Here is a 57,671-nt window from a genome sequence, read left to right on the forward strand (position 1 = left end):
ATTTGTCCCTAGTACGAGAGGACCGGGATGAACGAACCTCTTGTGCACCGGTTGTTTCGCCAGAAGCACCGCCGGGTAGCTATGTTCGGAATGGATAACCGCTGAAAGCATCTAAGCGGGAAGCCAGCCTCAAGATAAGATATCCCCATGAGAGTCCAGGAAGACGACCTGGTTGATAGGCTGGGTGTGTAATCACCGTAAGGTGTTCAGCAGACCAGTACTAATTCTCCATTGTTCTTTTTCTGGCTTGATGCGCACCGTGCATTTTTTGATCTTGACGCTTCAGATCAAAAGAGATACAACCCTGAGTGTTTGGAAGAAACGCATATTCAACTCGACTGCCAGTCAGTCACGCAAAACCGTTTTTAACCGTTTTGCCTGGTACCTATAGGGCAGAGGCCACACCCGTTCCCATTCCGAACACGGAAGTTAAGCTCTGTTCCGCCTACGATACTTGGGCTTAAGCCCTGGGAAAATCGGACGGTGCCTGGCAAATTACCTTATAGATCAGCCCCGCAGGAGTCTTCCTGCGGGGCTGATTGCGTTGGAAAAGACAGGCAAAAGGTAACAGCAGACACAACAGCCGGAGAAGCTCTCCGGCTGTTTGTGCAGGGAAATCAAAAACGGTAGCGGAAGCTCAGGCGAATGTCTGACGCGCTGTCAACGGGGTCCATTCCCATGGCTGCACCAGCAGCGGCGGCATCGGCAATGGTCTGCGGTGCGCCATCATCGCCAAAGAAGGCATTGCTGCCAGTGTAATCATAGTCAATATAGGTGTAGCGCAGCTGCATGCTGAGGGTGTTGCCCACCAGGGGCTGGGTATAGTACGCCTCGTACGCTTTGCCACGAGCCGCGAGCTTGGAGCCGATCATGGTATCTTCACCGTAGGTGAAACTTCTCCAGTACTTGCTTCCCTCGTTGTACTCAAATCCCAGGCGGCCGTTTCTGGTGATCATGCCGGGAATTTCCGCTCCCATCCAGATGGAGTAGCCGGTCTTGTTATCAGTGCTGCCCAGCATGCTCATGCTGTCGTTGGGCAGGGTCTGGCTGACGGCATAACTGACGAAGAGTTTGGTGTTATCCAGGAAACTGTTGAAGTCGCCAACCCCATTGGCCAGCACACTCACCGTCGCGCCGTACATGTCGCCCACATCGGAGAAGGAGGGCTGGGCCATCATCATGTTGACGTAGTTGTTGGCAAGGTTGTTGGGGTCAGGATCCATCATGAAGGTGCCCACCGCGTTCTGGTACGCCATCATATCCGCGCCGGTAAACCCGATGAGATTCCACGCCTTGAACGCCTGGGTCTGCACGGTGTACTGACCATCGCTGTACGGCTGGAAGATAAAGCCCAGCATGTCGATGTTGCTGTGCAGGCTCTCGTCTTTGGCGTAGTCGTAGCCCATCATGTCAAAGCGGGGGTTGGCATTGGTGAGACCGCGTCCTGTGCAGATTTTAAAGCTGCTGCCGGGAAGGCCAATCAAGCCTTCGAGCTGCCAGGTGAAGCTGGCTCCATCAAACTCCACATTGATGGAGTGGGCCAGGGGCGACTGATAGTGGGAGTCGCCCTCGCGCAGGTGGGCCAGGAAACCGTCAGTGGAAGGGCGTCGCCCCAGACTGGCGGCAAAAGGAACGCTGCCCATGGAGGTGGCGTAGTGGAAATAGGCTTCCTTGACCTTGAGGGTGTTGTCCAGGGGGTTTTCGTTGACGACCCAGTCGAAGTTGGCGTAACCGGGGTCTGTATTGGACTGGCTGTGGTTGGCGGTGTCGCCGAATGCTTTGTTGTAAGCGAGCTTACCGGCAAAGCGCACACTGTCGTTGGGGCGGAAATTCATGCCCAGAATCATGCGATTGGCAAGCAAAGAGCTGTTTTCCTGGGTGGCGCCACTGTGCAGCTTGTATTTCAGGCTGTCCATGGTAACCCGGTAGTCCACATCAAATTTGAGGTTGTCCCCCATGGCCTGGGCTTCCACCCGTGAGAGGCGCTGGTCGAAGCGCTGTTTCTCGAGCTCCTGCTGTCGCTGCTCCAACTGCTGGATTTGTTGCCGAAGTTCCTGAAGTTCCGTGTTGGCCTGGGCGTAGCTCATTGATGCCGTTGCCGCAATGGCCAGTGAAATGCTGATGATTTTGCGCATAACCTCTCCTTGTGAATAATTAGGCAAGTAGCTAAATAACTAATTAACAAAACTGTAAAATAATTGCAAGAAAATCCGTGAAATGCTTCACAAGGAATGCTTCCTGACTGAAGTTTCGCACCCCCCGAAGCGGCAGGTTGTCGGCGTCGACACTGATGCCATATTGGAATGGCAGAAATGGTTCTGCACAGACTGCGTCGCTTGACATTATCCTCACCATATATACGAGTTTCTTTTGCCACTTTTTCCCCGCAAAAAGTGGCTGGGAAGCGGCCCCCAGTGCTGTCCTTTTCAGCCGTCCGCTTGCCTGGAACTGGGGACCGCAAACAACCGCCTTCCCTGGCTTTTGGTTTGCGGTTGCCGCCCTCGTGGCGGCAACCCTGCGGGTCCATCGCGTTATACAGGCAATTGAAAAGTTTTCAGGTGCAAGGCGCGAGCTAGGTGAGGAGTGAGGCGTACTTCCTGTACGTCGCAGCGACGAGCACTGGTGAGCAACGCCGCAGATGAGGGTTTTTCAGCAGCCTGACAGTCGGCGCGTCCTGGCTGGGAAAGAACACAGGGGGAGAGGCAGAAGCAGGCCGTTCCCCCCTGAGCCCGTCCGGTGAGTGCGACGCCTGGCTGGCAAGACCCGAACGGGACACTCACAGGAAGTGAGTGGTCCGGCAGCACTGCAGGGATGCAGTGTCTGCGGGATCTCCAGAGCAGGCGAGTAACGAACCGGAAGAACGGGCGTTCGGGGGGCGCGTTTTTGTTCCCTTTTTGCGCGGTCAAAAAGGGTAATATCTGGAAACAGAAAGAGGAATACCAGATGATTCAAGTAATTAAAATCAATACGGTTTCCGCGAGATAAGCGCCAGTATAATAACAGCTTAACTCAAGGCAACAAGGTGCGAAAGTTGAGTTCCTGATTTTCGAATGCGGGCTCATGGATATGAAAAGCGATTTTGGCTCAAGGGAAGCTTTGGTCAGAAGTGTTGCGGGCCTTGTGGACAAAAAAAATCAGCCACCTTGGAAAAGGTGGCTGAAGGGAAAGTCAGAGATTTTTGTGGAAAATATGTGAGTGGAATGCGTTGGTGCGCTATTGCGGCTCCTGTGTGTCCGGGCACTCCTCCGTGGGGTTCAATAGCGAACATCCGGCGCTGAAGCCAAAACCACCTCCCCCCGAGGAGGCGGGGCGGTTCAGCAGATCCTGAAGTGTGCCGATTCCAGTGCTGGCGGGAATGCTTTCCCCTGGTGCAGCTTCCTGAACAACCGGTATTTCCATAATCCCGGGTGCAATGACCAGTGGTATGCTGGCTGCTCCCATGCGGGCCATGGCCATGGTATTGGCCTGCAGTCGCAGTTTCTCCTGCCAGCTCATGGGAGCAGCGTCGGCAGGTGGTTCCTGGGTAAAGAGATTCTGCAGGGCCTGGAAGTCATTGGCTCCTTCGCGGAGTTGGTGCAGGTAGTGGGCAATGGAGCGTTCCTCGGCAGCATCCTTGGCGATAAGGTAGATGGCGCTTTGGCGCATCAGCTCAGGATGGGAAGTGAGCTTGGACATCAACTCCCGGCAGGCGGGGCATGAGGGTGAAACATAGACGCTGACGATGGCGTTTTCGGGGCCATAGGCTGCCCAGGGGGGCAGATAGATTTCCTGGGCAATTTCCATGGCGATGATAATAAAGAAGAAAAGCCACAGACCAATTATCCCATAGTAGGCTTTGTGCCGCAGCCAGGGCAGCAGCACAAGAGCGACAATGGCAATGAGTCCCAGCAAAAGTGCTACGACCATGCAGCTGGCGCAGGGCCAGAAGAGAAACTGGTAGAAGAGAAAGGCGGTATCGGCCAGGAGTGCTGCAATGACAAGCATGGCAAAGGCGGCTGCGGCAAGGCGGCTGCGGGTGGAGAAAAAAGTCAGCACGCCCAGCAGGCCAAAAGCAATGGCTCCATATACATAGAAGGAGATGCCCAGAAATTCGTAACTGGAGTAGATCTGGCAACCCTGGGTGAAACAGGCCAGATCGGCACCAAAGGCGTTCAGGAGGCAGAAGGCAAATCCGGCAGTGCTGAGTGCGACAAGAGTCCAGCGGGCAATGGTGGTCATGGTGTGCGCTCCGGGTTCATGCTGAAGGTTGCGGGTTCAGGGGGAGTGATTTCCAGACCTGCCTGGGTCCAGGCGACAATGCCACCGGCCATGTTGAGAACATTGTCAAAGCCCTGTTGCTGCAGATAGCGGGTAAGCTGCCCCGTGCGATTGCCGGTGCGGCAGGTGAGGATGATAGTGCGATCACGGGGCAGCTGCTTCAGGTGGTGGGGGATAAGTCCCATGGGCAGGTGCATGGTGCCGGGAATATGGCCCTGGCGGCGCTCCCAGTCTTCGCGGATGTCGAGAACCAGTACATCATGCTGACTTTCGATCAGTGTGGCAGCCTCCATGACGCTGATGTCAGAAGCGCTGGCAGCTGTGGTTGCTGAGCAAAGCAGCACCCATCCGAAGAGAATACGCCTGAATCTGGAGATGGTCTGCATGTGCCTGATAACTCCGTGCCTGGTTCGCGTTGGGGGGTGGTGGGGAAAAGGCGCCCGCAGTCTGTACTGCGGGCGCTCTGTAATGGTGTTGCTGGGAAAAAACTCAGCGCAATGGCATATCCTTCAGGTAAGCGTTGTTCAGGTAGTGTTCCTGGAGAGGTTTGACATGCAGCTGGTCGTTTTTCTCCGCCTCAATGGCTGTTACGGCGGCTTTTGCGCCTTCCACGGTGGTGAAGTAGGGGACCTTGTAGGTCAGAACACTGCGACGGATGGACAGGGCATCGGCCTTGGTCTTTTCGCCGCCGGGGGTATTGAATACCAGGGCAATGCTGCCGTTGACAATCAGGTCGACAATGTTGGGGCGGCCTTCGTTCACCTTGTGCACGGGTGTCGCCTCAATTCCCTTGCTCTTGAGGTAGGCAGCTGTACCGCGGGTCGCGACAACCTTGAAGCCCAGAGCGATAAGCTTGCGGGCAATATCGGGAATATGTTCCTTGTCTTCATTGCGCACGCTGATAAACACTGTTCCCTTGAGGGGCAGGGTGCCGCCGGCACCGGACTGGGCTTTGGCAAAGGCGATACCGAATTCGGGGTCAATGCCCATGACTTCGCCGGTGGAGCGCATTTCCGGCCCCAGAATGGTGTCGACACCCGGGAATTTAATAAAGGGGAAGACCGACTCCTTGACGCTGAAGTACTCGGGTTCCACATCGCGGGTCAGGCCCAGCTCCGGCAGCTTGCGACCGGCCATGACCAGCGCCGCGATCTTGGCAAAGGGAATGCCGGTGGCCTTGGAGACAAAGGGTACCGTGCGGCTGGCGCGGGGATTGACTTCAATGAGATAAATCTCGCCGCCTTTGATGGCGAACTGGATATTCATCAGCCCGACTACCTTCAGCTCCAGGGCCAGCAGGCGGGTCTGACGGCGGATCTCTTCGCAGATTTCCGCAGAGAGGCTCTTGGGAGGCAGGGAGCAGGCTGAGTCGCCAGAGTGGATGCCCGCTTCCTCGATATGTTCCATGATGCCAGCCACGATGACGTTTTCGCCATCGCACACGGCGTCAACATCCACCTCGGTGGCGTGCTCCAGGAAGTGGTCAATGAGCACAGGATGCTCAGGCGAGGCCTTGACGGCCTTTTCCATATAGTTTTTCAGGGCGTCCACATTGTAGACGATCTCCATGGCCCGGCCACCCAGCACGTATGACGGGCGTACCACCACGGGATAGCCAATGCGCTCGGCAATTTCCAGCGCCTGGGCTTCGCTGGTGGCGGTGGCGTTGGCAGGCTGCTTGAGCTCCAGCTTTTCCACCAGTTTTTTGAAGCGCTCGCGGTCCTCGGCGCGGTCGATGGCGTCGGGGGATGTTCCCAGGATGGGCACATTGGCTTTTTCCAGGGCTACAGCCAGTTTCAGGGGTGTCTGGCCGCCGAACTGGATAATCAGGCCGTGGGGTTTCTCCTTTTCCACGATGGAGAGGATATCCTCACGGGTCACCGGTTCAAAGTAGAGGCGGTCGGAGGTATCATAGTCGGTGGAGACGGTTTCGGGGTTGCAGTTGACCATAATGGTTTCAAAGCCATCTTCACTGAGGGCGAAGGCGGCGTGGCAGCAGCAGTAGTCAAACTCGATGCCCTGTCCGATACGGTTGGGTCCGCCACCGATGATCATGATCTTCTTGCGGTCGGTGGGGGCCGCCTCGCACTCCTCTTCATAGGTGCTGTAGAGGTAGGGCGTCTGGGCCTCAAACTCGGCACCACAGGTGTCGATGCGCTTAAAGACCGGGACAACGCCCTGATCTTTGCGCAGGCGCTCAATACTCTGTTCATCGGTGCTGGTGAGCTGGGCGATGCGACGGTCGCTGAAGCCCATCTCCTTGATCTGGCGCAGCAGGTCAGTGTTCAGGTCGCGGTAGGAGCCCAGATGAGCGATACGTTCATCCATTTCCACAATCTGGCGCAGCTCTTCCAGGAACCAGGGGTCGATATTGGTGATCTGGTGGATGCGCTCAATGGTAAAGCCGATACGGAAGGCGTCGCCGATGTACCAGACCCGCTCCCAGTTAGGAATGCGCAGCTTGTTTTCGATCAGCGCGATGGTATCGGAGTTGGGTTTTTTGATCTGCTCCTCGCTCAGGCGACTTTCAAAACCGTAGGAGTCGATTTCCAGACTGCGCAGCACCTTCTGAAAAGACTCCTTGAAGGTACGGCCAATACTCATGGCTTCACCCACACTCTTCATCTGAGTGGTCAGGGTGGCGTTGGCGTTGGGGAACTTTTCAAAAGTAAAGCGGGGGTATTTCACCACCACATAGTCGATGGTGGGTTCAAAACTGGCTGGGGTCTCCTTGGTGATGTCGTTGGGAATCTCATCCAGGGTGTAGCCAACAGCCAGCTTGGCGGCGATTTTGGCGATGGGGAAGCCGGTGGCCTTGGAGGCCAGAGCCGAGGAACGGCTGACCCGCGGATTCATTTCAATGATCACCAGGCGGCCATCATCGGGGTTGACGGCAAATTGCACGTTGGAGCCGCCGGTGTCGACGCCGATCTCGCGGATGACCTTGATGGTGGCATCGCGCATGAGCTGGTATTCTTTATCGGAAAGGGTCTGGGCAGGAGCCACGGTGATGGAATCGCCGGTGTGCACTCCCATGGGGTCGAAATTTTCGATGGAGCAGATGATGACCACGTTGTCGTTCTTGTCGCGCATGACCTCCATCTCGTACTCTTTCCAGCCGATGATGGACTCATCGATCAGAATTTCACGGGAAGGCGAAGCGTCCAGGCCGCTGGCGACGATCTCGTCAAACTCCTCCATGTTATAGGCAATACCGCCACCGGAACCACCCAGGGTGAATGAGGGGCGGATGATGGCGGGCAGGCCCATTTCACGGACGATTTTCCGGGCCTCCTCAAGGGAGTGGGCGTAGCCGCAGCGGGGCATTTCCAGGCCAATGCGGTTCATGGCCTCCTTGAACAGCTCGCGATCTTCGCCTTTCTGGATGGCCTTGAGGTTTGCGCCGATCATTTCCACATTATATTTTTTCAGAATACCCGTTTCCGCAACTTCCACCGCAGCGTTCAGGGCCGTCTGGCCACCCACTGTGGGCAGAATGGCGCAGGGGCGCTCTTTCTCTATGATTTTCTCGATAACACTGGCGGTAATAGGCTCGATATAGGTGGCATCGGCCATCTGGGCATCCGTCATGATGGTGGCGGGGTTGGAGTTGATCAGGACGACCTCATACCCCTCCTCCTTGAGCGCCTTGATCGCCTGGGTGCCGGAATAGTCAAATTCGCAGGCCTGACCGATGACAATAGGACCGGAGCCGATGACAAGAATCTTTTTTATATCAGTGCGTTTTGGCACAGCGCATCTCCTTGCACACAAATGTTAAAATTCGACCGTGAATCATAGCAAAGCTGCCGATAAAATAAAACATTGAAGCACGTCAAATGATAATTTGATTTGCTGGGGGGCATAAAGGAGCCTGTCAGTATTCCCTTGGCAGGCTGCTGAAAAACCCTCATCTGCGGTGTTGCCCGCCGTCGCGCGTCATTGCAACGTACGGGGAGTACGCTTCATTCCACGCTCCGCGAGCGCCTTGCACCTGAGCATTTTTCAATTGCCTGCGTATTTTTAAGTATTTCCGCAAGCTGTTAGTCTGCAAGTTGCAATCCCTGAAGGAATTGGCGCAACGCGCTGATATTGCGCTCCCTGCCGGCATCCGGCTGAATGCACTGGATCAGGGCCGTGCCGATGATGGCGCCATCGGCGATCGCCATGGCTTTGGCCGCCGTCTGGCCATCCTTGATGCCAAAGCCGATGAAAATGGGGGTGCTGGTGTGCTGGCGGGCCAGCGAAATTTTTGCCTCAATAAGCGAGAAGTTATCCACTGCCTGACCCGTGACATTGGGTGAGCTGACGGCATAGATGAATCCCGCCGAGCGGGAGGTAATCGCTTCCACTCGCCCATCGTCAGTTGTGGTGGCGATAAAGGGCACCAGCGCAAAGTCTTCGGGAACCTCCGCCGCAAAGTCGTCACGCTGCTCAAAGCTCAGATCGGGGATGATCGCGCCACGGTAGCCAAGCCGGGTAAGCCACTGGAACGTGTCAGCCGGACCATAGTGATAAAAAAGGTTGGCGTAGGTCATGACATAGTGGTCGGCCTTGCCCGTGTCGATGCGCAGCGCTTCCAGACTGCGGAAGTTGATACCCCGCGCCAGGGCGTAGTCATTGGCCTCCTGGATCACCGGCCCGTCTGCCATGGGGTCGGAAAAGGGAATGCCGATCTCAATACGCTTGATGCCCAGCTCGTAGCACAGCTCAAGAAAGGCCTGGGTCGTTTCCAGGTCGGGATAGCCAAGGGTGATGTAGGGAATGATGCGGCTGTAGATGTTCATGGGCGCTCCAGTGCTTACATGGAAAGTATGCGAATATTATAGCATTTTTCCCGTGATGACGCACGTAAAGAGGGAGTTCGGCAGAGGAAAACGGCACGGAGTGCGTGGTGAAGTGCAGAGGAAGGCGAGGCATGGATGTAGAGAGTTTGCATGGTGCGTGTCTAACCGCTTGCTGAGATACCTCAAATCATGCAGGCAAGTAACCATTCACGGCTACCCTGCGTATTTTCAGCAGGAGCGCCAGTATTCCGAGAGCGAGCCCGGATGGTGAGCGGCAGAGACGTAGGTCCGCGGACGAAAGTGAGCGTCTCTGGGAGGAATGCTGGCGCGAGTACCAACACACCGTAAAGAGTTACGAAATATCAAAGCAAAAGCCGCACAGGAAACCAAGGGTGAAGAGTTACAGCGGAACGATTATCTACCGCTTGTTACTCAGAGGGGGAAATCTCCGGCACCTGGCGCCAGCCAAACACTCGCGTGCCACTGCGCTCCTGAGTGTCGCTGCCGCCATAAATCACTGTGGGTTGATGGGCGAGATCCTTAGCCAGTGATTTCCAGCGCTCAAGGCTTTTGAAAGAGTCGCGGGTAATGGTCTGGCCAGATTTGATTTCTACAGGCATCAGCTTCCCTCCAGCACAGAAAGCCATCCAGGTTCTCGATATTGACCAGCTGGCGCACGTCCTTCTCCACATAGGCCGTGACATAAGCAGTAAACCAGGTGCGTGGGGAAAGCTGCCGATCATACAACGGTGGATAGCTGCCATGAAACAACTGCTCATCCAGCCCGCTCTGGGCAACTCCCGCAGATTGCAGCTCTTTCAGCGAAAAGGGGAGCAGTTCCACAAAAGCCGTATGTCCCGCCAGGGACTGGGTGATCCCCGACAGCAAACCAAATTGCTGGGAGAGCGTCAGGAGAAACAGACCCATGCGCCCATCTTTGTCAACCAGAGTCTGAAGGTACGAGAAAAGACTCGGTACCCGCTGCACTTCATCAAAGACCGCCCCATCAGGAAACTGACCCAGAAAGCCACGAGGATCATCTGTCGCGAAAGACCGCACATCCGGATCTTCCAGGGAAATATAGGGCTTCCCGGCAAAGATCGCCTTCGCCAGTGTGGTTTTGCCGGACTGGCGTGGTCCGGTAATTGTGACAATGGGAAATCCCTGCAGAAGCGTGCATATCTGGTCCATGGCGCTACGTGTAATTATAAAAGTGGTTTATCAGGTTTTATGTGAATTGCTATGTCGACATGCCAATTTACATAGGTTTTCGGCGAAATCGCCGCACGCATGAGATAACTGCGGGCAGAAGCTTGTTTATCAGTTTTCTCTTGCCTATTGTAATCGAACGATTACAATAGGCATCATGTACACGATCAAGCTGCTACCGGAATTTGAAAGCTGGCTCGGTTCCTTGCGTGACCGCTCTACTCGCATACGCTTGCTACGTCGCCTTGAAAAAGCGCAGCGAGGGTTGCTCGGCGATGTAAAACCCTTGGGAGATGGTGTATATGAGATGCGAGAGCCTTTCGGCCCAGGATGGCGCATGTACTATGCAATGCATGGCAATGTAATGATTATCATGCTTGCCGGTGGAGAGAAAAGTAGTCAGCCTGACGACATTGCCTTAGCAAAAGAGCTTTTCAAGCAAGTCAGCAGCTTATCAAAAAACGAAACACACGCAGGTAATTGAACACCGATCATAAGTTACGTTGCCATGGGAATTAATCGGCAGCGTATAAAGGAGCAGACCCATGAATAAGCATATACCCCTGAATACCCTCCCCGAATTTGACATGGCAGAGCACTTGAAAAGTGAAGCTGATATGCTTGAATACCTGCAGCAGGTCCTTGAAGAGGGTGACTCCGGGGAACTGGCAGCAGCACTGGGCCATGTTGCCAAGGCCAGGGGAATGAGTCAAATTGCTCTGGCCAGCGGAATCAAGCGCGAAGCCCTGTATAAAGCTTTGCGCCCCAACAGCAAGCCACGATTCGAAACTATCCAGCGCGTCTGTGCCGCGCTTGGAATCAAGCTGACCGTGACCCTTGCTGAGGGTAAAACTTTGCCGCATTAGCTTGAGAGGATAGAGAGCACTCTGGCCAGTCAACAACTTACGGTAATACCTCAAACAGGCAGGCAAATGAAAACCCACAGGTGCAAGGCGCTCGCGAAGCACGGAATGACGCGTACTCCCCGTATGTTGCAGTGACGAGCGACAGCGGGTAACGCCGCAGATGGGGGATTTTCAGCAGCCTGCTGTCAGCGGGGCACATGGTGCAACAGCGGCCCATTGCCTTTGCCAACACTCCCCTGCGCCGCCCGCGTGATCAACCGGTGCACATAGGCAATGCCCTGCTGAACGGCCTCCACCATGTCGCCATTGGACCTGGCCAGATACGCTGCAATCGCCGATGAAAGCGTGCAGCCCGTGCCGTGGGTGTTGGGCGTGTCAATGCGCGGATGGGTGGAGGAGTGGTGGCTGAAACCGCCGCCATGGCGCATGATCAACGTATCAGTGACCGTAGTCGCCTGTTCGTTGATATGTCCTCCCTTCACCAGTAGCGCCTGCAGACGGGGAAAGCGCTGCATGATGCGTTCACCGCACTCCAGCGGGTCAGCGCTTTCATCAGCCTGTGCCAGCGCCAGCAGCTCGTGGAAGTTGGGCGTCAGAATCGTGGCTCGGGCCACCACATGCTCCATAATGGCGTCCATGGCATCCTGATTCATGAGCGCGTAGCCACTCTTGGAAATCATCACCGGGTCGCAGACAATGGTGCGGCCCTCAATGGCCTCCCCCACGTGGCGGGCAATATCCCCATTGCCCAGCATCCCCGTCTTGATCACGTTGATGGGAATATCCTCCAGCACCCGCTCCACCTGGGCGCGTACAAAAACACCATCCAGCATCAGCGCATCGTGGACCTTGATGGTGTTCTGCACCGTCAGGCAGGTAATGGCCGCAGCGCCATAGGTTTCAAGGGCGGAAAAAACCTTCAGATCAGCCTGGATGCCCGCTCCGCCTGAAGGATCGGAACCGGCGATGGAAAGAACGCAGGGAATGGTCATGGAAGTGCCTCGTATCATAAATTGTTGGTTTTTTCCCGAAGTTTTCCCCGAAGCTTTTTGGAGAGCTCTTCGGGGAACACCTGTAAAAGGAGCAAGAAAACTGCTGCTCACCGTGCTGGAGCCGATCTCGCTGGCAAAAAGGCAGGGTCTCACACGAAGCCCCGCCAAGCCACAAAGAAAGGCAGTTAAAACGGAAGGCATACCTCTCGCCCGCTCGCTTCGCTCCCTCAAGGCGCAGAGTCGCAAAGGGAAAGCAGGTGAATGATGCGTTCAGTGGGGCATTACCTGTCAATAATTTCCCAGTGGCCGCCTTTTGCGGGTCCAATTCGGACAATCACGCCCTCTTCACGAAGCCGTGAAAGCTGCTGCTCGATCGTACGGGCAGATTTTTCAAGATGTACCGCCATTTCGGGAATGGTTATTTTAGGATTTTCGCGAATGAGCTCGACGATTTTCCCCGAAGTTTTCCCCGAAGTTTTCCCCGAAGTTTTCTGGGCAGTGCCGCCTGAAAGATGTTCAAAATATTCTTGTGAAAACACAAATTCTGTCCATATGCCTCCGGCATGCAGGCGGATGTATGGCTCTGGAGTACGTGCTTCGTGACAGGCGGAGAAGATGCGCTCAATGCCTCGCCCCCAGGCTTCAATTTCACCGGCGCGGAAGAATGCATTCGCGATATCAGGATTATGGGGCTGGGATATATGCGGCTCCAGCAGGGTCTGCTCGGTCCAGCCATCCGGCAGCACGGCAGGGTTCCAAAGTACCAGCCGGTCATCATAAACACGAATCTGTATCGGAGCCGTGTTCATGTAGTCGCGATGGACCAGCGCATTCAACAGTGCCTCACGCAGCGCTTCCCGTGGCACCGGAAAACGCTCTACCCTGACAATATCTTCGTAGGTGACTACCGCTTTCAGGTATTTGGTCATCAGTAAATCAAGGGCGAGCGCCGCCTGGGTAAATAAATCGCCATTGACCTCGTCGTGGTACACCAGATCAGCATCTGGACGGAAGTAACCGATTTTTATAAAAGCCCCACTGAAGAAAGACAGTGGATCGGGATGGAACAGCAATGCCGCAGCTCGCTTCAGGTAGGAACCCTCCATGAGCTTCAGCTTATCCAGCAATGCCGCATCAGGCTCTTTCAATGCAGCAGTATCCAGCCTCCCGCTGCGCCGAGCCAATTGCCGAAACTGAGCAAGAGCTGAAGGAGACAGGTCAGCTACTGTCACGCCGGGAAGGGGCGAGCCATCCCATGTGCGGCCATAGCGATTCAAAAGAAAGCGATCCAGCGCAGCTCCCTTGAGCAGCTGATTGGTGTTGCCGCTGCGCAGGTAATACTCACCCTTGCAGCTGATCGGGTTGGGGTGACCCTCTACGACAATCTCCAGATACTCCTTATCACCCTCTGTGCACAAATTGACTGCTACCAGGATACCCAGGATATCCCGAACCTTATTGGGCAGTTCCTCCAGTAAGCGGTGCGCTTCCGGGGCGCCAGTCACCTGGCCCCTGTCGTTGCGGCCAATGAACAGTACACCACCACCTGCATTGGCAAAGCCGCAAATCCACTTGAGGTGATCATCGCGCCAGGATTGTTTGTATTCAATGTTTTGTGTCTCAGTCATTGGCTTCCCTCACGATATAACCTAGTGGAATATAACCTGGGAGGCAAACAGTCAGTCCCCCTGATCCGCCGTGTCCTTTGCTCGTCCATATGAGGGCAAGTTCGAATTTGCATTTTTACCGGCGCTTTCACCGGCGTTTTTTGGGGCCCAATATATGAGCTTGCGTTAGGTACGAACAAAGGGAGTCAAAGGCATGCCCCGCACCTGCTCACTCCGCCCATTTTTATTGTTGCCAGCATCCTGGCAGAGGTGTTCGAGGTGCATGTTCATTTTAATGTTTATTGAAGTATAATAACCGTTTACGTAAGGCATTGATCGAGTTTATTTGTCACTCAACTTTCTCCAGATTCCTAACCATAGCCATAAATCACCTCAAAATGTGATGTAAATCAAGTGGTATATATGAGTGCCTTGATTTGGTGTTTTCCCTTCTCCTGCTGTTTGTACACGCGGTAGCTCTGTAAAACGGGAATATCCGCTTCAGCCAGATCGTATGTCAATACCTCATCCACGCTCAGCCACTGGTGGTCGGCGTGCTCGGTCAGTGTAATGGTATTGCTTGTGGGAGTGCAAACAAAAGGGTGCAGGGTGACTTGAAGGTTGGGGTACTGGTGGGTGGAGGGTGGCAGTGGGGCAAGTATCCGGATATCCAGGCACAGCTCTTCGCGTATTTCACGGATAATGCTGTCGCTGGCGGGCTCACCGGCCTGAATTTTGCCGCCGGGAAATTCCCACTTGAGGGGCATGGACATGGACTCGCTGCGCTGGGCAATAAGGATGTGGGTATCTTTTTCGATTATGGCGCAGGTGACGTCAATGTGTTTCATCGATTCCCTTTTTGCAGGATGCTGAAAAACCCCAATTTGCGGCGTTGCCTTCTCTTTTAGCCTTTACGGTTGTCACTACTGTTGAACCAGGTGCTTTTGCGAGTCGCTTCCTGTGGATGTCAGTACAGAAACCCGAAGAGCCACAGCGGGATTGTATTCTTGAATCCCGTTTCCATATCGTCAACAGCCAGGTAGGAATCGGCAATGTCTTTTATCTGCCCGTACCCTTTGTTTTTCCCGCCGACTTCAATGGTGAACTGGTTATCAATACGGAAGTCGCCGTTCGCGCTCAGAGCGATGGAGGTGTCCAGCAGCGACGTTGTGTTGTAAAAACTGCTTTTGATCTGGTTTACAAAAAAGGTTTCCCGGCTGGTTCCGATGTGCGGGGTTTTGTTGATGGCGCAGGCAAGGTTGGTATTATAGAGGTATATTTTCTCTGGCTTTCTGATTCTCCCAGTGCCTTTGGTGGCACTGGGAACACGCTGAAGCAGCGAGGCTTGCTCAAGGTAGCGCAGGTAGTCGCCCATGGTGGCTCTCGAAATTTCTGTCATGGCCGCGAGTTTGGAAATATTGGGTTCGAAGGGGGCTGATTCGGCCAGCAGATAGAGGAGCTTTTTGAGTTTATCGATTTGTGTCACCGGAATCTGAGTGACGTAAGGCAGGTCGCTTTCGAGTATCTGATTGATGATGCTGACCAGTTTGCTTTGGTAGGTGTCTGGCCCTTCACAGATAAAGGGGTAGCAGCCGTGCGCCAGGTAGTCGTTGAAGTGCTTGAGGGGTTTTATGTGGGCAGCGACTTCTCCTGCCATGCTGGTGTGCTGTGCAAAGAGTTCGCCCAGGGATATTGCGGGAAAGGTACCTGCCCCGATAAGGCTGAGGTACTCGCGAAACGAAAGATTGGCAAGACGATGAATAATTGCCCTGCGGGAAAGATCGGCTTCCTGTGCGTGAATCTGCAGCATGGATGAGCCGGAAAAGACAATATTGAGCTGGGTGGAATCGTAAATTGACTTCAGGTGGGATGACCAGTCGGAGTATTTGTGAACCTCATCAATGTAAAGCGTTTTTCCGCCCAGCTGTTCAAAGTGGATAGCAAACTCATAGAGGGAAATGGCCTTGAAAAACGGGTTATCGACACTGATGTAGAGGGCGTGGTCACTTGTGCCGTACTGCTCTTTCAGAGCTTGCAGCATCAGTGTGGTTTTACCGACGCCACGCTGGCCTATAATGCCGATGAGACGCTGGCTCCAGTCGATATGGGCAAAGAGGGAGCGCTTTATCCGGGGTGACACATGCCTGAGGAGCTTTTGCTGCTCCTGAAAGAAGAGTGATATTTCCATTGTGCGTTTCCGCCTGTATTTTGTGAATCGAACATTACAACATTGGCGCAAAAGTGTCAATCTCGATTTACATTTATGACTTTCAGTAGGCTGCCCCTCTCATGGCTTCCAATCCACTCCATGCACAAAGGATGCTCCAGCCGCTCCGGTAACCGGCTGTGCGCCACGGGGAAGAATCCGGCCCACCACTTGCACGGTGGGGAGTTTGGTGCGGATGCTTTTCAGCTGCTGCTCGCTGCAGGTGAAGAGCAGTTCGTAGTCTTCACCACCACCGGCGATCATGGCGATGGGGTCGAGGTGGTGCTGCGTGGCGTATTCCCGCAGGTCGGGGTGGAGGTGTTCCTGGGCAATGTGCAGTTCAATGCTGACGCCTGAAGCGCTGGCGATTTTCTCGCTGTCGCCCTGCAGGCCGTCGCTGATGTCCATGAGGGTTGTCACTTCGGCTGTGTGCAGTATGGGGGCGGCATCAAAGCGGGCGCGGGGGGCGCGGAAGGCTTCCAGCAGGGAGGCGGGGGCGTGGTGCCCGTGCATGAGGGCGTGGAGTCCGGCGCGGGCAAGGCCCAGGTACCCGCTGCTGCACAGCAGTTCGCCGGGTCGGGCGTTGCTGCGCAGGGGCATGGGGGCGTAGCCTTCGCCGATGGCGAAGAGGTCGATGGCCAGGTCGTTTTCACGGCTGCTGCTGATGTTGCCCCCTGCCAGTACACCGCCGTATGTTTCCAGGGCGTCACCAAATCCGCGGTAGAGGTCCAGCAGGTAGGGCTGATCGGTGTTTTCCGGCAGGCACAGGTTAATGAAGAGGGCCTGGGGTGTGGCGTAGGAGGCGGCCAGGTCGCTGAGGCACACCATGGCGGCTTTTTGTCCCAGCTGGCGTCCGGTCAGCCAGGCGCGTTGGAAGTGTACGCCCTCGCGCTGGGTGTCGGTGGTGACGACGGGGCTGTGCAGGGTGTGCAGGGCGGCGGCGTCGTCACCGGCTCCTGTCTTCAGGATGCCGCCCTGGCGGCGATGGTGCGGGAGTTGCTGCAGGAGCTCTTCAATAAGGTGGAATTCACGGTATGGTGAAGCTGACATGGTGTTTCCTTGGCCTGCATATTCCGATGTTTCAGTTTCTTCTCTGTCTCCCACAATGCCAAAAAAACGCAGGCTTGTACAGCCTCTTCCCGATGAAGTGTCTGCGTGGGCGATGGTGGTGTGACCATGCTGAAAGGTAGAGGTGGTGTCCGATTTTTCGGCAAAATGTATCAAATAGCTCCATTGAATTTGCATAAACCTGAAATTGTGTCTTGCTGGTGGGTGAAAGTATGTGCTATGACTTGAATGGAGGCAGCGTTGGCTGTCTCTCATCAAGATTGCCTGGTAAGGGAGAGAAAAGTTATGCAGAAGATTTCCGAAACGCCATCGGTTGCCGTACCCGTGAATCGTAAAAAACGTCAGAAGGGCTTCACCCTCATCGAACTTATCATGGTTATCGTTATCCTGGGTATTCTGGCGGCCATCGCGGTGCCCCAGTTTGTGGATCTGAGTGAGGAGGCACAAGGGGCTGCGGATACGGCCAATTTAAATGCTGCGCGTAGTGCTGTTAATATGCTACTTGCCTCAAATGATGGTGGCGGAGCCGTAGGTACCTATCCTACGGTAACTGAGCTAGCAAACAACTTGGGTGGAACGGCGGCTGTAAGTACTATTACCGTAGGTGAGACCACTATTTATACCTTCGGAGCGCGGGAAGCAGCTAACGCCAACTGCAGTGGTGCAACAACTGCGGTTACTGATTCGGTTCGGTGTCTCAGCCTGGACGCAAGCGGAGCAAATTAACGGCGAGACAAGTCTCCTGGTTGCGCGCAGCCTGCTGAATATGGGCTGCGCGGCAATCAGCCTGCACTGTCTGGTTCATGAAAGGCATAGCCATGAGTATTGAGCTTCCACAGTTCGGGGATGTGCGTACGGGCATCCCCATTGTGGACGACCAGCATCGGGAGCTGTTGAGCCTTATGGGGAATCTGCACGATCTGCTTGTGTCACCGGGCACTGGCGATGACGTGCAGGTTTTTTTGATGGCGCGGGAAGCGCTGCTGAGGTACATAGGGGAGCACTTTGCCTGTGAGGAGCGGTTGATGCGCTGTCACGGGCTGGATGTGCGCCATGTTCTGCTTCACCTGCGCGAGCATGAGCGCTTTACTCATCGCGCCTACATGGTGGCCCTCTCCCATGGCGATGACTTCTGCGTCGATGACACCCGCCAGCTGCTGGAGTTTCTCATACACTGGTGGCACAGCCACCTGCCTACGGATCGCAGTATGGCCCGGCAGATTGCCGCCGTTCTGGCAGGAAGCCAGGCCAGCGACGCTTATGATGATGACTTTTCACGATTTACCCTGGAAGCAAAGAGGCAATCATGACCATTTCTGAACAGAACCCCCTTGATGGACAGTCCATTCTCTATGTGGATGCTGACGAGACAACCCGTACCCTGATTTCCCGCATGCTCAGCAAGCGCGGTGCCCGCGTGGCGGCTGTCGCCTCTGCCGGTGTTGCCCTGAAGGCTTTCCATGTTCAGCCTCCCAGTACGGTGATTGCCGGTCAGGATGTAGGTGAGCCCGCGCTGCCGGAATTTATCCGTGCCCTGCAAGGGGAGAATTCTCCGGCAACTCCTGTTATCCTCTACACGGAAAGTTCGCTGCAGGATGCTGCTGAAATTCCGCACCTCTTTCACGTTCCCCGCAACGCCGGATTCGGCGTTCTGGTGAAGGTTCTGCAACGCATTTCCTGAGTGTGGATGGTGTGGCATCCGGCTGATCCGGAGGGCTCCTCTGCCACGGAAAATCTCCCCTTGAAAAGAATTTTCGCGGGCCTATAATGCTTAGCTCGACTTCGGAAAATCACGGGGAGCCTCATGCGCAAAATCCGCCAGGACAGTATTGAACGAGTACTCAACGCGGTGGATATTGTCGAGATTGTCGGTGGGCATGTGCACCTGCGCAAGGCGGGCGGCAGCCACATCGGCCTCTGTCCTTTCCATTCGGAGAAAACCCCATCATTTCACGTTACCCCGGACAAGGGGCTCTACTACTGCTTCGGCTGTGGCGCCGGGGGCAATGCCAGCAAATTCCTGATGGAAAAGCTGGGGATGACCTTTGTGGAGGCCATGGAGCTGCTTTCCCAGAAAACTGGAGTGGCGCTGGAGTACGAGTCGGGCACGGAGCCTCGCGAGGACAGTCGGCGCGAAAATCTTTTGACCCTGAATCGCCGTGTGCTGCTGAGCTTTCGCAACCAGCTGGGCAAGAATGCACGGGCGAGGCAGTACCTGGAGTCGCGCCTGATTCCCGGACAGCTGATTGACGAGTTCGGCCTTGGCTACGCCGATGGCCGGGAGTACTCGCTGCTGGAGCTGTTTGAGGAAAATCACGACGATCTGTTGGAGCTGGGGTTGATTGCCAGTGGCGAAGACAAGCGGCTCTACGATCGCTTTCGCCAGCGGGTGATGTTTCCCATCTGGGATGCTGCCGGTGGCGTGGTGGGTTTTGCCGGGCGGGACCTGTCGGGCAAGAGCCCGGCCAAGTATATGAATTCGCCGGAATCGGGCCTCTTTGAGAAGAAAAAATTGCTGTATGCCTACCATATCGCCAAGGCGTCCATCCGCAAAAAGCGGCGCGCCATCGTGGTGGAGGGATACTTTGACGTCATCCGCGCCCACCAGCAGGGATTGACGGAGACGGTGGCGGTCATGGGAACCAGTCTTTCCACCTACCATGCCCGCCTGCTGGGGCAGCAGACGGATGTCTATGTGGTTTTTGACGGAGACGAGGCCGGTTTGCGGGCTGCTTTGCGGACTTCTGAACTGTTGACCCAGAGCGATCTGGCCCTGCGGGTAGTTTTTCTGCCCGATGGTCATGATCCTGATACCTACTTTCAGCGCCACCGGGTGGAACAGTTTGAGGAGCTGCTGAGCCAGGCGCGGGATGTGGGAGAGTTTCGTATCGATCGTCTCCTTGAAAGCAGCTCCGGCGATGTGACCCAGCTTTCCCAGGCGGTGCGGGAGCTGCGGGAGTTTATCAACCGCATACCCGACAGTATCCGGCGCCAGGCTTATGCCAATTACCTCAGGGAGCGCACCCAGATAGATCCTTTCGGGTCAGGGCAGTCGCCGTCGGGCCGTTCGCGCATGCGTCCTCCCCGCAGTGGCGGAAATCTGTCGACAGGGCAACCCCTTGGCAGCGAAGCTTCCGGAAGTTTTTTGCGGGAAAGTCTCCGGAAAGTCAAAAAGCCCGTTGATAAAAATGATGCAGCACCATACCTTCTTAAAGTAATGTTCTCTTCGGAAGAGATGTTCGAGGAGATATCCAGTGCACTGGGTAGTGATATACTGTCTGCGCCATACAGTACGATTAAAGATCAGGCCACATCCTGGCATCTTGAGCGGCTCCCCCTGGAGCAGATCATCGAGCGCCTGATGGACAGTCCTCTGGCTGCCCCCATGGCTCATATTCTGAGCCTTGATATTGGCAAGGAAGATATCCTGGGCATGACGCCCGATATTATAGAAAAAATAGAGTCCCTCTACATGCATCACCGCCATGAAAACCTGAAGCAACAGCTGTTCGCACCTTCCCCATCTGAATCGGGGGCCCCTCTGTCCGAGGATGAACGGCGCAGAATGCTGCAGGAGCTGCTGGAAATTCAGAGGGAGCTCACTTCATGACCCGCACCAAGTTCTTCCGGGAGGAAAATACTCAATGAAATCTACTGCTGAAGATCAGAAACTTTTCACCCAGTTGATGGAGAAAAGTAAGGAACGTGGCTTTATCACCTATGACGAGCTGAATGACTTCCTGCCCAAGGAGACCACGGATCCTGACTTGATCGACTCCATCATCGAAAATCTTGGACGCATCGGCATACGCCTGGTTGCGACCAATAAACTCAGCAAAGGCAAGGGCGAAAGTTCTGATGAATTTGCCGTTTTCCTCAAAGATCAGCCTGCCGTTCTGGATGGCGATGACATAGAGAACGACGATGAAGAGGAGAGTGACGAGGAGGAGAGCGAGGAGAGTACCCTCGACCTGACTCCTGATACCTCGTTTCGCACCGATGATCCCGTGCGTCTGTATCTCAAGGAAATGGGCTCGGTTCCACTGCTCACCCGCGAGGGCGAAGTGGACATTGCCAAGAAAATCGAGGCGGGCTACGAGAAGATCATCAGCTCGCTTATTGCCATTCCCAAGGCCGTAGAGTCGCTGCAGGAGCTGGCCGAAAAGCTTGAGGCTGGTGAAATCGGGCTCAAGGATATCATCATGCTCGATGATGAGGTGGGCAGCATGGGCATCATTGGCAACTCCACCTCCTATGACGAGGACGAGGAGTCCGCGGAAGAGGATGCGGAAGACCCTTCCAGTGCCCATGTTCGCGCAGAGAATGCCACGGAGATGCGCGACTTTGTCATCAACTCCATCTGCGATATCGGGCAGCAGCTTCTGAGCCTGCGGGAGTACAAGGCCAAGGGTAAAAAGGATAAATATCGCAAGACGCTGGAGTCCATGACGGCGGTTATTTCGGAAATTCGCCTGACCAACGAAACCATCTCGCGCATCAGCAACATGATCAAGGAACAGTACCTGGAAAGTCGGCGTGCCGGCTCGGAACTGGCCAAGATCATCAAGGTCACCGGACTCTCCCGGGACGACCTGCAGTATCTGTGCGGCGAGGAATCCAGCGCCGAGCACGTGGAGTCGGCTCGCGCCAAGACCTCTTTGCGGGCGGAAGACTTTGAGCGCCTCCTGGGCAAGGCGTCCGAGAGCATTGCCTCGCTCCGGGAAATTGAGGAATCCACCGGTGTCGATGCCAATGAGCTGATGAGCATTGTGCAGCAGGTGCGCGAGGGTGAAGAGGAGTCCAAAGCCGCCAAGATGCAGCTGATCGAAGCCAACCTGCGCCTGGTGGTTTCCATTGCCAAGAAGTATACCAACCGTGGCCTGCAGTTCCTGGATCTGATCCAGGAGGGAAATATCGGCCTGATGAAGGCCGTGGACAAATTTGAGTACCGTCGTGGCTACAAGTTCTCCACCTACGCCACCTGGTGGATCCGCCAGGCCATTACCCGCGCCATTGCCGATCAGGCCCGTACCATCCGCATTCCGGTGCACATGATCGAGACCATCAACAAGCTGGTGCGCACCAGCCGGAACCTGGTGCAGGAGCTGGGTCGCGAACCGACCCCCGAGGAGATTGCCGACAAGATGGATCTGCCTGTGGAAAAAGTGCGCAAAGTGCTGAAAATTGCCAAAGAACCCATCAGTCTGGAAACGCCCATTGGTGAGGAGGAGGACTCCTCCCTGGGGGACTTTATCGAGGACAAGAACACCGTATCTCCGGCGGAAGCGGTCATCAGCTTCAACCTGAAGGAGCAGGTGCGCTCGGTACTCCACACCCTCAGCGCCCGTGAAGCCGAGGTGCTGAAGCTGCGCTTTGGCATTGACACCGACAGCGATCATACCCTGGAGGAAGTGGGCAAGAAATTCAATGTCACCCGTGAGCGTATCCGGCAGATTGAAGCCAAAGCCCTGCGCAAGCTGCGCCACCCGACCAGAAGCAAGATTCTGCGCACGTTCCTGGAACCCTGACAGGCGGTATTTGAAGGGTATGAAGGCAGCAGGAGTCAGGCATGGCCCGACCCCTGCTGCCCATGTCGTTTGGGTATTTTTCCGGGGAGTTTTTTCCGGCTGACGCTGTTCTTTGTGGTCTTTGTGTGAGAATATCTGCCCGGCAGACTGGTTGCCAAGCCGGAATCGTCACCAGCCTTTTCCAATATGATGAAGCGTAAAGAGGATCTCCATGCAAAAATCGTATCTCCTGGCCCCTGGCCCCACACCCGTTCCCGAGCAGGTTGCCCTGCGCATGGCCGCTCCGGCGGTTCACCATCGCACTCCGCAGTTTTCCCGTCTCTTTGCTGAAGTGGAAGAAGGTCTGAAGTACCTGCTGCAGACCCGTAACGATGTACTCATGCTTGCCAGCAGTGGTTCCGGTGCCATGGAAGCTGCTGTTGTCAATATCATGCATTCTGCGGAAAAGGCGATCGTGGTCAACGCCGGGAAATTTGGTGAGCGCTGGGGGAAAATCTGCCAGGCCTATGGCGTGGAGGTCATCTGGCTCAACTCGCCCTGGGGAACGCCGGTCAACCCCGATGAAGTTGCCCAGGCGCTGCGGGAAAACCAGAACGTGGGAGCCGTCTTCGTGCAGGGGTGCGACACCTCGGCGACGGTTCAGCATCCCGTTGCCGCCCTTGGGGCCATCGTGAAGGAATACCCCCGGACCCTGCTGGTGGTGGATGGCATCACGGCGGTGGGTGCCGCTGATCTGGCCATGGATCGTGATCATATTGACGTGCTGGTTGTCGGCTCTCAGAAAGCGTTGATGCTTCCTCCGGGCCTGGCTTGTGTGGGCGTGAGCGAAAAGGCCTGGCAGAAAATGGATACTACCGATCTGCCCAGATTTTATTTTGATATGCGCAAGGAGCGCAAATCCCTGGCCAAGCACACCACGGCCTATACGCCGGCCACGTCTCTGATTACCGGGCTCCATGAGGTGCTTACGATGATCCGCTCCGAAGGCCTGGAGAACCTCTTCCGGCGCATTGACTGCCTGGCCCGCGCCACCCGCGCTGGTTTGCAGGCTCTGGGACTGGAGCTGCTGGCTCCCGGTGCACCGGCAGCCTCCTGTACCGGTGCCTATCTGCCGGCTGCCATCGACGGCAAGGCCTTTGTGCGCTTTGCCCGCGATACCATGGGCGTGACCTTTGCCGGTGGCCAGGATGACCTGGAAGGAAAAATTGTTCGTATCAACCACATGGGGTATGTGGATACGTTTGATGTGATTATCAGCATCAGCGCCATGGAAATGGCCCTGAAGGCCTTTGGACACGCCTTTACACCCGGCAGTGGCGTGGGCGCTGCCCAGGAAATTCTCGCGGAAAGGTATTCCCTATGAAAATAGTTGTATGCGACCGGCTGGAAGCCAAGGCGACCCGCAAACTGCAGGAAAAGTATGACCAGGTGGTGCTGCTGGAGAGTCCCGATCGCCAGACCATCATTGAGCACAGCGCCGACGCCGATGCCATCATAGTCAGAAGCCATACGGTCATTGACCGCACGATTATTGAAAACAGTCCGCGCCTGCGGGTTCTCGGAAGGGCCGGCTCAGGCTCCTATAATATCGACGTGGAAGCTGCCAGCAAAAGAGGCATTGTGGTACTGCACACGCCCTTTATCTCCAGCACATCCACCGCTGAGCTGGCTATCGCCCTGCTGATCGGCGCGGCCCGCAAGCTCAAGGAAGCCACTGCCGATATGGCCGGTGGCAAGTGGGATCGCGGTGCCCTCAACGGGTTGGAACTTTCCGGCCAGACGGTGGGTATCATCGGCTACGGAAATATCGGTCGCAAGGTGGCTGCCATCACCAAGGCCATCGGTATGGAAGTCCTGGCGTACGACCCCTATGTGCGCTATCAGCAGACCGAATCGCCTGTTGCTGATCTGGTAAGCCTGGATGAATTGCTGACCCGCAGCACTGCTGTGATCGTCTGCTGCCCGCGGACTCCGGAAACCGCAGGCATGTTCAATGCGGCCCTGTTTGCCCGTATGCGTGCGGGTTCTTTGCTGGTCAATGTGGGCCACGGGCAGGTGGTGGTGGAAAAGGACCTGATTGCGGCCCTGGACAGCGGTCATCTTTTCGGTGCAGGCCTTGACGTGTTCGAGGAAGAGCCGACCCGTCGCGAGACGGCGGTGGTTCAGCATCCCAGGGTGTACACCACACCCCATATAGGTGCTGCCACCATGAAAGCCCAGGAAGGCGTCTGCACTGATATCGTCGATAAGGTTATCGGTTTCCTGGACAACGGATACATCTCCGGCTCAATCAATCTGCCCGTTGTCGACGAAAATACCGAAGTGAACATCCAGGGGTATATTGAGCTGGCGGGAAAGCTGGCATCCATGGTTTCGCAGCTTGACCCCGCAACCACCAGGCTTTGCCTGCAGGTCAATGGCAAGCTGGCCTATAGTGATACCGGTGCCCTGGAAAACCGCGTGGCCAGAGAGTTTCTGTTGGCCCGGCGCCAGGAGGCCAGTGATATCAATGCCCGCTTCCTGCTGGATGACCAGGGTATCAGCATCAGCCTTGGCAAGGCCGATCAGGGCTCAGCTTTCGTCAATGAGGTTGAGGTGGCAACGGACAACTACTCCCTCAAGGGAACCCTGCTGGCCGACAAGTTCCCGCGCATCGTCGAGGTGAATGAGTACAAGATCGAAGCCGTGCCCCAGGGCACCATGCTCTTTTTCCGCAACTACGACCGTCCCGGTGTGATCGGCAGCCTCGGCCGCCTGCTGGGAGAGAAGAATATCAACGTTGCCAATATGCGCCTGGGATTCCGGGGTGACGACGAAGCCATTGCCATGGTCAATATTGACACCGCTGTGGACGCGGCAACCCTGCAGGAAATCACCCGTCTTGACAATATCATCGACTGCTTTCAACTGGAGTTTACATGAATACACCCGGCACCATGGAACCGAAGGATATCCCCAAAGGCTTTCGCGCCTCCATAGGCCCGCAGGCACGGACCATCTTCTCCCTGGAGAAGGACATGGTGGATATCTTCCAGTCCTGGGGCTATCAGCCGATTCTGACCCCCAGCCTGGAGTACGAGGACGTTATCGCCCGCGCCCTGGATGAAAACACCCTGCCCAGCACCTATCGCATCATCGACAGCATTACCGGGCGCGTCCTGCTGCTGCGCCCCGACTTTACCCCCTCCATAGCGCGGGCCTACTCCACGGCCACCACCAAGCTTGGCGACTGCGTGCGCCTGTGCTACAGCGGCTCGGTATTTCGCTCCATCAACAAGCACGAGGGCAACCAGGCCCAGGTGGTTCAGGCGGGGGGGGAATTCCTGGGCTGTTCATCCCTTGAAGCGGATTTTGAAGCCATTGCGCTGTGCGTGCACGCCATTGGTCAGGTCAGCAGCCATGGCCTGAATCTGGTGCTCACCCACAGCCGTTTTATCGGTGGCATCCTTGCGGCGCTGGAGGTGGAGCCTGCCATGGAGAAGGCCATTGTCAGCGCCCTGCACAAAAAGGATCTCTCCGCGCTGAAGGAGCTGTTGGAACAGTCCGGAACCACCTACCACAACCGCGAAGTGCTGCTGAAGCTGCCCGGCCTGATTGGTGATACCAGCCTGATCGACCGCGCCCGCAGCCTTGTCTGTAACGAGACTTCCCACCGGGCTCTCGATGAGCTGGGGGCCCTGCTGCAGAAACTGGAGCATATTGGCTGTCGCATCACTCTGGATCTTTCCGAGCTCTCCTACCTGAACTACTACACCGGGTGCAGCTTTGAACTCTATGACGAAGAGTGCGGCATGAAGGTGGCTGGCGGCGGACGTTACGACAACCTGGTTGGCAAGTATACCCATCCCACACCTGCCGTGGGATTCGCCGTCAACATCAATCACCTGTGCGAAGCGGGTCTGCGAAATCAGCATGAAATCCTTGTGGATTATGTGGTATACAGTGAGAGCGATACCCTGGAACAGGCCCAGCAGGAAGTGGAACGTCTGCGCCGCCAGGGACACAGTGCCTTCTGGATAACGGCCTCCAGCGCCGCTCAACACCAGCAGCGTGCCAGAAACATCATCAAGTTACCGTAACCGATAGTTGAAATACTTGCCGCAGCCTGACGAGCATCGACCAGGCTGCCAGAAAGAGGACTTTTCATGGCAAATCTCGTTATTTTAGGCGCCCAGTGGGGCGATGAGGGAAAAGGGAAAATAGTCGACCTGCTTTCGGAGAAGGCTGATGTGGTCGTTCGTTACCAGGGTGGACACAATGCCGGGCATACCGTCAAGGTCGGTGACGATGAAACTATCCTGCACCTGATTCCCAGTGGCATCCTGCACGAAGGAAAGATGTGCGTGATCGGCCAGGGTGTAGTGGTTGATCCCAAGGCCCTGCTGGATGAAATTGAAAAGCTTGAGAAAAAAGGTATCAAAGTGGCCGGTCGCCTGCTCATCTCCGAGCGCGCCAACCTGATCATGCCCTACCATCGTGTCATCGACAAATCCAACGAGAGTCACCGCGGCGAAAAGAAGATCGGCACCACCGGGCGCGGTATCGGCCCCGCCTATTCCGACAAGATGGCCCGCATCGGCATCCGCTTTGTGGATCTTCTGGAAACAGAGCTCTTTGCCGAGCGCCTGGCTGACAACCTGCAGAACTACAACTATATTCTCGAAAAACTCTACCACCACCCCGACCTCAAATTTGCCCAGGTTTTCGCTGAGTACGAAGAGTATGGTCAACGCCTGAAGCCCTATATCGCCGATACCTCCCTCTACCTCGCCAACGCCATGGCCCGGGGGGAGAAAATTCTCTTCGAAGGGGCCCAGGGCACGCTGCTGGATGTGGACAGCGGCACCTATCCCTATGTCACCTCATCTTCCTGCTGCAGTGGTGGCAGCCTGACGGGAACTGGTGTGGGCCCCCAGGCCATCAACCATGTGGTGGGCGTCATGAAAGCCTATACCACCCGTGTGGGCGAAGGGCCGTTCCCCACGGAGCTGCTGGATGCCGATGGCGAAAAACTGCGTGAAATCGGACATGAATATGGCGCCACTACCGGACGGCCCCGTCGCTGCGGCTGGTTTGACTCGGTTGTTGGCCGCTATGCGGTGCGCACCAATGGCCTGACCGGCCTGGCTGTCACCAAGCTTGATGTGCTCGATGCCTTTGATACCATCAAGATCTGCACCGGCTACAAGATTGATGGCGAAGTGGTTCAGGAATTCCCCGCCAGCCTCAGCAAACTGCGCAGAATCGAGCCGGTTTTCGAAGAGATGCCTGGCTGGAAGACATCCACCGTTGGCGCCAAAGGGGAACAGGATCTGCCACCGAATGCCGTGGCGTACCTGCGCCGCATTGAGGAGCTGGTCGGCTGCAAGGCTGTTCTCGTCTCCACTGGCCCGAAGCGTGATCAGACGTACTTTACGCCCGATTTTGACACCCTGCTGTAATTCCTTTTCCCATAAAAAAAGCGCAGATGCTCCTGGCATCTGCGCTTTTTCTGTTGAATGGTTTTTTACTTGAGCATCTCGCTGATCACATCCTGATTGAAGCCACCGGGAACCACGCGGCCGTTGATGACCACCACGGGGGTTCCGCTCCAGCCCTGGGCGCGGGCGAAATGGGTGGACTCCTGAATCGTCGCGCTGATCTGGCCGTCATGCTGGTCCAGATAGGCTTTGACCTTCTCCCTCTCGGCTGCCGGAACCGCTTCGAGGGCAGCCTGGGTTGCCTGCTGAGGAGTCATGCGGGCCATGCTCTTGCTGTACATGCCGCTTTTCACGGCGTGGATATCCTGAACCCCAGCGCGTTTGGCGGCCAGAACCACCTTGGCCTGAACCAGTGAGTTGGGGAAGAGGACAAAATCTTTGGTGTAGAAGGCGACAGTGTTGCCTGCCTTGCCGTGCAGGAACTCGTAGGCCTGGGCGCAGTAACCGCAGTCGTAGTCGCCGAATGCCACGACGACTGTACTGGCGTTGGGGTTCCCTGCCGCCAGGTCTTCCGCGCTCAGGGGGATTTCCAGAGCCGGGGCAAAGCGGGCTTTGGCCTCAGCGATGACATCGGAGCGGTCAGTCAGGTCAAGGGCCTGCCCCAGAACGTAGCGACCATCGGAAATTTCGATGACCTGTTGGGAGCGCTCTCCCTGCTGGTCTTTCCAGCGTACCGTCAGGTCAAAGTAATTAAAGCCGGAAAAGAGTGCCTCTTCGCGGTTGATCTCAATACAGCTCTGGTCGGGAAGGTAGGGTATCAGGTTACGGGCGAGTGTCTTTGCCGTGCGGGTCTGGGGAGCTTTTGGGGGGTCACAGAGGCTGGCAGCGACAGCGGTTGTACCGATGCTGGCCAGCGCAAGGGCCATCAGACAGAAAAAAAAAGAACGCAACATAATATCTCCTGGTAATGAAGGTCATCTGCAGGCGGAACAACACACACACCGTTGAGGACTCCTCCTCGCATCGCCAGCAGATGCACCATGTCAAAGTACGGGAAATGGCGCTAAAGTGCAAGGAGCAATACGTCAGAAGCCTCCGGAGGGTTGCTGACGGAAAGAGGGGATAGCGAAAACCGGTGTGTTGGCGTATCCTTTCCGGCGTGGCAGCAGTATGTTTTGATGATTGATATATGCAGGAGAAGTCAATGCCAGAGAAGAGGCTCCCGGAAAAAGGATCACCCGGGTTTCAGGAAAATCAGGGGCGCCTGCCCGCAGGCTGGGTGGTTGCGCTGTGTATTTCTGCGGTTTTTGCCGGGCTCTATTTTTTTTCTGGCGATAGGACACCGCGTCATATTGCCAGGGCTCAGGTGGTGCAGGCGATAGGTGGCGAGGTGAGTCATGAACTGGCTGATTTTTCAGATGGCAAAGCTCGCTATTTTCTTTTCCGGTCGGAAGCGCAAGAAGTGCGCTACTTTATCCTGATGGGTGCTGATGGGGTGGTGCGGGTTGCGCTGGATGCCTGTGAAGTGTGCTGGCAGGAGAACCTGGGGTACGTTCAGGATGGTGAATCCATGGTCTGTGCCCACTGCGGGCTTCGCTTCCCCTTCAGCCAGATCGGCATGAAACAAGGAGGGTGCCACCCCGTTCCCCTGAACCATAGGGTTGAGGGTGGCCGCCTGATCCTGTCAGTGGAGGATCTGCAGGAAGCCGTGGCCTACTTCACGTTTTCCTGAGTTTTTGACATGTTGTTCTTCGCAGCCCCTTGCCGTTAGGCAAGGGGCTGCGCGTATTGTATTCGGGGCTTTCAGAGGTCGTAGAGCTGGATGATACCACTGACCCGCAGATCCTGGGCGACCAGCAGGGAGTTGATTTTCCTGCTGATCATCAGGGCTTCGGCGTCGACCAGGCGGGTTTGTGGTGCCACGGTTTTGGGTTCCCTGGTCATGATATCCTGGGCGCTCAGACGGAAGAAATCCTCCTGGCGTTTATCCATGGCACGCCGCAGGTCACCATCGGTGATGATGCCTACCAGGAAGTTCTGGGCGTTGACCACAATGGCCAGTCCGCAGCGTCCTTCGCTCATGGTGTGAATGATATCCTTCATGCCGGTCTGGCTGTCGACAAAGGGCAGGTTGTCCTGCTTCATGACCTGCTCCACCCGTGTTAGCAGCTTGCGCCCCAGGGAGCCGCCGGGATGGAAACGGGCAAAGTTCTCGGGCTGAAAGTTTCGGGCCTCCATGAGGGTCACTGCCAGGGCGTCTCCCAGTACCAGTGTCGCCGTTGTGGATGAGGTGGGAGCCAGCTGGAGCGGGCAGGCCTCCCTGGTGACGCCGGTGTTGAGGTGGCTGTGAGCGGCGCGTGCCAGGGTGGATGCGGGATTTCCCGTCAGCGCGATCAGATAGTTGCCATTGTCCTGCAGAAAGGGAATGAGCTTGACCACCTCGTCGGTCTCACCGGAATGGGAGATGGCAATGAAGACGTCGTCAGGCGTCACCATGCCGAGGTCGCCGTGGTAGGCTTCGCCGGGGTGCATGAAAAAACTCGGCGTGCCGGTGCTGGCCATGGTGGCGGCGATCTTCTTGCCGATGATACCTGATTTTCCCATGCCGCAGACGATAACCCGGCCACGGGACTGCAGGATGGCTTCGACACTGCGGGCAAAGTCCATATCCAGGTGCTCCACCAGCCTGGCCACTTCGGTGGCTTCGGTGGTGATCACCTGGCGGGCGCTCTGGAGAAAGTGCTCGTGGTTCATGGTGTATCCTTTTGCTGTTGAAGTATGCGGATTACCCGCTGCACATCGGCGGGCGTGTCGACGCCATGGGGTGGCGACTCGTGCCATGCCATGACCCGGATGGGTATACCCAGCCACAGCGCGCGCAGCTGCTCCAGTTTCTCCCGGAGCTCCAGGGCGCATGGTGGTGTGGTGGCCAGCCGCTGCAGCACCCGGTTGCGGTAGGCGTAGATACCAATATGGCGGGCGAAGGCTTCCAGTGGCCACTGCTCGGGGGAAATGTCCCGGCAGTGGGGGATCGGAGCGCGGGAGAAGAGCAGTGCGTCTTGCTGCTGGTTCAGCACCACCTTGACCACATTGGGATCATGGATATGCTGATATTCAGTGACGGGCACCACAATGGTTCCCATCTGCAGCGCGGTCTGCTGCTGGCAGAAATCGGCGAAGGCCCTCAGCAGCTCGCAGGGAACCAGGGGTTCATCGCCCTGCACATTGAGGATGATATCATCGTCTGACCAGCCACTGAGCCTGGCCACCTCGGCGGCGCGGTCGGTTCCGCTCTGGTGGTCGGCAGCGGTGAGGACATGGGGAATGTCATGTCTGGCCAGCACCTGGACAATGCGTTCGTCATCGGTGGCGACGAGAATATCTTCTCCGGGCAGCCCCAGTTGAACTCTCTGAAATACCCGCACAATCATGGGCAGCCCTGCCAGATCCACCAGGGGCTTGGCGGGAAGCCGCATGGAAGCGTAGCGGGCGGGAATCACCACCCGTATGGTCGGTTGCGGCGTGCTCATATGTCTCTCCTTGGCTGGTCGTCAGTGAATATCAAGGACGGGCAGGCTCTTGACCAGGTCATCCACCGCCTTCACCTGCTCCAGAAAGGGATGAAGCATATGGAGGGGCAGGGCGCTGGGGCCGTCGCAGCGAGCCTGATCGGGGTCGCGGTGCGCCTCCAGAAAGAGCCCGGCCAGGCCAATGGCCATGCCGGAACGGGCCAGCTCCAGGGCCTGGGCGCGACGCCCTCCTGAGGCGGTTCCCAGCGGATCGCGGCACTGCAGGCTGTGGGTGACATCGAAGATCACCGGGCAGTTACCGGTAGCCTGGCGCATCTGGCGGAAGCCCAGCATGTCCACCACCAGATTATCGTAACCAAAACAGGTGCCGCGCTCACAGAGGATAACCTGATCGTTGCCCGCTTCGCGGCACTTGCTGACAATATTCCCCATCTGGGTGGGGCTCAGAAACTGGGGCTTCTTGACATTGATGGGCTTGCCAGCGCGGGCAATGGCGACGACCAGGTCTGTCTGGCGGGCGAGAAATGCCGGCAGCTGCAGCACGTCAATGACCTCGGCGGCCGGCTTCACCTGCTCCACCTCGTGGATATCGGTGATGACCGCGACGCCGAAGCGCTCTTTAACTGTTTCAAAAATACGCAAACCCTCCTCCAGTCCGACACCCCGATAGGAGTGAATGGAGGAGCGGTTGGCCTTGTCAAAGGACGCCTTAAAAACGTAAGGTATCCCAAGGGCGTCGGTGGCTTTGACATAGGCTTCGCAGGCGTGAAGGCTTGAGTCCAGGTCTTCCAGGACGTTGATGCCGCCAAAGAGCACAAAGGGCTTGTCATTGGCCAGCTCTATAGTTGGGGAGATGCGGATACGCATAGGGTTCACCTGCTGGATATCGGAATTGAGAGAAAAATCTGGCTTACTGTACTGAAATTCCAGCGAAAATCCCATACCCCAGAGGTGATTGCCCCAAGTTTTTCAAGGAGAACCTATGCTGCGGACACTTGTGATGCTGATGTTACTGGCTGGAATTTTCTATGGGTTGCTGGTGCTGGGCATGTATCTGCTGCAGGCGCGCCTGCTCTTCTTCCCCAGCTCTCGTCTGGAGGCGACTCCGGGGGATATTGGCCTGGACTATCGTGATGTGCGTTTTCAGGCCGCCGATGATACCCGGCTGCACGGCTGGTTTGTGCCGGTACCGCAGGCCCGGGCCACGGTGATTTTCTTTCACGGCAACGCCGGGAACATATCCCATCGCCTGCAGACCATCAGGGTTTTCCACGATCTTGGCCTGTCAGTGCTGATTTTTGACTATCGCGGTTATGGGCTCAGCGAGGGCACGCCCGATGAAAAGGGCCTGCAGCTTGATGCCGTTGCGGCCTGGCAGGCAGCGCTGGCCCAACCGGAAGTGGATGCGGAGCGTATTGTCTTCTGGGGGCGCTCCCTGGGTGGTTCCATTGCCGCCTGTGGAGCGCTCCAGGCCCAGCGGCAGGGGGGAGCGCCTGTTGCCGTGGTGCTGGAGTCCACCTTCACCTCCCTGCCCGACCTGGCGGCCCAGCTCTATCCTTTTCTGCCCGCGCGCCGGCTCAGTCGCTTTCACTTTGATACTCGCGACGCTGCCGCGCAGCTGGTCAGCCCCTTGCTGGTGGTGCACAGCCGTGATGATGAGGTCGTGCCCTTCAGCCATGGCGAGGAACTCTCTGCCATCAGCGGCCCCGAGGCCTTTGTGGTCTTGCGGGGAGGGCATAATGATGGATTTTTACGGGATGCGCAGACCTATCGACAGGGAGTCGAGGCCTTCCTGCGGCGGCACCTGCCGTAGCGGCTTTCAGGCGGAAGTTCTGCGGGCGACACGCAGTTTGGCGCTGCGGGAGCGGGGATTGAGCTGCTTTTCGGCTTCATCGGCGATCAGGGGTTTTCTAGTGAGAATTTCCAGGAGCGGCTGGTGCTGGCAACGGCACTGCCAGACTTCCGGTGGGCAGATACACGTGCTTGCGTGTTGACGGAAAAATTGCTTGATAATGCGATCTTCCAGGGAGTGGAAGGAGATGACGGCCAGTATGCCACCGGGGCGCAGGTATGTCAGGGCGCTTTCCAGTGAGGTGGTGATGGCGTCCAGCTCCCCATTCACCTCTATGCGCAGGGCCTGGAAGGTGCGGGTTGCCGGATGGATGGACTCGTTGCGATAGAATTTGGCGATATCACGATGAATGAGGTCGGCCAGTTCTTTGGTGGTGGTAAAGGGCTTTTCCCGACGGCAGGCGGCGATAACCCGGGCCACTCTGCGGCTGTGCCGTTCTTCGCCATAGGCGTGAATGATCCGCGCCAGCTCCTCTTCACTGTAGGTATTGACCACATCGGCCGCGCTCAGGGGCGCCGATGGATCCATGCGCATGTCCAGGGGGCCATCGCTGAGGAAGGAGAATCCCCGCTCGGGGGTGTCCAGCTGGTGGGAGGAGACGCCCAGGTCATAGAGAAATCCGTTGACCGAGGATGGTGCCACATTGGCCTGCTTCAGCAGGCGGTGCAGCTGGGCGAAGTTGCCTCGCAGGGGAGTGAAACGCTCGCCCAGCCTGTCACTGCAGGCCTGCAGCGCGGCGGGGTCCTGGTCGATACCGATGATGCGGACGCTGGGGCAGTGTTCCAGAATCAGAGAGCTGTGGCCGCCGCCGCCGACGGTGCAGTCCACCAGTAATGGCTGCTCTGCGTTCAGGGCAGGGCCAAGGCTGCTCAGCACGGCGTCCGCCAGGACGGGAATATGGTGAAAAGTCGTACTCACGGATGGGTGGTGGGGCGCACGGAGCTGTCAAATACCCGCACGATGCCGTTGACCAGCTTGCTGACCCAGGCGAAGAAGGGGTTTGCGCCGCCGTCGTTCTCCATCATGCGCTTGAAGCGGTCATCGGACTGGAAGAGCAGCTCGTCGATAATTTCTCTGGCGTCGTTGTCGGAGCTTTTCTGCAGGTAGAGTATGCCTTTGACTGCCTCAGGAGTGCCCTTGAAGATGAGCGCTTTGATGGCCTCGCGTTTTACGTAATAATTGTCACTGAATTCACAGCGCATGATCAGGGCTTCGATACCCATCTCGGCCACCAGGGGATCGACCGTGAATGCGCCTTTCTGCATCTTCTGCATTTTTTTCAGCAGCAGTTGCTCCTGGGATGGTGGGCGGCTTTCCTTACGGGGCGCGCGGGCTGCGGGCCGTGTCTGGGCCGCCCTGTGTTGGCGGTTGAAGTCACGGTGGGCCGGCGCCGGACGAGCGGAGGCTCTGTTTGCCTGGGGCACCTGATTGGGAGCGGCATCGGGGTGGGTGCTCTTGTACTGCAGCAGTTCGCTGTAGACGCGGTTGATATGCTGGAAATAGCGGACGCTGCCGGGAGTGTTGCCCAGAACATCCGGATGATATTTCTTTACGCAGGCACGGAAGGCTGCCTTGATCTGGGCAACGGTATGGGTGTGGTCGACACCCAGAAGCCTTTGGGATTCCCTTGCGTATTTGAACATATCAGTTTTTCTCCTGAAACTCCCCGATGAGTGCTTCAATATCTTCGTCGGTGGTTGCCTGGACATCCTCCTTGCCAAAGGTCTTGGCGACCGAGGCGCGGGAAGAGTCAGGGCGGGAAGTACCGAACCAGGTATTGAGGTATCCATTCAGTGCGCGAATGACGGCGATGACCTTTTCAATCTTCTGTCGCGAAATATCCTGGAACTGAAGCAGATCCATGGCGACATAGATGTCATCCTGGCACTCCTGGGCCGTTTTTTTAATCTGTTCTATCTGATCTAGTGTTTCGGAAAAATCCCGTAAAAACTTTACCACCGGATTGTCTGGGTGCTTGTGGCTGAGCATCTCGACCACGCGTTCATGGCGATCCAGCAGCTTGGAGAAACGATCGATGTCGGTGACCATGGTGTTGACCTTTTCGATGGCCGCGTCCAGTTTGTCCATGACCTCATTGGTCTTGATTTCGGTCTCGGTGGTGATTTCATCCAGACTGTCGATGATGCGGTGGTCCGGTTCAGGCAGCAGGACACCGCCGTCGGATTTTTTCTTGGAGGGAGCGTCTTCCAGGTGGCAGACCGACTGCAGAATTTCGGCGTGCTCGTCCGGAAGGGGCAGGTCGGGCTCCGGCTCTTTGCTGGGGGCAGCCGCTTTCGGGGCAGGGGCAGCCTGTTTCGTCGCAGGGGCGACCTTGGCGGGTTTTGGTGTCGCTTTGGCCGCAGCTTTGGGAGCCTGTGCCGGGGGCTGCTGCTCAGCGGCGTCAACCTCCTGCAGCAAAGCGTCTACATCTATATCATCGCTTTGGTTACTGCTGTTGTCTGAGCCTGCTCCCGCTGCTTCAAACTCAGCGAGCAGGCTGTCGATATCGCTTTGATCCGGTTTCGCCATGCGGTTCCCTCCTGTATATGGTCGAAGCTTCCGCGGAAGCTGCTGAGCCTCATGCTCAGCCGGTAGTGTCTTGGTGTGTCGCTTGCGCTGAGCAGGCGCGCAACATATTAATTATGGGGACTTCAGCCAGGGATTTCAAGGAGAGGTTTACCGTTCCGGAAAACCGCGCTCAGGCCTCGTTGATCCACTGGCGGATTTTGCCCTTGTACTCTTCCAGCAGCTGCCTGGCAGACTCCTCGTCGCGGTGCTCGCAGTACAGGTGCACTGCGGGCTGGTGCTGGTCGGGAATCATGTGGATGCTGCTGTTTTCCATAAGGATCTTGATGCCATCCACAAAGCTTGCCTCTCTGGTGATGGCGTCTTCACTCATCTTGCGCATCACGGTGCCCTTGAATTCGCTGGGGCAGGAGATGCTGCTGCTGAGGAAGGCATAGGCCGGGATGGCGCTGAATATCTCGGAAGCCGGCTTGCCGACCGTGGCCAGCAGTTCCAGGATCTTGGCGATGGAGTACATGCCGTCGAAGGCACTGGAAAACTCGCGGAACGCGATCAGGCCATTGTGGTAGGCAATCAGATCCGTATCGCCCAGGGCAGAGCCCTGCAGCCCGACAAACTTGCCACGGGTAATCTTGACATGTGGGGAAATGGCCTCATCCAGAACACTGGGGGCGGAGACCGGAATATAGACCTTCTGAATGCTCTGCTTGAGGCGGGCGTAGTCGTGGAGGAGCTGGAGGGTAAAGAGGATCAGCTGGTGATCCGCCCGCACATTGCCCTTGTCGCCCACCATCAGGAAGTGCTCTCCATCGGGGAAGAGAATGAACCCAAGGTCAGCCGATGTGGACTGCACGATGGAGCGCACATCGTTGACGGCATCCTGCAGCTGGGTGGCAGAGCGGGAGAGCCCGTCGGGATTTTCGTAGGCGTTGAGGACGATCATTTCGCAGCCGAGCTTGCTGAGAATCTCGGGGAAGACATTGATGGTGGCGCCGAAGCTCAGATCCAGAACGATCTTGAAACGGGCGGCGGAAATAGCCTTGCGGTTGATGGTGGCCAGGAAGGTGTCCAGATAGTTTTTCGGCAGTCCCGAGTCGTCGTAGATGTCTCCCACTTCATCGTGGGCGGCCTTGCGGAATTTCTCCCGGAAGAACAGGCGCTCAATGGCCTTTTCCGCCGCCGAGTCGATGACATTGCCGCCCGCGTCGAAGAAGGTCATGATGGTTTCGTCGATATTGTCGCTGCACTGCTGAAAGTGAACTCCACCGGCCAGCAGTTCATTGTTTTCAAGCTTGAAGCGGTTGACAGGGGCTGGATTGAGGCGCATGTCGATGACATTGACCCCTGCCGAGAGTACTCCGCCCAGGAAGGAGCGCTTGATCATGCGCGAAGCCTTGTGGTAGTCCCGCGACATGATAATGGTGGAGTTGCGGGGCAGGAAAGATGCCAGGGCCGCGCCGATCTTGGCGGCAAAGTCAGCGGATATCTGAATGTTGGTAAAGCCGCGGATGGCCCCGCTTTCGAAAATAGTGGCTTTGAACTTGTCGCCCCAAATGACATTGCTGGACACTATGGCTGCCTCCTCAATGTGTTTATCCGGCCAGATGGTGATGTCCTTTTCGATTTCAACCTGTTTTTCGATGGTGACGTTTTCGGCAATGATGGCTCCGTGGGGTATATGCACCTTCTCGGCGATGTGCACGTTATTGCACATGACCGTATGGTGCAGAACAGATTCCTCGCCCACAGTGCAACTGTTCCAGATGATACAGTTTTCCAGCTCGCAACCACTTTTGATGTGGCAGTTGTCGCCGATAATGCAGTTGGTGAGTTTGGCGTACGGTTCAATGATCGTGTTGGCACCGATGATGTTGATACCTTCCAGGAGGGTGCTCTGGTAGCTGGTTGAGGGATGGGCGCGGATGGTGGCGCTGGGTGTGACCTGGCATTCTATACCCACATCCAGGCTGAAGGCGCCGCTGAAAAATTCATCCATGCACTCCCGGTAGGAATCGGGGTTGCCCACGTCGCGCCAGTAGCCGTGGGCGTTGAATCCATGAATGGGTATCTGGCGCTTCATCAGCAGGGGGAAGAGATCCTTGCTGAAGTCAAAGTTGGTTTTCTCGGGAATGTGTTGAAAGATTTCCTTTTCCAGAACATAGATGCCGGTGTTGATGGTATCGGAAAAGACCTCGCCCCAGCCCGGTTTTTCCAGAAATTTGACGATGCGGTGGTTTTTATCGGTCACCACCACGCCGAACTGCAGCGGGTTGGGAACGGAAGTCAGGGTGATGGTCACCATCTCCCGCGACTGCTGATGGGCGCGGATGATGGTGTTGAGGTCAAAGTCGGTTACCAGGTCGCCGCTGATGATGAGAAAGCTTTCGTCAATATGAGCCTCGGCGCACTTGACCGCGCCGGCAGTGCCATAGTCATCGTTGGGAAGGACATAGGTGATACGCACCTCGAGCTCGCTGCCATCGCCGAAATGGTTCTGGACGATTTCGGGCATATAGAAGAGGAGGATGACGATATCGGTAATGCCGCTGTCGCGGAGCTTTCTGACAATGTGCTCCATCATGGGCCTTCCCGCCACAGGGATCATGGGTTTGGGAAGACTGTTGGTCAATGGTTGAATCCTGGTACCAAAACCGCCGGCCATGATGACTGCTTTCATTGGCATTTCCCCCGGTGTACGCTCCAAAAGAGCTATGCAGCATTTTTACAGAGTGTAACTTTTGCTGCTGCTTGTCGCAAGTCTCTTTGCGTTCCGGGGGAAACTTTTCGTGGGCGGAATGTTTACCAGCGGTTGGTGTACATATCCCGTATGGTGGCGTTGTACAGGACAAAATCCGGGTAGATGCGGACCTCGTCGATAAGCCCGGGAAAGGTCGCTGCGCTGAACATATTTCCATCATGGACATTGCCGATGGCGAACAGGCTCGGCGTGTGCAGGCTGCGGCCGTGGAGGTCATGGCTGGAACCGCTTGTTTCTCCCAGCTGACGGTTGCCACCGAGGTAGAGACGCAGCTGATTTGCCACGGTGCTGTGCTCGGGATTGGCCCGCTGCAAAATACCCGCGAGATGCTCCCACTCCCCCAGTTGCAGGGGGCGTTCCGAGCGCACCGAGCGCATGGTGCCGTTGCTGTCGCGCACCTGGAAGATGACATATCCCTGGGTGTCTACCAACAGGCTGTAGCCGTTGCTGCCGCCGGATCCTCCCTTACCGGCAATCACCCGTGGCTGGGTGGGCATGGCACTGAGTTTGACCCAGGCACTCAGGGAGAAGTTCTGCGTGGCTATGTTGAATGTGCTGCTGTCTTCCAGGAAGGTGTAGCCGCCAGCCAGGGATTGCCCCGCACCGGATGGAGTGTCTGGGGAATAGGAGTGTCCCACCACGATGCCGGGGCCACGGTTGCCGGCATCAAAGGGCCAGTGACTGCCAGTGGCCCTGGCACTGGGGTAGATGGCCAGGTCGGAAATCTTCAGGCCAAAGGGAATGTCGCCGGTGGCAAAGGTGAACCCCGCTTTCAGCTGCTGAAAAAGGGCTTCGGTGCTGATGCCCTCTTGCTCTGGAAAGCTGGTGCAGTACTGAAATGAGTTCTGACTCCACTGTGGGTAGGGGCTGGTGACATCCCCGAAGGTACTGTCGCTGTGGCAGCTTTCTCCTGGATTGCAGACCCAGACCAGCACCAGCAGATTTTTTGCCGGATCAGCCAGATCGCACTGCTGACGGGAGAGTTCGATACGGGTGGCATAGGTGTGCGGCTCCACACCTGCCGAAGCCTGATACTCCAGCCAGTTGGCCTGGGAAGGATTATAGGTGCACCCGCCTTCGCCGCCAAACTGTGTCGCAGTGGCGCACGGGGGATTTCCCGTTGCGCCGTGCTCCACACTGGCTGTGGAGAGAAAGGCCACATGGTTGGCCGCCGGATCTCCCAGGTGTTCTTCCTGGTGCAGGTCGAATTCGATGGCCATACGGGGGCTGTCCTCCGCAGGATCACAGCCGGCCGGACGCACTTCGATAAAGCTGATCTTGGCATTGCGATCTGCCTCGGGTGCCACTGTCAGCCTGCCGTCATAGACGCCCACCTCCACATTGTTCCACAGGTCAAAATCTCCTCCCGTCCCAAGGGTTGTGGCATAGGGATCGGGGTCTGCAAAGCGCACACCCTCGACCAGCATGGTGTTGTCCTGATCGGAATAGCGGGGGTCGCCGGCACCCAGCGTCACCAGATACTGCCCATTGGGCAGGGCCAGTTCCCACTCACGGGCCCACCAGGCGGTGGTGCCCCAGACAAGGGCCATATGGTTGAAGGTATCCCAGCGCAAGTTTTCATCTGCGCTCAGATTGGAATCAGCAGGATTGGTCAGAGTGGTACGATAGCGGGGAGGCCCGTAGAATTCACTGGTCCAGCCATAGCGCCAGCCATTGCCGCGATTGCCGAAAGTTTCACTGTAGTCTGGCAGATACCCATCGGGCACCGGAACCTTCATGTTTCTGATGCTGGTGGCATTGGTGCCGCTGTGCCAGGCACAGAGGTTGCTTCCGCAGTCTTCCAGGATATCGGGTTGAAAATTGATTTTCACCTCTGTCGCCTCCAGATTGGCAAACCCCAGGTGGGATCCCTGCTGCTGGTCGCCGCTCTTGCTGGCATTGGTGCAGAGAAAGTTGTGATCGCCCGGGAAGAGGGTAAAGGTAAAGCCACCCTGGGTGCCTCTCGCGTCATTGGCCGTCTGGCCGGGGAAGGTCTGAAAGCGGAAGAAAGCGCGAAAGGGTCGCTCAGCTGCCCCCATGAGAAACGTCTCCTCCACCCAGGCGTGGGCGGGCAGGTTGGAGTAGGCCAGGGGTTCGCCGTTTACCAGATTGCCAAAGAGCAGTGCTCCATCCTCGCCAATGACCAGTTCCTGCTGCCCGAGTCCTCCCTGGCCGGAATCGCCACAGCCGTTTTCAGGCCCCAGGTAGAAGTTGGAGAGGATGAGGTAACGATCACCAGTACTTTGCCAGTTGAACTCCAGCCTGACCGAAGCGATGTCCAGGCCGGGATTGAAGACGCCGAGGCTGAACTCGATCATTCCCGCCGTGACATTGCCGTTGGAGCGGTTGAACGCCGTGAAGTGGCGGACAATCTGGGCTCCGCTGTGAAGCCCGATGGTCAGGGTAAAGGAATTTACCCGCACTGCGGCACGTCCATCGTAGTAGACGCGGAAAACCACCTCTTCGCCTCCCATGTCACACAGCTGCAGGTTGGTGCTGGTGTAGCCCTGGCTGGATGCTCCCGGTGTCTTCAGCTGCAGGATGCCGGCTTCAGGATTGGATCCAGTCGCGTGTCCACCGGGAAAACCCCAGCTCTGGAAGTTCTCGCTGAGCATGATATTGCCGGTACGCCGGAGTATCTGCTCGGGGGTCAGGGGCGCGGAGCCATCCTGCAGCCCGATGATCAGATCCGCGTTGCCCAGGGGGCGGATGACTTCAGGTGGTGTGCCGGTGAGAAATCGGTAGCGATCCTGGGACTTTGCCTGGGTATCGCGGTGTATCCCGAGTCCGGCCAGCGTTGTGCCGCTGAAAACCGAGGTGACCGCAATGCCCATGGCGGCGACCACGGTAATCAGGAAAACAGCCACGATGAGCAGTGAACCCTTCTGGTGTTTGACGTTGCAGGATGCCAGTTCATGCTTCATGGTGAACTCCTTACAGGTGGCAGGGGTTGGCAGCGGTATTCACGTAGACGCTGGTGCGAAAGGCGCCGTAGGTGGACGATGTCAGGTGCAGCTGAACCAGGTGGGCATTCTGCGGCGCAGCAGCACTGTCTTGCAGTTGAGGGTTTGTGCAGTTTGTTCCAAAGCTCCCGTAGAGAAATGTCGAGCCTGCTTCGAAAACCGCACCCGTGAGCGGATGCCCCGGGTTCGCACAGTTGCCCGTATGCCGCCAGATTCTGCCCTGGTTCAGGCGGAAGCAGACCTCCTGGCTATCGGAACGTCGGGTAAAGCGCACGGTGGTCTGGTCGCTGTTGGTATCGATGGCAAGCGCTCCCCGCAGTTCACGGCTGACGCGCTCCATGGCCATATTGACCTGCATCAGTTCATCGGACATCTGCCGGGCCGTGAAGTAGGCATTGATCGCACTGCCCACCATGGGAGCCGAAGCGGCAGATAGAATGCCGATGATGACCATGGTGAGGATCAGCTCCAGCAGGGAGAAGCCCTGTTCGCGATGGTTTCTGCTGTCGATCATGGCTCCTCCCGTGAGAGGTAGATATCCGTAAAGACCATGGTTGTGTTCACACTGTTCTGGCTGATCTGTACTGAAATGTCGCAGTGGTACGCGTTTGCGTCATCGCCATCGGCGTAACAGTTCGCGCTGCCCGCAGTGATGACGCTGTTGTCAAGAGGCTGACAGAGCGGTGTACTCTGGGGGCACCAGCTGGCAAAATCCTGTGTGCTGCCCCGGGCGTAGCTCAGCTCCACCCGTTCCATGGCCAGGTAGGTTCGTCGCAGGATATCGGCATTGGTGGGCGAGCCCTGCAGTACCGGGGCGAATACTCCCAATATGGCCGCAGCGGCCAGTCCGACGACGATGATAAAGACCAGCAACTCGAGAAGGGAGAAGCCGCGCTGGTGTGGTTGCCTGACCATGATGCAGAACTCCTAGGGGGCAAAGCAGAACAGACCATCTGCACTGATAAAACCGTGTTGATAGATGTCCTGGCTGAGCGCCAGGATGTACACTCGTTCACTGGGGTCCGCAGGCAGATTTCCTCCGCCATCAAGGCACCCTCGGTCAAGGTAATCCCGATGGTACTGATAGATAAATGCTGAGCTGCCTGCCTGCGAGCCATCGGTCTGTCCGGGAGGGAGTTTATCACTGCCATCAATGCCGTAGATTTCAGAGCCCAGCCTGCTGGCAACCACCAGATAGCGCTGGCTGGCGTATGCTTGCGTGTAAGGGCGCGCAACCGTGAGCTGACTGTCATTGCCGGTATCGGGATCGGCCGCGATAAACCGGATACGGTCGGCCGGTGGGGCGTCGGGAAGCAGGAGGATATCTCCCTGGCGAATTGCGCTCCCTCCGACACCGAGAGTGCTGAACCCCTGGCTGCTGTCGGTGATATACCCAGTGCTGACATTGGCATTGCCACTGACAAGCACGGTGTCGGTGACGAAGAGGTCGAATCGGGTGTGATCCGGGACAGGATAGCCATCTTCGCGAAAAGCCCGCAGCTCCGCGCTCTGGGCGTGGTAAAACTTGTGCATTGGCAAGGGGGACGTATCGGTAAGCAGGTTGTAGGTTGCCCCTGTGTCAAAGTCCATATGGGCTGCAGCCAGTGGTGGGGTTGTGTTTGCCCGGACTTCCAGGGAGGCGGTGGTGCCGTTGATGGTCACGCTGACCAGGGCGGTACCAGTGGCAGAGGAGCGCAGCTTCACGGTGGTGGCTGCTGGGAAGTTCAGGAAAAAGTTCCCATCGCTGGACTGCCCATTGCTGGTCAGCGGTGTGTCATCCTCAGTGAAAATCTCGCCACGGGTGGTGGTAAACGTCGCTGGCGCGTTGGTAACAGCAGAACGATCGGGGAGCCTGACGGCGCTAATGGTCAGTGTGGCACTCTCATGGCCGTCGGCAGCTATGTGCTTTTTGTCTGTGGAGATGACGATCTGCATATTTTCATTCTGGACGAGTGTCGTGGTACCGGCGCTGCCGCAACCTCCTGCAACAAGCAGCAGAAGTGCCAGGCTGAGGAGATATCCCGTTCGATTCATTGCGTATCCTCCATTTGGATGTGTTCTCTGCATTCGTGTGTTGCTTAGCTGCATGGTCCCGCTTCCACATAGCCGGTTTCCGGGAAGACGCAGATGCCGCTGTCCGGGGGCAGGTTGATGGTGGGTTCGCCGAAGGTAGCGTCAAAACCCAGAGTACCGCTGAAGCTCAGGCCAGTTGGCTCAAGATCCCGTATCATTTCCCCGTCCGCGAATGCTTCAGCGGTAGCGGTGGCGTCGCGGTACAGGAAAAAACGGTACTCAGGGGGATTGACGCTGAATACCATTTCACCCCGGTCGCAGTTTTCGCAGGCCATCACCCGCAGTTGCGCGTAGCGGATATCGCTGACCAGCCTCTGGACCGACACCCCCTGCTCCAGATTCTGGCCAGGCCAGTTCATGATCGCCACTCCACCCAGCACGCTTACGATAATCATGACCAGCAGCAGCTCCAGCAGGGTAAAGCCTCTTTGCATGATTACCTTCCCATGGCGCTGCCCATGCTCCACATGGGCATGAAGATTCCCAGGGCCAGCAGCAGCACCAGCGCCCCCATGAATACCAGCAGTATAGGTTCCAAAGCATCGGAGAGGCGTTTGAGGTCGTAGTCGATGGCCTGATCGTAGAACTCGGCGGTTTCCAGCAGCATGGTGTCGGTGGAGCCGGTCTCCTCACCAACGGCCATCATCTGCAGCACCATGGGGGTAAAGCGCTTGGTGGCAGCGGCACTGCGGGAGAGGCTTTCGCCGCCTTCAATACTCTGGCGCATCTGATCGATGGATTGGGCGATATACAGATTGCCTACGGAGCGGGATACGGCGGAAAGGGCCTGCAGGGCCGGAACTCCGGCGCTGAGCATCATGGCCAGGGTTCGGCAGAAGCGGGAGAGCACGATGCGCTCGGTCAGCGGCCCTATCAGGGGAATGCTCAGTTTGACGCGATCCAGCAGCAGGGCGCCGGAAGGGGTCCGCTGGGAGTATTTCAGGCTGGCATAGGCCAGCAGCGCCATCAGGAGCATCAGCCACCAGTAGTGGGTGAAGGCGTTGGACATGCCGATGAGAAAGCGGGTCGCCAGTGGCAGGTCGCTGCCCATGCGGGCGAACACCTGGGTGAACGCGGGGATGACCATGATGTTGATAACGGTGATGGCCAGTACCATGGCCGAAATGATGACCGTGGGGTAGCGGGTGGCCTGTTTGATGCGTTTCTTGTTGTTCTTGTCCATCTCCAGGTAGGCGGCCACCTGTAAAAAGGCATTATCCAGCTGTCCGGTATTCTCTCCGATATGCACCATATTGATGACGATGGGAGGAAATACCCGGGAATGTACCTGCATGCTGGCCGAAAGCGACATGCCCGACTCCAGCTGGTGGGCCACATCCCGCAGAACCTTCTGCATGGCCTTGCTGTGGCTGGCATCGGCCAGTCCGTGCAGGGTGCGCATCAGGGGCACCCCCGCCTTGATAAGGGCGTACATCTGACGGCAGAACATCAGCAGTTCATCGGGTTTGACCTGGCCTTCGCGGGTGGAAAAATCCCTGGCACTGCGGAAAATTTTCCCGATATCCAGGGAATTTTTTGACGTACCGGTGCCTGCGGTTCTGGCGGGCAGGATACTGACGGGGGTGATACCCTGGGCCAGCAGCTCTGTGGCGACGGCATCGGCACTGCTGCCTTCCATGACGCCAGTGGCAGGTGATCCGCCGGCGCCGCGGCCGGTATACTCGAAGCTCGGCATGGATTTAGTCTCCTTTCAGGGCCGTCAATTCAGCCATGTGGGGCGTGGGCACCATGGATGGAGCGCTCTGCGTCGCAGAAGGAGGTTCAGCCGAGGGCTCCGGGTGCTCTTCCAGGGAAGCGGAGACCTTAAACACTTCGTCGATAGTGGTTTTTCCGGCCTGGGCCGCATCCAGAGCGCACAGGGCCAGGGGGCAGTAGCGGCTGTCCTCGCGGGCGGCACGGGCAAAGGCCGAGCCGTCGCTTCGGCGCAGGGCATCCATCATGGGCTCATTCATTTCCAGGAGTTCATAGACACCCATGCGGCCGCTGTAACCGGTGTTATTGCACTGGTGGCAGCCCTTGCCCCGGAAGTAGGCAGTCTGTTCGTCAAAGGCTTTGCCGGTCAGGTATTCGATCCAGATCTTCTCCCGTGGGCTGGGCGTGTCGACTTCCTTGCAGTTTTCGCAGATGCAGCGGATCAGGCGCTGGGAGATGATTCCGCGCAGAGCCGTGGCCACCAGGAAGGGTTCAGCGCCCATGTCGATCAGGCGGGTGGCGGTGCTGATGGCATCGTTGGTGTGCAGGGTCGAGAGCACCAGGTGTCCGGTCATGGCCGATCTCAGGCCAATTTCCGCGGTCTCCTGGTCGCGCATTTCCCCTACCAGGAGGATGTCGGGATCCTGGCGCAGGGAAGAGCGCAGGACACGGGCGAAGGTCAGGCCGACTTTGGGGTTGATCTGTACCTGGGTGATGCGGGGCAGGCGATATTCCACTGGATCTTCGGCGGTGATGATCTTGACTTCCGGCGTGTTCAGTTCGCTGAGGGCACCGTAGAGGGTGGTGGTTTTACCGCTTCCGGTGGGGCCGGTGACCAGAATCATGCCGTGTGGCCGCTTTATCAGGGTGCGAAAGCGCTCCAGTATAGCCTCGGGCATGCCGATGCGATCCAGCTGCAAGATCCCCTGGGACTGGTCGAGGATACGCAGGACGACGGTTTCTCCGTACTGGCTGGGCAGGGTGGAAACCCGCACGTCCACCATGTGGCCGCGGATTTTGATGTTGAAGCGTCCATCCTGGGGGATGCGTTTTTCCGATATATCCAGGCCGGACATGATCTTCAGGCGCATGACCAGTGCCGAGTCGATGCGCTGTTTTTTCATGGTCTGCTCATGGAGGATGCCATCGATGCGGTGGCGGATGCGCAGGATGTTTTCGTCGGGTTCAATGTGAATATCCGAGGCCTTGGCCTGAATGGCGTCTTCCAGGATGGACTGCAGCAGGCGTACCACCAGCAGTTCCGAGGTGTTGCGTTTGCCGCCGCCCATCAGGGTTGTCAGGTCGAAATCGCTGGCCCCCTTGAGCTCGTCTTCCAGCTCTTCGGCGATGGAAGAGATGTCCTCCTGACGCCGGTAGACGCTGTCCAGTGAACTGATGAGCTCCGATTCCCGCACCACGGCGGGAAAGACCGGCCGCTTGAGGATGCGCTGCATCTCGTCCATGGCGAAGATATCCATGGGGTCGGCCATACCGATCAGGAAGCCGTCTGTGCGCTCACTGAGGATAATGGCGCGAAAGCGGCGGGCCAGGGTTTCCGGCAGCTTGCGGGTCTGCTCCTCGCGGAACTTGTAGTGCTTGAGCTCCACAAAGGGGAGTCGGGCTTTTTCCGCCAGCAGGCGCAGAAACTTATCCTCGCTGACCATGCCACTTTCCACCAGGACATGGCCAAGCTTTTTGCCGGAGCGCTTCTGCTCTTCCAGCGCCTGTCCAAGCTGCTCTTCGGTAATATATCCCGCCTCGGTCAGCAGGTCGCCGATGCGGATTTTGCGGTTCGGGGCACTCATCACCAGACTCCTGGAGGTTCCAGCTGCTGCAGCCGGGTGCGGGCGTACTGGGCCAGCTGCTGGTTTGCCGAACGCACGACACTCTGGTAGAGCTGCCGCGCCTGCGCGGTCTGGCCGTTGAGTTCACCCATGCGCGCTGCGGCGTAGCGGAAGTGTGCGCTGGAAGGGTCGCGCTCCATGGCCTGGAAGTAATGGCGCTGGGCGGCAGCGTATTCTCCCTGCTGCTCGCGGATGGAGCCCAGCAGGAAGGTGAGCATACCGTTGTGATCAGAGGGCAGGTACTGCTGCAGGGAGGACGTGAGCTCATGGAGGGGGCGCTGGCCCTCCAGAAAGCCGATGGCGTAGGAGTAGGCCAGCAGGGCCTTGTGCTCAGGGTGCTGGTCGATAAACGCGTGGGCGTGTCCATCGCGCCCAAGCTGCCCCTGCAGATAGACAATATTGATCAGCAGGCTGCGCGAAGGGTGGCTGTGCTGCACCACATGTTTGTAGAGCAGCAGGCTTTCGTAGAGGCGGCCCTGGCGGTAGAACAGGTCGGCTTTGTTCAGGTGTTCCATGCGCTCACGGGGAGCCATGAATTTCGCTGGCGAAGCAGTGACAGCCGTTGTCTCGGGGGCTTGCGCTGGACTTTTGGCCAGTGGGGGCTCTGCCACGGTCGCTGTCATTGGTCCAGAGGTGCTGGTCCTCTGCAGGGTGATATGGGCGGAGTACACAAACCCCCGCTGCTCTTGTGCAAGGCGGATTTCATACCAGGGGGCGTGGAGCCCGTTGGGAATTTCCCTTTCAACAGTTACCAGCTCACCTTGCTCCAGAACCCGTACCACGGAGCCCTGGGCGGAGGGCATGCTGCGCACATTGAGCTGATAGCTCTGAACCTTTCCCGCCACTGGCTGTCGGGGCTCCTGAGGCAGCAGGTGCAGGTATTTGCCAAAAGCGAATCCCTGCTGATTTTCGGTTTGCACCCGATACCAGGTATACCCGGCGTCGCTTTGGAGAGTCTCCATGATGGTGACCTCCTGATGGAGGGCGAGGGTGCCGGTTATGCTATGGGAAGGGCTGGGCCCTGAACGCAGGTTCAGCATATTGGCCGTGGAAACCGCCTGCCGTGGCATATCCGTGGCGGCCTGGGCAGCGGCACAGCTTAAGGCCATAAACAGCAAGGTGGTGATAATTCCGGGCCGACTCATGGTCATATCTCCACGGAACGGATACGCAGAAAGATCACCAGTTCGCGTCGCTCCTGCACATCGCGACTGCCACGGAAGAGGTGTCCCAGCAGGGGTATGGCGGAAAGGCCGCTTACTTCCTGGGTCTCCCGACGGGTCGAGGTGGAGATAAGCCCGCCGATGACCACCATGTCGTTATCCTGCACGCGGATGATCGTGCCCGCTTCCTTCATGTTGACCACCGGTGCCGAAACGATCAGGTCGCCGCTGCTGTCAGTCTGCTGATCGATCTCTTCGAAGTTGGTGGAGACGGGAATCACCGTGAGCAGAATGGAGCCATCGGGGGCGATGACCGGAGTTACACCCATGGAGATGCCCGACAGCACATCGCGGCGATCGTAGGTTTCAATGCGGTTGATCTGGCCGCCGACTTCACTGTAGTCCACCCGCTTGGTCCAGAAAGGGGTTATGCGGCCGGAGGAGATAATGGCCGTCTGGCTGTTCATGACCCGGATACGGGGATTGGAAAGGGCTTCCAGGTTGCCGGCATTGCGCATGACCTGCAGCATCCCCGTGAAATTGTTACGGGTGTACTGGACGACACCAGTGGCCATATCGCCGCCGGGCAGGCCGAAGGAACCACCTGTTGCCTGGCCGATGATGCCAACTCCACTGCCAGCGCTGAAGGCGTTGGTCCAGTCAATACCCAGGGAGTGGCTGTCGTTGAGCACCACTTCAAAGATCTGGGCTTCGATGAGCACCTGTTTGAAGGAGTGTTCCAGGATTCGCTCCAGCATCAGTTCGATATTCTGCACATTGGGGTGGTGATCAGTGACGTTCAGAACACCGCTGAAGCGGTTGAGAACATAGCGCCCCTCCTCGGAAAGGAGTTTTTCCACATTCTCCTGGATGTGCAGGGAGAAGTCGTTCATCTCTTCGGGATTGTCGTAGCGCATGGAGAACTCGCCACGGTAGTTGGCACCGGTGCCGCTGCCTCCCAGCACGTCACCACCAAGATTTGACACAAATGATGATCGCGTATTGACATAGGGGATATTGAAGGTTCTGGTGACAAAGCGGTGAACATGGAGGGTCTGCCCGCGCAGCTGATAGTAGCAGCCGCTGATGTCCATGATAATTTCCAGCGCTTCTTCCACGGGAGTGCGGTCAAGGGTCAGGCTCAGGGGGAAAGCCTGGGGTACTCCCTGATGGAAAACCACATTGAGGCCAGCGTCTTCCGCCACCGTGGCCAGTACCTCCCGCAGCGGAGCATCAAAAAGCTGCAGCGATACCGGTGGCGCGCCGTCAAAGGGCGATATCGTCTGGTAGGGCGAGGGGATGACCAGAGGCGGCAGCTCCTGGGGGCTGACGGGACGGGGAGACTCGCTTTGGGCAAAGGAGTCATCAAAGCTGGGCATCGCGCCCTGGCGCTGGGAAGGCAGTTCTGGGGGCGGACCGCCGGGGCGCTGGGCGGCGCAGCCAGCGATAGCCATGAGGAATACGAAGATGACGAGTGCTCTTAACGCTTTACCGGAATATTCCATCGGTGCCCCCTGATATTTTCCATGGTGATATGGGTCGTATCTATACTGATGATGTGGCCGTTATCGAAGAAGTCGCCTACCTGGTAGCGCTTGCCGTTGATCATGGCCCATGACTGATGTCCGATGAAGACGAAGTCGACGGCCTTGGGCTGGCTTGTCTTGTCCTGAGTCTCAAGGGCTGTTGGCGCCGGCGTCTGTTCACTCGGCTTCCAGGGTCGGGTGGGATCGCTCAGGTGCCGGGCCCAGGTGGTGGCGCACAGGCACAGAACCAGCAGCATGGTCCAGAGAATACGTGTTGTCATACGCCGATCCATTTCTGCTGGGTGCCGATGGTGTAGATTTCCAGATAGATGATGGCTTCGGGATGGTCGGTGACCTGGTACTCGATGGTGTGCCAGATGAAGTGCCATGGCAGCTCTTCCACTGTCTCCAGGTATCGCAGCAGACTCATGTAGGTGCCCTTGAGCTCCATGCGCAGACCGTGGCGATAGGTGCGGGTCGCGCGGGAGCTGACTTCCTGAGCGGCAGGGTGAAAGGGTGCGCCGGCAATACTCTCCAGGCGCAGCAGGGTGATGTCGTTCTGGCGGGCCAGCAGGTCGCGCAGCAGTACCGGCATTTTCCGTGGTTCCACCATATGCTCCATGGCGTGCTGAATGCGCTCTTCCAGGAGCCGGGACTGCTGGGTGAGTTCACTGGCCCTGGTCCGCAGGGCGTGGTCTGGATCGTTCATATGCGCCTGACGGACCTGCTGCGCCTGTTGCTCCATATGGGCCGCGTTGGCCAGGAGATCGCGGGATTGCTGGCGGTTCTGCTCAATGCGCTGCTGGAGAGGTTTTGCCATGCCGGTGTGCCAGGCCAACAGCAGAACGAGAACCAGAACCGCTAATACCATGGCCCGTTCCCGGGGGGTACGCTGGTCAAGGCGCTGTGCCAGGTCGCTGAGGTTGCGGAGTATCTTCATGGCGTCTCTCCCTGGGAACGCATCTGGAATCGCTGCAATGGTGTCATGTTGGTGAGGCTCAGAATCCGGGAGGGCCGGGGTGTCCCAAGGGTGAACTGCGCGATGGCTGGATCATGCTGGCTGCGTTCCATGGAGAAGGCTTCAAAATCCAGACCCCGAAAAATCTCCTCACGGGAGTAGGCGGTCAGCAGCAATGGCATTTTGCCAGGGTCGAGGGTCTCTCCCCGCAGGGCCATCTGCCGGCCTCCGTCGTAGAGATAAATCTGGGTCAGCCACACCTGGGGAACGGTCTGGCGGGCCATGGCGGAAAGGAAGGGGGAGAATCCCCTTGCGCCAGAGTCGATGTCCAGGGTCAGGGCGCTGATCAGACTGTTCTGATAGGCGATGGTCTTTTCCAGCTGGGCAATGCGTTCGGGCAACTGGGCATCCGGTTGGGGTTTTGGATACTGGGTGAGGTAGGCTATCAGCTTCTGCTCTGCTCCCTGTACTGCTGCCTGGGCCTTCAACAGTTCCGCACGGCTTTGCTGAAGGGAGAACGCTTGCAGCAGACTGATGCATATCAATGTCAGCAGAGCCAGTCCGGCTATCACGGCGATACGCCTGGCAGGGAAGGCGATGGGTTTGGGCCTGAACTGCTCCTGGTAGAGATTTATCTCCTGTCTCATGCCTGCTCCCGTTGGCGCAGTGCTCCGCCAATGGCGCGAATGCAGCGCTGTTGAAGTTTCAGGGGCCAGGGTTCGCTTGCCTGCAGAAAGTGGTTCAGTTGCATGACTTCGACGGGAATGCCCAGGCGCTCCTGCAGGAACTCCAGGGGGAGGTCGGCGTCCAGGGGAGTGAAGTGCAGTCTGGCTATGCTGCCCTTGCCAAGCTGGCTTTCATAGTAATCAAGTGAGCGCTGAAGTTCCAGCAGCAGGGCTTCCGCAGGGCTATCCACCGTCTGGAAAAAGGCGAAGTTGGGATCCACCTCGCGGGGTTCGGCCTGGTCTGGCTGCAGGGAGAGCAAGCCATTTTCGATACGGCGGCTCAGGTAGAGGGCCTCTTTTTCCATCAGGTTGATGGTTCCCCCCTCGTCTTCCACGCGCACAATGCCGAATCCCTGCTGCCGCTGGGGGAGCAGCAGGCCGATGTTGCGCAGGGCCATTTCGCCAATATCTATAGCCTGCAGGTGCAGCCCGCAGTACTTGATGGCCTCTGCCTTCTCCTCAATGGTTTTGCGGTGGGCAACCACCACATACACCATCTGCATGCGGCCCCGGAACGCGTCGGCGGGGAGGGTGATCACCTCCAGCACGGCTTCCGCCATGGGTATCTGCGACAGATCCTTGATGCGCCAGCGCAGTGCTTCAGCCAGCTCGTCGTCAGGAATCTCTTCGGGCCGGTCAAGAAAGAGCAGCTGGTACTGGCTCGGATGCAAGACAACGGAGCAGGGCCTGCCCTGCAGGGCGTGGCGCTGCACATGCTCGCGGAGCAGCTGTACCTGCTGCTTCTGGGGTGACTCCAGGAAAGCGCAGTGGGTCAGTCGACTTGCTTCGGGTTCTTGTTCTATCTCGGCAATCGATACGCCTTGTGGCGAAAATTCTGTTGCAAAAAGTGACTGGGAGTCAGCTTGTTTTTTGAAAAAGAAGCTTTGAAGCAATGAGACACTCCGGAGCGATAGTTCGCTAAAATGTTACAATTGATATTCGCACAAGAACGAACATAAGTGCAACTGTTTTTTCGCGTCGTTCCAAGGAGGGTGGGGCGATACTGATTTTCAGACCACCCAGTTCTTCAGCAGCAGATCCTGCCCTTTTTCCAGAAATGCCGGCCCGTGGGGTGGCGTGCGCTCAATTTCCCCATGGCTGCTGTGGTGGATAAAGGTAAGGGTGAAATGCGTGTCGCCGTCTGCGTGCTGCTCCAGGGCCTGGGTGGGGATGGCAATCTCCACCTCGTTTTCCACCGCACTGTGGATGTGTGGCTGGCTGGTGTGTCCACCGGTGTGAAAAGGGATGGTGGCGTAGGCGGTGGTGCCTGCCAGCAGCTCCAGGCTGTGGGAGGCATCCTGCGGGATCTCATGACACAGCACTTTCAGGTAGAGGGTCTGGCCATCGGCAGCGTAGCCGTATTGCAGCCCCCGGATGTTCTGCTTGCGGTGCATGCTCTGGTTGGCGCGCAGGTCGATATAGCCAGCGCCCAGCCAGGAGAAAAATGAGTCGGTCCTGCCGTCCACAATGGGATGAATGGCGCTGGTGGGTGCCTTGTGGGGGCTTTTGAATCTCTGTTGCCGTATGGGAGTGAACAGGTTGGATGGCGGATTCTGGTCCAGGCTGCGGTAGACCGTGATCAGGTGTTCGCGGAAGAGCAGATCGAACAGATCCTTCAGCTCGCTGTGCTGGTCATCGCCCAGCCACCAGAACCAGTCGCTGCCCTGGGCGGCCATGATGGCCTCCCAGGCTTTGGCGTTGCGCTGGTCGGGATCACTTTTCTCCAGAAACAGGCGCGTGGCGTTGAGCAGCTCCCAGGCACGATTTTTTTCGTGATGGCCCGCCCAGGTGGAAAATGACGCATAGATCCAGGAGCCGGAGTGCAGCCTGGGCAGGGGCCTGGCCTCGTGGTGCTCCAGGCACTCCGAGATGGTGGCGGGCTTCAGGAGAGGGTGCTGACGCAGCTGCTGGTAAAGGCTGCTGAGAAAGTATCTGCCATCTTCGGCGTAATGCTCCCAGGCATTTTCGCCATCAAGGAATATGGGGATAATGCCGCCATCGGGCAGCGTATCGGCAATGCGCTCCAGACGGCCAATCAGGTCGTGGGCCGCATCGGTCTGATTCCAGGCGCTGTAGTTGAAGCCCACCAGATCGCTCAGTTCCCGGTCGCGGAACAGCAGCCTGACCCCTTCGTATGTATAGACCTGAGAGATGTCCCGCCGCTCCAGGTGCCCCAGGCTGCGTCCCAGAATCTCCTCATCGGTGCAGATCCACTGAACCCCTTCCTGGTGGAACAGGCGGGCGACCTCCGGGCTGACACTGCCTTCGGAGGGCCAGAAGCCCTGGATGGCAAAGCCCAGTTTCTCCATGTACTCTCTGGCCATGCGCACCTGCTGAGTCGCGTCCTTGGCGAAAAGCTCATTGGCAATGGCGGGAAAGGTGCTGCCTGGCATGGCTTCCCGTGCCCGTTCCATGTTGATGAGCAGGGGCAGGATCGGGTGGTAGAAGGGGGTGGCGCTGATCTCAATCAGGCCGTCGGCAACCGCCTGACGATAGGCGGGGATGATGCGTGCCACAAACTCCAGCTGCAGGGCCATAAGCCGCTGTTTATCCTGGTGGGTGAAGTGGCGGCCCTTGCGCACCAGCTCCGCCACCAGCGGCTCCTTCTTCAGTTCATTGCCGCTCCAGGCCAGCAGGAACAGCACCTGCAGGTCGAGGATCTCATCGGCGTTGAAGTTATCCCGCCCCGCTTTCTTGCGTTCCAGGAATTCCCGGTAGCGCGGCAGCGGCCCGATCATGTGCCGCTCGTTGGCGTAGAAGAGGTAGCGCAGCAGCAGAGGCCGTTCCTCGTCATTCAGCAGGCCCGGGTCGCGGGCGATCAGCTCCAGGATCTTGTCGTGGGCCTGGCCGCTGGCGTAGTCCTCCAGCTGCTTGAGCAGGGAGGGAACCAGGTTGAAGGTACAGGGACAGCCATTGTGGGTCGCCAGGTGGAGCATGTCGTAATAATCTTTGATGGCGTGCAGGAACACCCAGGGCATTTCGTAGCGCCCCGAAACGGGGTCACGGTAGTAGGGCTGGTGCATGTGCCAGAGGATGGCGACGTGGACGGTTTTCATAGGTGCTCCCTTACGCTTGGCAAGCTGATAAAATGATGGCGTGTGCTCAGAAGGCCCGCACCGCCGCCACATCACATTCCACCCCCTTCAGCAGGCTTTCGGCCACGCTGCCCAGCAGGGCGTGAGCGATGCCCCTGCGACCATGGGTTCCCACCACCAGCAGATCGGCTTTGAAGCGGCCGAGCTCCTCCTTGATGACCTGCAGTGGCTGTCCTGGCTGTACGCGCAGGTTCAGGGGGCGTGTGGAAATATCAAAAGTGGAAATAAAGGTGCGCAGTTCGTCGTGGATAATCTGGCGCATTTCCCGCTCGTGACGGTCGCCGGGGGACTGCATGCTCTCATCGCCCACCATGAAGGCGGAAAAGGGGGGCTCGAAGGCGTGGGTCAGGCAGTATTCGGCCGTGGGGAAGCTGTGCAGGGCGAACTCCACCGCCCGACGCGAGTGGGGCGAAAAGTCCACCGCGATGAGGATGCGTGCGTAGGTGCTTTTCGGTGGTTGCTTGGTTATAAAGAGCGGGCGATCGCCATGGCGCAGCAGTCGCTCAATGGTGGAGCCGCGCAGCATATCCATAAAGGTGGTTTCCCGGTGGCGGCCGACGACGATGCAGGCGGCTTCGTGCTCCTGGGCGTACTGGCGGATGGTGCTGCTGCCTCGTCCCTGCACAATGTCAATGGGGGTGCCGGCGGGCTTTTCAAGCCCGGCCAGTGCCTGCTCAATGACGCCAACTGCCTCCTCCTGCAGGCTCTCCCTGATGCTTGTTGGCAGCTCTTCGTCCACCACATGCAGGATGCGCAGGGGCAGGCGCATCTGGCTGGCCAGGTAGATGCCACGCTGCAGCGCCAGGTTGCCCCGTTCTGAAAGGTCGGTGGCGGCAACTATGCTTTTCACGCGTCCTCCCCGGGCAGCGGGCAGTTGCCGTTGAAGTCAGCCCTGCTCAGCGGCTCCACTTTCCAGATATCGCGGGCGTAGTCACCGATGGAGCGATCGCTGGAGAATTTTCCCATATTGATGCTGTTGATGATACTGCGCCTGGTCCACTCATCCTGGTCCAGGTAGAGCTTATCCACCGCTTCCTGGGTGGCGGCGTAGTCGGCGTAGTCGGCCAGCAGCATGTAGTGGTCGCCACCTTCCAGCAGCGAATGCAGCAGGGGCTGGAATATTCCCGGTTCTTCAGGGTTGAAGAAGTTGTCGCGGATCATGTCCAGGGTCTCGCGCAGGGCAGGATTCTGGTGATAGCAGTCCCAGGGGTTATGTCCGCTGCGACGCTTTTCGGCAACCTCTTCGGCTTTCAGGCCGAAAATGAAGATGTTGTCGCGGCCGACTTCCTCCATGATCTCCACATTGGCGCCGTCCAGGGTGCCGATGGTGAGGGCCCCGTTGAGGGCGAATTTCATATTCCCGGTTCCCGAAGCCTCCATGCCGGCAGTGGATATCTGTTCGGAAAGGTCGGCGGCGGGGATGATCTTTTCCGCCTGGGAGACGCAGTAGTTGGAGAGAAAGATGATCTTGAGCTTGTTGTCGATGCTCTGGTCGTTGTTGACCACCTCGGCTACCGAATTGATAAGCTTGATGACCAGCTTGGCAGCCACATAGCTGGGGGCGGCCTTGCCGCCGAAGAAAACGGTGCGCGGCACTGTGACCGACGACGGGTCTTTGCGCAGGCGGTTGTAGAGAGAGATGACATAGATGATATTGAGCAGTTGACGCTTGTATTCGTGGATGCGCTTCACCTGGACATCAAAGAGGGAGCTTTCGTCGATGTTGATGCCGGTCTTGCGCAGCACATAGCGCAGCAGGCGCTGCTTGTTCTCTTTTTTCACCTTGCGCCACGCCTCCCGGAAGGCGGGGTCATCCACCATGGGGGCCAGCTTCTTCATCTCATCCAGATGGGTGATCCAGCCAGTGCCGATGTGCTGGCTGATCAGAGCGGCCAGCCCGGGATTGGCCTGCAAAAGCCAGCGGCGGGGGGTGATGCCGTTGGTGACATTTCTGATTTTGCCGGGGAACAGCTCCACGAATTCAGGGAAGACGCGCTCCTGCAGCAGGCGGCTGTGGAGGGCGGATACGCCGTTGACCGTATGGCTGCCCACAATGGCCAGGTGGGCCATGCGTACGCGCCGTTCCGGATGCTCCTGGATGATGGAGAGTTTTTCCAGCAGGTCATCGCGGCCGGGGAAATGCTGACGAACCTTGGCCAGAAAGTGGCGGTTGATTTCCAGGATGATCTCCATATGGCGGGGCAGCACCCGGCCCAGCAGGGCGGCTGGCCAGGTTTCCAGGGCTTCGGGCAGCAGGGTGTGGTTGGTGTAGGCGAAGGTGCGCACGCATACGTCCCAGGCCTCGTTCCACTCCAGATGTTCCTGGTCGATGAGCAGGCGCATGAATTCGGCCACGGCGATGGAGGGGTGGGTATCGTTGAGCTGAACGGCCACGTGGTCGGGGAACTCGCTCCAGCAGGCGATATGCTTCTTATGGCGGCGCAGAATATCCTGGAAGGTGGCGGAGACAAAGAAGTACTGCTGGCGCAGTCGCAGCTCGCGTCCCTGATCCACACTGTCATTGGGGTAGAGAACCTTGGAAATGGTCTCGCTGTGAATGCGGTCTTCCACCGCGCCCACATAGTTGCCCATGTTGAAGAACTCCAGGTTGAACTCGCGGCTGGACTTGGCAGCCCACAGGCGCATGTTGATGACATGGCCGTTGTCGTAACCGGGAATCAGGGTGTCGCAGGCCATGGCCATGATATTATCGGTACCTACCCAGCGGAAGCTGGTTTTGCCATTTTCGTCCTGGTACGCCTCGGTGTGCCCGCCAAACTGAACCTCATAGAGATTTTCCGGTCGCTCGAATTCCCAGGGGTTCCCGTTGCGCAGCCAGTTGTCGCATTTTTCAATCTGGTGGCCATTGGAGAGGGTCTGGAAGAAGATGCCGTAATCGTAGCGGATGCCGTAGCCGTGGCCGGGAATCTGCAGAGCGGCCATGGAGTCCAGGAAGCACGAAGCCAGGCGACCCAGGCCGCCATTGCCAAGGCCGGCATCCCATT

The 57,671-nt window shown here is 57.5% G+C and carries 47 protein-coding genes, 2 rRNA genes and 1 pseudogene (2 of these 50 running past the window's edge); 15 read left to right on the forward strand and 35 right to left on the reverse strand.

Going from position 1 to position 57,671, the window contains the following annotated elements; genetic code table 11:
• Both SELIN_RS00790 and rrf read left to right on the forward strand, forming a co-directional pair.
• Positions 1-244 (forward strand): 23S ribosomal RNA (locus SELIN_RS00790) (it extends 2,646 nt beyond the left edge of the window).
• Positions 245-377: 133 nt separating this feature from the next.
• Positions 378-492: ribosomal RNA gene (rrf, locus tag SELIN_RS00795) — 5S ribosomal RNA — on the forward strand.
• Positions 493-617: 125 nt separating this feature from the next.
• Here the strand turns inward: rrf and SELIN_RS00800 are convergent.
• The 6 genes and pseudogenes from SELIN_RS00800 to SELIN_RS00825 form a co-directional block, all read right to left on the reverse strand.
• The gene (locus SELIN_RS00800; protein WP_013504803.1) at positions 618-2,135 is read right to left on the reverse strand and encodes a DUF3373 domain-containing protein; all 1,518 of its coding nucleotides are present in this window, start codon (positions 2,133-2,135) and stop codon (positions 618-620) included.
• Positions 2,136-3,213: 1,078 nt separating this feature from the next.
• Positions 3,214-4,218, reverse strand: coding sequence for a vitamin K epoxide reductase family protein (locus tag SELIN_RS00805; protein WP_013504804.1), 1,005 nt, complete (start codon positions 4,216-4,218; stop codon positions 3,214-3,216).
• Positions 4,215-4,643 (reverse strand): rhodanese-like domain-containing protein, encoded by a 429-nt coding sequence (locus SELIN_RS00810; protein ID WP_013504805.1) that lies wholly within the window; start codon positions 4,641-4,643, stop codon positions 4,215-4,217. Before SELIN_RS00810 ends, SELIN_RS00805 begins: the two co-directional genes overlap by 4 nt.
• A 103-nt stretch (positions 4,644-4,746) precedes the next feature.
• Positions 4,747-8,010 (reverse strand): carbamoyl-phosphate synthase large subunit, encoded by a 3,264-nt coding sequence (gene carB, locus SELIN_RS00815; RefSeq protein ID WP_013504806.1) that lies wholly within the window; start codon positions 8,008-8,010, stop codon positions 4,747-4,749.
• A 290-nt stretch (positions 8,011-8,300) separates the two neighbouring features.
• Positions 8,301-9,044, reverse strand: coding sequence for a tryptophan synthase subunit alpha (trpA, locus tag SELIN_RS00820; RefSeq protein WP_013504807.1), 744 nt, complete (start codon positions 9,042-9,044; stop codon positions 8,301-8,303).
• 428 nt (positions 9,045-9,472) lie between these two features.
• Positions 9,473-10,253, reverse strand: a pseudogene (locus SELIN_RS00825) (ATP-binding protein).
• Positions 10,254-10,410: 157 nt separating this feature from the next.
• Between SELIN_RS00825 and SELIN_RS00830 the strand changes: the two are divergent.
• Together SELIN_RS00830 and SELIN_RS00835 are read left to right on the forward strand one after the other, a co-directional pair.
• A complete protein-coding gene (locus SELIN_RS00830) occupies positions 10,411-10,737 on the forward strand; it encodes a type II toxin-antitoxin system RelE/ParE family toxin (protein WP_013504808.1) in 327 nt (108 codons plus the stop codon).
• 61 nt (positions 10,738-10,798) lie between these two features.
• Positions 10,799-11,119: an addiction module antidote protein gene (locus SELIN_RS00835; protein ID WP_013504809.1), complete on the forward strand. Its 321-nt coding sequence runs from the start codon at positions 10,799-10,801 to the stop codon at positions 11,117-11,119.
• A 185-nt stretch (positions 11,120-11,304) separates the two neighbouring features.
• Here SELIN_RS00835 and thiD read toward each other — a convergent pair whose 3' ends face one another.
• The 5 genes from thiD to thiL form a co-directional block, all read right to left on the reverse strand.
• Positions 11,305-12,111: a bifunctional hydroxymethylpyrimidine kinase/phosphomethylpyrimidine kinase gene (gene thiD / locus SELIN_RS00840; RefSeq protein WP_013504810.1), complete on the reverse strand. Its 807-nt coding sequence runs from the start codon at positions 12,109-12,111 to the stop codon at positions 11,305-11,307.
• 281 nt (positions 12,112-12,392) lie between these two features.
• Positions 12,393-13,739 carry an ATP-binding protein gene (locus tag SELIN_RS00850; protein WP_013504811.1) on the reverse strand — a complete coding sequence of 449 codons (1,347 nt, stop codon included), beginning with the start codon at positions 13,737-13,739 and terminating at the stop codon, positions 12,393-12,395.
• Between the two features lie 389 nt (positions 13,740-14,128).
• Positions 14,129-14,566 (reverse strand): (deoxy)nucleoside triphosphate pyrophosphohydrolase, encoded by a 438-nt coding sequence (locus tag SELIN_RS00855; RefSeq protein WP_013504812.1) that lies wholly within the window; start codon positions 14,564-14,566, stop codon positions 14,129-14,131.
• A 119-nt stretch (positions 14,567-14,685) separates the two neighbouring features.
• Positions 14,686-15,906, reverse strand: coding sequence for an ATP-binding protein (locus tag SELIN_RS00860; protein ID WP_013504813.1), 1,221 nt, complete (start codon positions 15,904-15,906; stop codon positions 14,686-14,688).
• A gap of 99 nt (positions 15,907-16,005) precedes the next feature.
• Positions 16,006-16,974: a thiamine-phosphate kinase gene (thiL, locus tag SELIN_RS13610; RefSeq protein ID WP_013504814.1), complete on the reverse strand. Its 969-nt coding sequence runs from the start codon at positions 16,972-16,974 to the stop codon at positions 16,006-16,008.
• Positions 16,975-17,277: 303 nt separating this feature from the next.
• Between thiL and SELIN_RS15395 the strand changes: the two genes are divergently transcribed.
• From SELIN_RS15395 to SELIN_RS00910, 9 genes are all read left to right on the forward strand, one after another.
• The gene (locus SELIN_RS15395) at positions 17,278-17,718 is read left to right on the forward strand and encodes a type II secretion system protein (protein ID WP_013504815.1); all 441 of its coding nucleotides are present in this window, start codon (positions 17,278-17,280) and stop codon (positions 17,716-17,718) included.
• 92 nt (positions 17,719-17,810) lie between these two features.
• A complete protein-coding gene (locus SELIN_RS00875; RefSeq protein ID WP_013504816.1) occupies positions 17,811-18,302 on the forward strand; it encodes a bacteriohemerythrin in 492 nt (163 codons plus the stop codon).
• Positions 18,299-18,673: a response regulator gene (locus SELIN_RS00880; RefSeq protein ID WP_013504817.1), complete on the forward strand. Its 375-nt coding sequence runs from the start codon at positions 18,299-18,301 to the stop codon at positions 18,671-18,673. The genes SELIN_RS00875 and SELIN_RS00880 overlap by 4 nt, the downstream gene beginning before the upstream one ends.
• A gap of 123 nt (positions 18,674-18,796) precedes the next feature.
• Positions 18,797-20,602 carry a DNA primase gene (gene dnaG / locus SELIN_RS13620; protein ID WP_013504818.1) on the forward strand — a complete coding sequence of 602 codons (1,806 nt, stop codon included), beginning with the start codon at positions 18,797-18,799 and terminating at the stop codon, positions 20,600-20,602.
• A gap of 34 nt (positions 20,603-20,636) precedes the next feature.
• On the forward strand, positions 20,637-22,520 hold the full coding sequence (gene rpoD, locus SELIN_RS00890; RefSeq protein ID WP_013504819.1) for an RNA polymerase sigma factor RpoD: 1,884 nt from the start codon (positions 20,637-20,639) through the stop codon (positions 22,518-22,520).
• 211 nt (positions 22,521-22,731) lie between these two features.
• Complete coding sequence (locus tag SELIN_RS00895) at positions 22,732-23,883, forward strand: pyridoxal-phosphate-dependent aminotransferase family protein (protein ID WP_013504820.1); 1,152 nt, start codon at positions 22,732-22,734, stop codon at positions 23,881-23,883.
• Entirely contained in the window at positions 23,880-25,442 is a 1,563-nt protein-coding gene (locus tag SELIN_RS00900; RefSeq protein ID WP_013504821.1) for an NAD(P)-dependent oxidoreductase, read from the forward strand. Before SELIN_RS00895 ends, SELIN_RS00900 begins: the two co-directional genes overlap by 4 nt.
• Positions 25,439-26,599, forward strand: coding sequence for an ATP phosphoribosyltransferase regulatory subunit (gene hisZ / locus SELIN_RS00905; protein ID WP_013504822.1), 1,161 nt, complete (start codon positions 25,439-25,441; stop codon positions 26,597-26,599). The genes SELIN_RS00900 and hisZ overlap by 4 nt, the downstream gene beginning before the upstream one ends.
• A 66-nt stretch (positions 26,600-26,665) precedes the next feature.
• On the forward strand, positions 26,666-27,961 hold the full coding sequence (locus tag SELIN_RS00910) for an adenylosuccinate synthase (protein ID WP_013504823.1): 1,296 nt from the start codon (positions 26,666-26,668) through the stop codon (positions 27,959-27,961).
• A gap of 65 nt (positions 27,962-28,026) precedes the next feature.
• Here SELIN_RS00910 and SELIN_RS00915 read toward each other — a convergent pair whose 3' ends face one another.
• Entirely contained in the window at positions 28,027-28,893 is an 867-nt protein-coding gene (locus SELIN_RS00915; protein WP_013504824.1) for a thioredoxin domain-containing protein, read from the reverse strand.
• A gap of 251 nt (positions 28,894-29,144) precedes the next feature.
• Between SELIN_RS00915 and SELIN_RS13625 the strand changes: the two genes are divergently transcribed.
• Positions 29,145-29,672: a DUF2318 domain-containing protein gene (locus SELIN_RS13625; RefSeq protein ID WP_013504825.1), complete on the forward strand. Its 528-nt coding sequence runs from the start codon at positions 29,145-29,147 to the stop codon at positions 29,670-29,672.
• Between the two features lie 71 nt (positions 29,673-29,743).
• On the opposite strand, the gene SELIN_RS00925 is transcribed toward SELIN_RS13625, so the two are convergent.
• The 3 genes from SELIN_RS00925 to kdsA are packed head-to-tail and all read right to left on the reverse strand — an operon-like array spanning position 29,744 to position 32,337.
• Positions 29,744-30,694 (reverse strand): KpsF/GutQ family sugar-phosphate isomerase, encoded by a 951-nt coding sequence (locus SELIN_RS00925; protein ID WP_013504826.1) that lies wholly within the window; start codon positions 30,692-30,694, stop codon positions 29,744-29,746.
• Positions 30,691-31,470, reverse strand: a complete 780-nt coding sequence (kdsB, locus tag SELIN_RS00930; RefSeq protein ID WP_013504827.1) for a 3-deoxy-manno-octulosonate cytidylyltransferase — start codon at positions 31,468-31,470, stop codon at positions 30,691-30,693. Before kdsB ends, SELIN_RS00925 begins: the two co-directional genes overlap by 4 nt.
• A 21-nt stretch (positions 31,471-31,491) precedes the next feature.
• On the reverse strand, positions 31,492-32,337 hold the full coding sequence (kdsA, locus tag SELIN_RS00935) for a 3-deoxy-8-phosphooctulonate synthase (RefSeq protein WP_013504828.1): 846 nt from the start codon (positions 32,335-32,337) through the stop codon (positions 31,492-31,494).
• A gap of 115 nt (positions 32,338-32,452) precedes the next feature.
• On the opposite strand from kdsA, the gene SELIN_RS00940 reads away from it, so the two are divergent.
• Complete coding sequence (locus SELIN_RS00940; protein WP_013504829.1) at positions 32,453-33,283, forward strand: alpha/beta hydrolase; 831 nt, start codon at positions 32,453-32,455, stop codon at positions 33,281-33,283.
• Between the two features lie 6 nt (positions 33,284-33,289).
• Here the strand turns inward: SELIN_RS00940 and rsmH are convergent, their stop codons facing one another.
• The 20 genes from rsmH to SELIN_RS01045 form a co-directional block, all read right to left on the reverse strand.
• Positions 33,290-34,240: a 16S rRNA (cytosine(1402)-N(4))-methyltransferase RsmH gene (gene rsmH, locus SELIN_RS00945; protein WP_013504830.1), complete on the reverse strand. Its 951-nt coding sequence runs from the start codon at positions 34,238-34,240 to the stop codon at positions 33,290-33,292.
• Positions 34,237-34,965, reverse strand: a complete 729-nt coding sequence (locus SELIN_RS00950; protein WP_013504831.1) for a J domain-containing protein — start codon at positions 34,963-34,965, stop codon at positions 34,237-34,239. The genes rsmH and SELIN_RS00950 overlap by 4 nt, the downstream gene beginning before the upstream one ends.
• A gap of 1 nt (position 34,966) precedes the next feature.
• Entirely contained in the window at positions 34,967-35,851 is an 885-nt protein-coding gene (locus tag SELIN_RS15185) for a hypothetical protein (protein WP_013504832.1), read from the reverse strand.
• Between the two features lie 169 nt (positions 35,852-36,020).
• Complete coding sequence (locus SELIN_RS00960; RefSeq protein WP_013504833.1) at positions 36,021-38,525, reverse strand: sugar phosphate nucleotidyltransferase; 2,505 nt, start codon at positions 38,523-38,525, stop codon at positions 36,021-36,023.
• A 122-nt stretch (positions 38,526-38,647) separates the two neighbouring features.
• Positions 38,648-41,530 (reverse strand): LamG domain-containing protein, encoded by a 2,883-nt coding sequence (locus tag SELIN_RS00965; protein WP_013504834.1) that lies wholly within the window; start codon positions 41,528-41,530, stop codon positions 38,648-38,650.
• 10 nt (positions 41,531-41,540) lie between these two features.
• Positions 41,541-42,083 (reverse strand): PulJ/GspJ family protein, encoded by a 543-nt coding sequence (locus SELIN_RS13630; protein WP_013504835.1) that lies wholly within the window; start codon positions 42,081-42,083, stop codon positions 41,541-41,543.
• Entirely contained in the window at positions 42,080-42,484 is a 405-nt protein-coding gene (locus SELIN_RS00975) for a type II secretion system protein (protein ID WP_013504836.1), read from the reverse strand. The genes SELIN_RS13630 and SELIN_RS00975 overlap by 4 nt, the downstream gene beginning before the upstream one ends.
• A 12-nt stretch (positions 42,485-42,496) precedes the next feature.
• Positions 42,497-43,603, reverse strand: a complete 1,107-nt coding sequence (locus SELIN_RS00980; RefSeq protein ID WP_013504837.1) for an Ig-like domain-containing protein — start codon at positions 43,601-43,603, stop codon at positions 42,497-42,499.
• A gap of 44 nt (positions 43,604-43,647) precedes the next feature.
• Positions 43,648-44,076, reverse strand: coding sequence for a prepilin-type N-terminal cleavage/methylation domain-containing protein (locus tag SELIN_RS00985; protein WP_013504838.1), 429 nt, complete (start codon positions 44,074-44,076; stop codon positions 43,648-43,650).
• Between the two features lie 2 nt (positions 44,077-44,078).
• A complete protein-coding gene (locus SELIN_RS00990) occupies positions 44,079-45,338 on the reverse strand; it encodes a type II secretion system F family protein (protein WP_013504839.1) in 1,260 nt (419 codons plus the stop codon).
• Positions 45,339-45,342: 4 nt separating this feature from the next.
• Positions 45,343-47,160 carry a GspE/PulE family protein gene (locus SELIN_RS00995; RefSeq protein ID WP_013504840.1) on the reverse strand — a complete coding sequence of 606 codons (1,818 nt, stop codon included), beginning with the start codon at positions 47,158-47,160 and terminating at the stop codon, positions 45,343-45,345.
• Positions 47,160-48,344 carry an SH3 domain-containing protein gene (locus SELIN_RS01000; protein ID WP_013504841.1) on the reverse strand — a complete coding sequence of 395 codons (1,185 nt, stop codon included), beginning with the start codon at positions 48,342-48,344 and terminating at the stop codon, positions 47,160-47,162. The genes SELIN_RS00995 and SELIN_RS01000 overlap by 1 nt, the downstream gene beginning before the upstream one ends.
• A 2-nt stretch (positions 48,345-48,346) precedes the next feature.
• A complete protein-coding gene (locus SELIN_RS01005) occupies positions 48,347-49,867 on the reverse strand; it encodes a type II secretion system protein GspD (RefSeq protein ID WP_013504842.1) in 1,521 nt (506 codons plus the stop codon).
• The gene (locus SELIN_RS01015) at positions 49,843-50,169 is read right to left on the reverse strand and encodes a hypothetical protein (protein WP_013504843.1); all 327 of its coding nucleotides are present in this window, start codon (positions 50,167-50,169) and stop codon (positions 49,843-49,845) included. Before SELIN_RS01015 ends, SELIN_RS01005 begins: the two co-directional genes overlap by 25 nt.
• Positions 50,166-50,828: a type II secretion system protein GspM gene (gene gspM / locus SELIN_RS01020; RefSeq protein ID WP_013504844.1), complete on the reverse strand. Its 663-nt coding sequence runs from the start codon at positions 50,826-50,828 to the stop codon at positions 50,166-50,168. The genes SELIN_RS01015 and gspM overlap by 4 nt, the downstream gene beginning before the upstream one ends.
• Positions 50,825-51,493 carry a hypothetical protein gene (locus tag SELIN_RS01025; protein WP_013504845.1) on the reverse strand — a complete coding sequence of 223 codons (669 nt, stop codon included), beginning with the start codon at positions 51,491-51,493 and terminating at the stop codon, positions 50,825-50,827. Before SELIN_RS01025 ends, gspM begins: the two co-directional genes overlap by 4 nt.
• Positions 51,490-52,464 (reverse strand): type IV pilus biogenesis protein PilM, encoded by a 975-nt coding sequence (locus SELIN_RS01030; protein WP_013504846.1) that lies wholly within the window; start codon positions 52,462-52,464, stop codon positions 51,490-51,492. The genes SELIN_RS01025 and SELIN_RS01030 overlap by 4 nt, the downstream gene beginning before the upstream one ends.
• A 117-nt stretch (positions 52,465-52,581) precedes the next feature.
• Entirely contained in the window at positions 52,582-54,627 is a 2,046-nt protein-coding gene (locus SELIN_RS01035) for a glycoside hydrolase family 57 protein (protein ID WP_013504847.1), read from the reverse strand.
• Positions 54,628-54,673: 46 nt separating this feature from the next.
• Entirely contained in the window at positions 54,674-55,516 is an 843-nt protein-coding gene (locus SELIN_RS01040) for a universal stress protein (protein WP_013504848.1), read from the reverse strand.
• Positions 55,513-57,671: the 3' portion of a glycogen/starch/alpha-glucan phosphorylase gene (locus SELIN_RS01045; RefSeq protein WP_013504849.1), read on the reverse strand. The gene runs 358 nt beyond the window's last position; only the last 2,159 of its 2,517 coding nucleotides appear in the window; its start codon lies off the right edge, out of view; the stop codon is at positions 55,513-55,515. The genes SELIN_RS01040 and SELIN_RS01045 overlap by 4 nt, the downstream gene beginning before the upstream one ends.

Origin of the sequence: Desulfurispirillum indicum S5, from assembly GCF_000177635.2 — a bacterium.
GTDB lineage: Bacteria > Chrysiogenota > Chrysiogenetes > Chrysiogenales > Chrysiogenaceae > Desulfurispirillum > Desulfurispirillum indicum.

What these genes read in the sequence shown, in the direction of transcription:
- SELIN_RS00965 (WP_013504834.1), bottom strand. Translation starts at nt 41,530, where the DNA reads ATGAAGCATGAACTGGCATCCTGCAACGTCAAACACCAGAAGGGTTCA.
- SELIN_RS15395 (WP_013504815.1), top strand. Translation starts at nt 17,278, where the DNA reads ATGCAGAAGATTTCCGAAACGCCATCGGTTGCCGTACCCGTGAATCGT.
- dnaG (WP_013504818.1), top strand. Translation starts at nt 18,797, where the DNA reads ATGCGCAAAATCCGCCAGGACAGTATTGAACGAGTACTCAACGCGGTG.
- gspM (WP_013504844.1), bottom strand. Translation starts at nt 50,828, where the DNA reads ATGAAGATACTCCGCAACCTCAGCGACCTGGCACAGCGCCTTGACCAG.
- SELIN_RS00805 (WP_013504804.1), bottom strand. Translation starts at nt 4,218, where the DNA reads ATGACCACCATTGCCCGCTGGACTCTTGTCGCACTCAGCACTGCCGGA.
- kdsA (WP_013504828.1), bottom strand. Translation starts at nt 32,337, where the DNA reads ATGCGTATCCGCATCTCCCCAACTATAGAGCTGGCCAATGACAAGCCC.
- SELIN_RS01005 (WP_013504842.1), bottom strand. Translation starts at nt 49,867, where the DNA reads ATGGAATATTCCGGTAAAGCGTTAAGAGCACTCGTCATCTTCGTATTC.
- kdsB (WP_013504827.1), bottom strand. Translation starts at nt 31,470, where the DNA reads ATGAGCACGCCGCAACCGACCATACGGGTGGTGATTCCCGCCCGCTAC.
- SELIN_RS00895 (WP_013504820.1), top strand. Translation starts at nt 22,732, where the DNA reads ATGCAAAAATCGTATCTCCTGGCCCCTGGCCCCACACCCGTTCCCGAG.
- SELIN_RS00995 (WP_013504840.1), bottom strand. Translation starts at nt 47,160, where the DNA reads ATGAGTGCCCCGAACCGCAAAATCCGCATCGGCGACCTGCTGACCGAG.
- SELIN_RS00925 (WP_013504826.1), bottom strand. Translation starts at nt 30,694, where the DNA reads ATGAACCACGAGCACTTTCTCCAGAGCGCCCGCCAGGTGATCACCACC.
- thiD (WP_013504810.1), bottom strand. Translation starts at nt 12,111, where the DNA reads ATGACCATTCCCTGCGTTCTTTCCATCGCCGGTTCCGATCCTTCAGGC.
- SELIN_RS00860 (WP_013504813.1), bottom strand. Translation starts at nt 15,906, where the DNA reads ATGGAAATATCACTCTTCTTTCAGGAGCAGCAAAAGCTCCTCAGGCAT.
- SELIN_RS13625 (WP_013504825.1), top strand. Translation starts at nt 29,145, where the DNA reads ATGCCAGAGAAGAGGCTCCCGGAAAAAGGATCACCCGGGTTTCAGGAA.
- SELIN_RS00980 (WP_013504837.1), bottom strand. Translation starts at nt 43,603, where the DNA reads ATGAATCGAACGGGATATCTCCTCAGCCTGGCACTTCTGCTGCTTGTT.
- SELIN_RS00910 (WP_013504823.1), top strand. Translation starts at nt 26,666, where the DNA reads ATGGCAAATCTCGTTATTTTAGGCGCCCAGTGGGGCGATGAGGGAAAA.
- SELIN_RS00850 (WP_013504811.1), bottom strand. Translation starts at nt 13,739, where the DNA reads ATGACTGAGACACAAAACATTGAATACAAACAATCCTGGCGCGATGAT.
- SELIN_RS00940 (WP_013504829.1), top strand. Translation starts at nt 32,453, where the DNA reads ATGCTGCGGACACTTGTGATGCTGATGTTACTGGCTGGAATTTTCTAT.
- SELIN_RS00985 (WP_013504838.1), bottom strand. Translation starts at nt 44,076, where the DNA reads ATGCAAAGAGGCTTTACCCTGCTGGAGCTGCTGCTGGTCATGATTATC.
- SELIN_RS00950 (WP_013504831.1), bottom strand. Translation starts at nt 34,965, where the DNA reads ATGTTCAAATACGCAAGGGAATCCCAAAGGCTTCTGGGTGTCGACCAC.
- trpA (WP_013504807.1), bottom strand. Translation starts at nt 9,044, where the DNA reads ATGAACATCTACAGCCGCATCATTCCCTACATCACCCTTGGCTATCCC.
- SELIN_RS01015 (WP_013504843.1), bottom strand. Translation starts at nt 50,169, where the DNA reads ATGACAACACGTATTCTCTGGACCATGCTGCTGGTTCTGTGCCTGTGC.
- SELIN_RS01035 (WP_013504847.1), bottom strand. Translation starts at nt 54,627, where the DNA reads ATGAAAACCGTCCACGTCGCCATCCTCTGGCACATGCACCAGCCCTAC.
- thiL (WP_013504814.1), bottom strand. Translation starts at nt 16,974, where the DNA reads ATGTCAGCTTCACCATACCGTGAATTCCACCTTATTGAAGAGCTCCTG.
- SELIN_RS00915 (WP_013504824.1), bottom strand. Translation starts at nt 28,893, where the DNA reads ATGTTGCGTTCTTTTTTTTTCTGTCTGATGGCCCTTGCGCTGGCCAGC.
- SELIN_RS13630 (WP_013504835.1), bottom strand. Translation starts at nt 42,083, where the DNA reads ATGATCGACAGCAGAAACCATCGCGAACAGGGCTTCTCCCTGCTGGAG.
- SELIN_RS00990 (WP_013504839.1), bottom strand. Translation starts at nt 45,338, where the DNA reads ATGCCGAGCTTCGAGTATACCGGCCGCGGCGCCGGCGGATCACCTGCC.
- hisZ (WP_013504822.1), top strand. Translation starts at nt 25,439, where the DNA reads ATGAATACACCCGGCACCATGGAACCGAAGGATATCCCCAAAGGCTTT.
- SELIN_RS15185 (WP_013504832.1), bottom strand. Translation starts at nt 35,851, where the DNA reads ATGGCGAAACCGGATCAAAGCGATATCGACAGCCTGCTCGCTGAGTTT.
- SELIN_RS00855 (WP_013504812.1), bottom strand. Translation starts at nt 14,566, where the DNA reads ATGAAACACATTGACGTCACCTGCGCCATAATCGAAAAAGATACCCAC.
- SELIN_RS00900 (WP_013504821.1), top strand. Translation starts at nt 23,880, where the DNA reads ATGAAAATAGTTGTATGCGACCGGCTGGAAGCCAAGGCGACCCGCAAA.
- SELIN_RS00800 (WP_013504803.1), bottom strand. Translation starts at nt 2,135, where the DNA reads ATGCGCAAAATCATCAGCATTTCACTGGCCATTGCGGCAACGGCATCA.
- SELIN_RS00975 (WP_013504836.1), bottom strand. Translation starts at nt 42,484, where the DNA reads ATGGTCAGGCAACCACACCAGCGCGGCTTCTCCCTTCTCGAGTTGCTG.
- SELIN_RS00960 (WP_013504833.1), bottom strand. Translation starts at nt 38,525, where the DNA reads ATGAAAGCAGTCATCATGGCCGGCGGTTTTGGTACCAGGATTCAACCA.
- SELIN_RS00810 (WP_013504805.1), bottom strand. Translation starts at nt 4,643, where the DNA reads ATGCAGACCATCTCCAGATTCAGGCGTATTCTCTTCGGATGGGTGCTG.
- SELIN_RS00880 (WP_013504817.1), top strand. Translation starts at nt 18,299, where the DNA reads ATGACCATTTCTGAACAGAACCCCCTTGATGGACAGTCCATTCTCTAT.
- SELIN_RS00830 (WP_013504808.1), top strand. Translation starts at nt 10,411, where the DNA reads ATGTACACGATCAAGCTGCTACCGGAATTTGAAAGCTGGCTCGGTTCC.
- SELIN_RS01000 (WP_013504841.1), bottom strand. Translation starts at nt 48,344, where the DNA reads ATGAGTCGGCCCGGAATTATCACCACCTTGCTGTTTATGGCCTTAAGC.
- rpoD (WP_013504819.1), top strand. Translation starts at nt 20,637, where the DNA reads ATGAAATCTACTGCTGAAGATCAGAAACTTTTCACCCAGTTGATGGAG.
- SELIN_RS00835 (WP_013504809.1), top strand. Translation starts at nt 10,799, where the DNA reads ATGAATAAGCATATACCCCTGAATACCCTCCCCGAATTTGACATGGCA.
- SELIN_RS01025 (WP_013504845.1), bottom strand. Translation starts at nt 51,493, where the DNA reads ATGAGACAGGAGATAAATCTCTACCAGGAGCAGTTCAGGCCCAAACCC.
- SELIN_RS00875 (WP_013504816.1), top strand. Translation starts at nt 17,811, where the DNA reads ATGAGTATTGAGCTTCCACAGTTCGGGGATGTGCGTACGGGCATCCCC.